This is a genomic window from Rhodococcus koreensis, assembly GCF_900105905.1.
Classification (GTDB): domain Bacteria; phylum Actinomycetota; class Actinomycetes; order Mycobacteriales; family Mycobacteriaceae; genus Rhodococcus_F; species Rhodococcus_F koreensis.
Genome location: NZ_FNSV01000005.1, coordinates 8,900,049 through 8,955,556, shown reverse-complemented (window position 1 = coordinate 8,955,556; position 55,508 = coordinate 8,900,049). Strand labels below are relative to the sequence as shown.

The 55,508-nt window shown below is 66.4% G+C and carries 58 protein-coding genes and 2 pseudogenes (2 of these 60 cut by a window edge); 36 read left to right on the top strand and 24 right to left on the bottom strand.

Annotation, left to right across the window (positions count from 1 at the left end; translation table 11 throughout):
* Together BLV94_RS45560 and BLV94_RS49055 are read right to left on the bottom strand one after the other, a co-directional pair.
* A protein-coding gene (locus BLV94_RS45560) for a sodium:solute symporter family protein (RefSeq protein ID WP_167372228.1) crosses the window boundary here: on the bottom strand, positions 1–218 show its beginning. It extends 1,336 nt beyond the left edge of the window; only the first 218 of its 1,554 coding nucleotides appear in the window; its start codon is at positions 216–218; its stop codon lies off the left edge, out of view.
* A complete protein-coding gene (locus BLV94_RS49055; RefSeq protein WP_143051476.1) occupies positions 215–439 on the bottom strand; it encodes a hypothetical protein in 225 nt (74 codons plus the stop codon). Before BLV94_RS49055 ends, BLV94_RS45560 begins: the two co-directional genes overlap by 4 nt.
* A gap of 137 nt (positions 440–576) precedes the next feature.
* Here BLV94_RS49055 and BLV94_RS45555 point away from each other — a divergent pair, with 137 nt between their 5' ends.
* A complete protein-coding gene (locus BLV94_RS45555) occupies positions 577–1,569 on the top strand; it encodes a LacI family DNA-binding transcriptional regulator (protein ID WP_072943454.1) in 993 nt (330 codons plus the stop codon).
* Between the two features lie 43 nt (positions 1,570–1,612).
* Here the strand turns inward: BLV94_RS45555 and BLV94_RS45550 are convergent, their stop codons facing one another.
* On the bottom strand, positions 1,613–2,134 hold the full coding sequence (locus BLV94_RS45550; RefSeq protein ID WP_072943452.1) for a hypothetical protein: 522 nt from the start codon (positions 2,132–2,134) through the stop codon (positions 1,613–1,615).
* Positions 2,131–2,718: a hypothetical protein gene (locus BLV94_RS45545; RefSeq protein WP_072943450.1), complete on the bottom strand. Its 588-nt coding sequence runs from the start codon at positions 2,716–2,718 to the stop codon at positions 2,131–2,133. Before BLV94_RS45545 ends, BLV94_RS45550 begins: the two co-directional genes overlap by 4 nt.
* Positions 2,719–2,846: 128 nt before the next feature.
* Between BLV94_RS45545 and BLV94_RS45540 the strand changes: the two genes are divergently transcribed.
* Positions 2,847–3,881 (top strand): Gfo/Idh/MocA family oxidoreductase, encoded by a 1,035-nt coding sequence (locus BLV94_RS45540; RefSeq protein ID WP_072943449.1) that lies wholly within the window; start codon positions 2,847–2,849, stop codon positions 3,879–3,881.
* A gap of 40 nt (positions 3,882–3,921) precedes the next feature.
* Here the strand turns inward: BLV94_RS45540 and BLV94_RS51905 are convergent, their stop codons facing one another.
* Together BLV94_RS51905 and BLV94_RS45530 are read right to left on the bottom strand one after the other, a co-directional pair.
* Positions 3,922–4,341, bottom strand: coding sequence for a hypothetical protein (locus BLV94_RS51905; protein ID WP_072943447.1), 420 nt, complete (start codon positions 4,339–4,341; stop codon positions 3,922–3,924).
* A 76-nt stretch (positions 4,342–4,417) separates the two neighbouring features.
* A complete protein-coding gene (locus tag BLV94_RS45530) occupies positions 4,418–5,227 on the bottom strand; it encodes an alpha/beta fold hydrolase (RefSeq protein ID WP_072943446.1) in 810 nt (269 codons plus the stop codon).
* A 310-nt stretch (positions 5,228–5,537) separates the two neighbouring features.
* Between BLV94_RS45530 and BLV94_RS45525 the strand changes: the two genes are divergently transcribed.
* On the top strand, positions 5,538–5,822 hold the full coding sequence (locus BLV94_RS45525) for a hypothetical protein (protein WP_241031218.1): 285 nt from the start codon (positions 5,538–5,540) through the stop codon (positions 5,820–5,822).
* Here the strand turns inward: BLV94_RS45525 and BLV94_RS45520 are convergent.
* On the bottom strand, positions 5,813–6,295 hold the full coding sequence (locus tag BLV94_RS45520; RefSeq protein WP_072943443.1) for a DUF6194 family protein: 483 nt from the start codon (positions 6,293–6,295) through the stop codon (positions 5,813–5,815). The two genes, BLV94_RS45525 and BLV94_RS45520, sit on opposite strands and share 10 nt — an antisense overlap.
* A gap of 77 nt (positions 6,296–6,372) precedes the next feature.
* Between BLV94_RS45520 and BLV94_RS45515 the strand changes: the two genes are divergently transcribed.
* Positions 6,373–7,122 carry a TioE family transcriptional regulator gene (locus tag BLV94_RS45515; RefSeq protein ID WP_072943441.1) on the top strand — a complete coding sequence of 250 codons (750 nt, stop codon included), beginning with the start codon at positions 6,373–6,375 and terminating at the stop codon, positions 7,120–7,122.
* Here the strand turns inward: BLV94_RS45515 and BLV94_RS45510 are convergent.
* Entirely contained in the window at positions 7,073–7,702 is a 630-nt protein-coding gene (locus tag BLV94_RS45510; RefSeq protein WP_072943512.1) for a class I SAM-dependent methyltransferase, read from the bottom strand. The genes BLV94_RS45515 and BLV94_RS45510 overlap by 50 nt on opposite strands.
* A 129-nt stretch (positions 7,703–7,831) precedes the next feature.
* Between BLV94_RS45510 and BLV94_RS45505 the strand changes: the two genes are divergently transcribed.
* The gene (locus BLV94_RS45505) at positions 7,832–8,251 is read left to right on the top strand and encodes a nuclear transport factor 2 family protein (protein WP_072943439.1); all 420 of its coding nucleotides are present in this window, start codon (positions 7,832–7,834) and stop codon (positions 8,249–8,251) included.
* A 13-nt stretch (positions 8,252–8,264) separates the two neighbouring features.
* Here BLV94_RS45505 and BLV94_RS45500 read toward each other — a convergent pair whose 3' ends face one another.
* On the bottom strand, positions 8,265–9,368 hold the full coding sequence (locus BLV94_RS45500; RefSeq protein WP_244163817.1) for a substrate-binding domain-containing protein: 1,104 nt from the start codon (positions 9,366–9,368) through the stop codon (positions 8,265–8,267).
* A 137-nt stretch (positions 9,369–9,505) separates the two neighbouring features.
* Here BLV94_RS45500 and BLV94_RS45495 point away from each other — a divergent pair, with 137 nt between their 5' ends.
* Together BLV94_RS45495 and BLV94_RS45490 are read left to right on the top strand one after the other, a co-directional pair.
* The gene (locus BLV94_RS45495) at positions 9,506–10,870 is read left to right on the top strand and encodes a hypothetical protein (protein WP_072943437.1); all 1,365 of its coding nucleotides are present in this window, start codon (positions 9,506–9,508) and stop codon (positions 10,868–10,870) included.
* On the top strand, positions 10,870–11,859 hold the full coding sequence (locus tag BLV94_RS45490) for a glutamate ABC transporter substrate-binding protein (protein ID WP_072943436.1): 990 nt from the start codon (positions 10,870–10,872) through the stop codon (positions 11,857–11,859). The genes BLV94_RS45495 and BLV94_RS45490 overlap by 1 nt, the downstream gene beginning before the upstream one ends.
* 20 nt (positions 11,860–11,879) lie before the next feature.
* Here the strand turns inward: BLV94_RS45490 and BLV94_RS45485 are convergent, their stop codons facing one another.
* On the bottom strand, positions 11,880–12,293 hold the full coding sequence (locus BLV94_RS45485) for a hypothetical protein (protein ID WP_072943434.1): 414 nt from the start codon (positions 12,291–12,293) through the stop codon (positions 11,880–11,882).
* 424 nt (positions 12,294–12,717) lie between these two features.
* Between BLV94_RS45485 and BLV94_RS45475 the strand changes: the two genes are divergently transcribed.
* Positions 12,718–13,857: an RNA-guided endonuclease TnpB family protein gene (locus BLV94_RS45475; protein ID WP_072943433.1), complete on the top strand. Its 1,140-nt coding sequence runs from the start codon at positions 12,718–12,720 to the stop codon at positions 13,855–13,857.
* Positions 13,858–14,517: 660 nt separating this feature from the next.
* On the opposite strand, the gene BLV94_RS45465 is transcribed toward BLV94_RS45475, so the two are convergent.
* The gene (locus tag BLV94_RS45465) at positions 14,518–14,961 is read right to left on the bottom strand and encodes a DoxX family protein (RefSeq protein ID WP_072943431.1); all 444 of its coding nucleotides are present in this window, start codon (positions 14,959–14,961) and stop codon (positions 14,518–14,520) included.
* 219 nt (positions 14,962–15,180) lie between these two features.
* Here BLV94_RS45465 and BLV94_RS45460 point away from each other — a divergent pair, with 219 nt between their 5' ends.
* The gene (locus BLV94_RS45460) at positions 15,181–15,630 is read left to right on the top strand and encodes a DUF5990 family protein (protein ID WP_174705512.1); all 450 of its coding nucleotides are present in this window, start codon (positions 15,181–15,183) and stop codon (positions 15,628–15,630) included.
* A gap of 9 nt (positions 15,631–15,639) precedes the next feature.
* Here the strand turns inward: BLV94_RS45460 and BLV94_RS45455 are convergent, their stop codons facing one another.
* The 3 genes from BLV94_RS45455 to BLV94_RS45445 form a co-directional block, all read right to left on the bottom strand.
* Positions 15,640–17,043, bottom strand: coding sequence for a sensor histidine kinase (locus BLV94_RS45455; protein ID WP_241031221.1), 1,404 nt, complete (start codon positions 17,041–17,043; stop codon positions 15,640–15,642).
* Positions 17,044–17,204: 161 nt separating this feature from the next.
* A complete protein-coding gene (locus BLV94_RS45450; protein WP_072943505.1) occupies positions 17,205–17,570 on the bottom strand; it encodes an MmcQ/YjbR family DNA-binding protein in 366 nt (121 codons plus the stop codon).
* 129 nt (positions 17,571–17,699) lie between these two features.
* Complete coding sequence (locus BLV94_RS45445; protein ID WP_072943429.1) at positions 17,700–18,407, bottom strand: FadR/GntR family transcriptional regulator; 708 nt, start codon at positions 18,405–18,407, stop codon at positions 17,700–17,702.
* A 210-nt stretch (positions 18,408–18,617) separates the two neighbouring features.
* On the opposite strand from BLV94_RS45445, the gene mhpA reads away from it, so the two are divergent.
* The 14 genes from mhpA (at position 18,618) to BLV94_RS50100 (ending at position 32,034) form a co-directional block, all read left to right on the top strand.
* On the top strand, positions 18,618–20,219 hold the full coding sequence (gene mhpA, locus BLV94_RS45440; RefSeq protein ID WP_072943427.1) for a bifunctional 3-(3-hydroxy-phenyl)propionate/3-hydroxycinnamic acid hydroxylase MhpA: 1,602 nt from the start codon (positions 18,618–18,620) through the stop codon (positions 20,217–20,219).
* A 24-nt stretch (positions 20,220–20,243) separates the two neighbouring features.
* On the top strand, positions 20,244–21,125 hold the full coding sequence (locus BLV94_RS45435) for a fumarylacetoacetate hydrolase family protein (RefSeq protein WP_072943426.1): 882 nt from the start codon (positions 20,244–20,246) through the stop codon (positions 21,123–21,125).
* A gap of 13 nt (positions 21,126–21,138) precedes the next feature.
* Positions 21,139–22,065, top strand: a complete 927-nt coding sequence (locus BLV94_RS45430; protein ID WP_072943424.1) for a VOC family protein — start codon at positions 21,139–21,141, stop codon at positions 22,063–22,065.
* 34 nt (positions 22,066–22,099) lie between these two features.
* Positions 22,100–24,502: a LuxR C-terminal-related transcriptional regulator gene (locus BLV94_RS45425; protein WP_072943422.1), complete on the top strand. Its 2,403-nt coding sequence runs from the start codon at positions 22,100–22,102 to the stop codon at positions 24,500–24,502.
* A 141-nt stretch (positions 24,503–24,643) separates the two neighbouring features.
* Positions 24,644–25,075, top strand: coding sequence for a nuclear transport factor 2 family protein (locus tag BLV94_RS45420; protein ID WP_072943420.1), 432 nt, complete (start codon positions 24,644–24,646; stop codon positions 25,073–25,075).
* A complete protein-coding gene (locus BLV94_RS45415) occupies positions 25,072–25,581 on the top strand; it encodes a nucleoside deaminase (RefSeq protein WP_072943419.1) in 510 nt (169 codons plus the stop codon). The genes BLV94_RS45420 and BLV94_RS45415 overlap by 4 nt, the downstream gene beginning before the upstream one ends.
* Positions 25,578–26,282, top strand: a complete 705-nt coding sequence (locus BLV94_RS45410; RefSeq protein ID WP_072943417.1) for a dienelactone hydrolase family protein — start codon at positions 25,578–25,580, stop codon at positions 26,280–26,282. The genes BLV94_RS45415 and BLV94_RS45410 overlap by 4 nt, the downstream gene beginning before the upstream one ends.
* A 155-nt stretch (positions 26,283–26,437) precedes the next feature.
* The gene (locus BLV94_RS45405) at positions 26,438–27,400 is read left to right on the top strand and encodes an ABC transporter substrate-binding protein (protein ID WP_072943415.1); all 963 of its coding nucleotides are present in this window, start codon (positions 26,438–26,440) and stop codon (positions 27,398–27,400) included.
* Between the two features lie 6 nt (positions 27,401–27,406).
* The gene (locus BLV94_RS45400; protein ID WP_083395881.1) at positions 27,407–28,234 is read left to right on the top strand and encodes an ABC transporter permease; all 828 of its coding nucleotides are present in this window, start codon (positions 27,407–27,409) and stop codon (positions 28,232–28,234) included.
* Positions 28,231–29,019, top strand: a complete 789-nt coding sequence (locus BLV94_RS45395; RefSeq protein ID WP_072943413.1) for an ABC transporter permease — start codon at positions 28,231–28,233, stop codon at positions 29,017–29,019. Before BLV94_RS45400 ends, BLV94_RS45395 begins: the two co-directional genes overlap by 4 nt.
* Positions 29,016–29,831, top strand: a complete 816-nt coding sequence (locus BLV94_RS45390) for an ABC transporter ATP-binding protein (RefSeq protein WP_072943412.1) — start codon at positions 29,016–29,018, stop codon at positions 29,829–29,831. The genes BLV94_RS45395 and BLV94_RS45390 overlap by 4 nt, the downstream gene beginning before the upstream one ends.
* A 93-nt stretch (positions 29,832–29,924) precedes the next feature.
* Positions 29,925–30,452, top strand: a complete 528-nt coding sequence (locus BLV94_RS45385; RefSeq protein ID WP_072943410.1) for a flavin reductase family protein — start codon at positions 29,925–29,927, stop codon at positions 30,450–30,452.
* Positions 30,453–30,478: 26 nt separating this feature from the next.
* Positions 30,479–31,687: an acyl-CoA dehydrogenase family protein gene (locus tag BLV94_RS45380; protein WP_072943409.1), complete on the top strand. Its 1,209-nt coding sequence runs from the start codon at positions 30,479–30,481 to the stop codon at positions 31,685–31,687.
* A gap of 41 nt (positions 31,688–31,728) precedes the next feature.
* Positions 31,729–32,034 (top strand): NADPH-dependent FMN reductase, encoded by a 306-nt coding sequence (locus tag BLV94_RS50100; protein WP_208613732.1) that lies wholly within the window; start codon positions 31,729–31,731, stop codon positions 32,032–32,034.
* Positions 32,035–32,246: 212 nt separating this feature from the next.
* Here BLV94_RS50100 and BLV94_RS45370 read toward each other — a convergent pair whose 3' ends face one another.
* Complete coding sequence (locus BLV94_RS45370; protein ID WP_072943408.1) at positions 32,247–32,702, bottom strand: hypothetical protein; 456 nt, start codon at positions 32,700–32,702, stop codon at positions 32,247–32,249.
* 33 nt (positions 32,703–32,735) lie between these two features.
* Positions 32,736–33,968: a DUF6745 domain-containing protein gene (locus tag BLV94_RS45365; protein WP_072943407.1), complete on the bottom strand. Its 1,233-nt coding sequence runs from the start codon at positions 33,966–33,968 to the stop codon at positions 32,736–32,738.
* Between the two features lie 328 nt (positions 33,969–34,296).
* Between BLV94_RS45365 and BLV94_RS45360 the strand changes: the two genes are divergently transcribed.
* From BLV94_RS45360 to BLV94_RS45350, 3 genes are all read left to right on the top strand, one after another.
* Positions 34,297–34,893, top strand: a complete 597-nt coding sequence (locus tag BLV94_RS45360) for an FHA domain-containing protein (RefSeq protein WP_083395880.1) — start codon at positions 34,297–34,299, stop codon at positions 34,891–34,893.
* A 117-nt stretch (positions 34,894–35,010) separates the two neighbouring features.
* The gene (locus BLV94_RS45355; protein ID WP_072943406.1) at positions 35,011–35,442 is read left to right on the top strand and encodes a hypothetical protein; all 432 of its coding nucleotides are present in this window, start codon (positions 35,011–35,013) and stop codon (positions 35,440–35,442) included.
* Between the two features lie 135 nt (positions 35,443–35,577).
* Positions 35,578–36,282 (top strand): hypothetical protein, encoded by a 705-nt coding sequence (locus tag BLV94_RS45350; protein ID WP_072943405.1) that lies wholly within the window; start codon positions 35,578–35,580, stop codon positions 36,280–36,282.
* A gap of 32 nt (positions 36,283–36,314) precedes the next feature.
* Here BLV94_RS45350 and BLV94_RS45345 read toward each other — a convergent pair whose 3' ends face one another.
* A complete protein-coding gene (locus tag BLV94_RS45345; protein WP_072943497.1) occupies positions 36,315–38,345 on the bottom strand; it encodes a TerD family protein in 2,031 nt (676 codons plus the stop codon).
* Between the two features lie 429 nt (positions 38,346–38,774).
* Here BLV94_RS45345 and BLV94_RS45340 point away from each other — a divergent pair, with 429 nt between their 5' ends.
* The 7 genes from BLV94_RS45340 (at position 38,775) to BLV94_RS45310 (ending at position 46,254) form a co-directional block, all read left to right on the top strand.
* Positions 38,775–39,848, top strand: a complete 1,074-nt coding sequence (locus BLV94_RS45340) for an agmatine deiminase family protein (protein WP_083395879.1) — start codon at positions 38,775–38,777, stop codon at positions 39,846–39,848.
* Positions 39,845–40,840, top strand: coding sequence for a nitrilase-related carbon-nitrogen hydrolase (locus BLV94_RS45335; RefSeq protein WP_083395878.1), 996 nt, complete (start codon positions 39,845–39,847; stop codon positions 40,838–40,840). Before BLV94_RS45340 ends, BLV94_RS45335 begins: the two co-directional genes overlap by 4 nt.
* Positions 40,841–40,911: 71 nt before the next feature.
* Positions 40,912–42,552 carry an ABC transporter substrate-binding protein gene (locus BLV94_RS45330; protein WP_072943404.1) on the top strand — a complete coding sequence of 547 codons (1,641 nt, stop codon included), beginning with the start codon at positions 40,912–40,914 and terminating at the stop codon, positions 42,550–42,552.
* Position 42,553: 1 nt separating this feature from the next.
* Positions 42,554–43,501 (top strand): ABC transporter permease, encoded by a 948-nt coding sequence (locus BLV94_RS45325; protein ID WP_072943403.1) that lies wholly within the window; start codon positions 42,554–42,556, stop codon positions 43,499–43,501.
* Positions 43,501–44,385: an ABC transporter permease gene (locus BLV94_RS45320; RefSeq protein ID WP_083395877.1), complete on the top strand. Its 885-nt coding sequence runs from the start codon at positions 43,501–43,503 to the stop codon at positions 44,383–44,385. The genes BLV94_RS45325 and BLV94_RS45320 overlap by 1 nt, the downstream gene beginning before the upstream one ends.
* Entirely contained in the window at positions 44,382–45,434 is a 1,053-nt protein-coding gene (locus BLV94_RS45315) for an ABC transporter ATP-binding protein (RefSeq protein WP_072943402.1), read from the top strand. The genes BLV94_RS45320 and BLV94_RS45315 overlap by 4 nt, the downstream gene beginning before the upstream one ends.
* Positions 45,427–46,254, top strand: coding sequence for an ABC transporter ATP-binding protein (locus BLV94_RS45310; protein WP_072943401.1), 828 nt, complete (start codon positions 45,427–45,429; stop codon positions 46,252–46,254). Before BLV94_RS45315 ends, BLV94_RS45310 begins: the two co-directional genes overlap by 8 nt.
* A 16-nt stretch (positions 46,255–46,270) precedes the next feature.
* Here the strand turns inward: BLV94_RS45310 and BLV94_RS45305 are convergent, their stop codons facing one another.
* From BLV94_RS45305 to BLV94_RS45290, 4 genes and pseudogenes are all read right to left on the bottom strand, one after another.
* Positions 46,271–46,846 carry a TetR/AcrR family transcriptional regulator gene (locus BLV94_RS45305; RefSeq protein WP_072943400.1) on the bottom strand — a complete coding sequence of 192 codons (576 nt, stop codon included), beginning with the start codon at positions 46,844–46,846 and terminating at the stop codon, positions 46,271–46,273.
* A gap of 67 nt (positions 46,847–46,913) precedes the next feature.
* The gene (locus BLV94_RS45300) at positions 46,914–48,035 is read right to left on the bottom strand and encodes an agmatine deiminase family protein (protein ID WP_072943399.1); all 1,122 of its coding nucleotides are present in this window, start codon (positions 48,033–48,035) and stop codon (positions 46,914–46,916) included.
* Positions 48,036–48,172: 137 nt separating this feature from the next.
* A complete protein-coding gene (locus BLV94_RS45295; RefSeq protein ID WP_072943398.1) occupies positions 48,173–49,195 on the bottom strand; it encodes a glutamate ABC transporter substrate-binding protein in 1,023 nt (340 codons plus the stop codon).
* Positions 49,195–50,636: pseudogene (locus BLV94_RS45290) on the bottom strand (hypothetical protein). The gene BLV94_RS45295 and the pseudogene BLV94_RS45290 overlap by 1 nt, the downstream one beginning before the upstream one ends.
* A gap of 227 nt (positions 50,637–50,863) precedes the next feature.
* On the opposite strand from BLV94_RS45290, the pseudogene BLV94_RS45285 reads away from it, so the two are divergent.
* Positions 50,864–51,226: pseudogene (locus BLV94_RS45285) on the top strand (type 1 periplasmic-binding domain-containing protein); the annotation flags it as partial.
* A gap of 82 nt (positions 51,227–51,308) precedes the next feature.
* On the opposite strand, the gene BLV94_RS45280 reads toward BLV94_RS45285, so the two are convergent.
* Complete coding sequence (locus BLV94_RS45280; RefSeq protein ID WP_072943395.1) at positions 51,309–51,734, bottom strand: hypothetical protein; 426 nt, start codon at positions 51,732–51,734, stop codon at positions 51,309–51,311.
* A 199-nt stretch (positions 51,735–51,933) separates the two neighbouring features.
* Here BLV94_RS45280 and BLV94_RS45275 point away from each other — a divergent pair, with 199 nt between their 5' ends.
* Positions 51,934–52,806: a hypothetical protein gene (locus BLV94_RS45275; protein WP_072943393.1), complete on the top strand. Its 873-nt coding sequence runs from the start codon at positions 51,934–51,936 to the stop codon at positions 52,804–52,806.
* A 3-nt stretch (positions 52,807–52,809) separates the two neighbouring features.
* On the opposite strand, the gene BLV94_RS45270 is transcribed toward BLV94_RS45275, so the two are convergent.
* Positions 52,810–53,892: an aldo/keto reductase gene (locus BLV94_RS45270; RefSeq protein WP_072943492.1), complete on the bottom strand. Its 1,083-nt coding sequence runs from the start codon at positions 53,890–53,892 to the stop codon at positions 52,810–52,812.
* Positions 53,893–54,047: 155 nt separating this feature from the next.
* On the opposite strand from BLV94_RS45270, the gene BLV94_RS45265 reads away from it, so the two are divergent.
* Positions 54,048–54,971, top strand: coding sequence for an AraC family transcriptional regulator (locus BLV94_RS45265; protein ID WP_072943392.1), 924 nt, complete (start codon positions 54,048–54,050; stop codon positions 54,969–54,971).
* 84 nt (positions 54,972–55,055) lie between these two features.
* Here BLV94_RS45265 and BLV94_RS45260 read toward each other — a convergent pair whose 3' ends face one another.
* Positions 55,056–55,508, bottom strand: partial view of a Clp protease N-terminal domain-containing protein gene (locus tag BLV94_RS45260; protein ID WP_072943390.1) — the 3' portion only. Its footprint extends 291 nt past the window's final position; 453 of the gene's 744 nt are visible here — the last part of the coding sequence; the start codon falls outside the window, past its right edge; its stop codon occupies positions 55,056–55,058.

The window sequence follows — 55,508 nt, the reverse complement described above, 5'->3', positions numbered from 1 at the left end:
ATGACCCCCGCGCCCGCCGCGAGACCTGCAAACGAGATGAACATCGTTCCGGGCAGCCAGGTGTTGAGGAACGCCATCGTTCCGAAGAACGATCCGAACGAGCGTCCTGCCGTCGCGTATTCGCTGAACGTCGCGTCTTTCCGCTTGGTCAGCTCCAACGCGGCAACGACGATCAGGAAGAAGACGGCGACGCTGCCATATCCGACGAGCATGTTCATCGACGATCACCGGGGTCCGAGTCGAGGGCGAACATTACGAGCAGGCTCAGGGTGATGGACACACCGGCTGCGAGGAAGTACCCCATCGACAGCAAGGCGGTGCCGTTGCCGGCAAGCCAATGCAGCGGCGGCGCCAAGCCGACGGCCAAATCGAGCATCAGCAGCCCCGCGATGACAGGGGAACGCCACCTACTCGCGGGCGAGCGGGTCGAATGTGTCATGTGCAAACTCCGAGGTAGAGCCGCCGAAGGCGGATGCCGGAACGTTCCGGCACGCATTAATCGTGCTCGTAACCCATGTCACATGTCAAGAGGTGTTACCGAGGTTTCCCGAATCGCTGGGTCGGTAGGATCGGGGCATGCCCACAGTGACGATCGTCGATCTGGCTCGCGAACTCGGCCTGTCGAAGACGACGGTGTCCGATGCATTGGTCGGATCCGGGCGGGTGTCGGAGGCGACTCGCCAGCGGGTGATGACGGCCGCGCAATCGATGGGGTACGTGTCGAATCGGGCAGCCCGGTCTTTGCGTCGGCGAAGCACCGGGGCTTTCGGGTTGTATATCCCGTCCGAGGTTCGAGGATTGTCCTTCTACATGCATTTCGCTTTCGGGGCGGCGGACGCGGCGGCGGCGGTGGGGCGAGATCTCACACTGCACACGCGAACGTCCGAACATTTTCAGGTCGACGGCGCGGTCGTCATCGATGCCCTGGACGAGGATCCGGTGGTCGAGAGAATGCTCAGCGCATCGATCCCGATAGTCTTTGCCGGGCGAAGCGGCCCACTGCCCACGGAGCCGCAGGGAACGATCGAGATCGACCATGCCGCGGTCGTCGATTTCGTTCTTGGGCAACTCGAGTCAACGGGAACGCGGCGTCCAGGATATATCGGCTTGGAGTCGTTCCACGGCCCCAGGTGGGCGGCGGACTCGGCGCGCAGCTTTGAACAGTGGTGCCTGCGAGAGCGCTTCGAGCCGCTTGTGTTCAGTCTGCCAGCCGACCCGAGCGAGGCCGAGTTGTTCGCCGTTCTCGAGAGGTTGGTCGGCGAATGTGAAGTCGACGCAATTGTTTTCGGACCTCAAGGATTGGCAGCTCGCGCCGTGCCGATGCTGCACGCGCTGGGGAAGGCGCCCGACGCCGACAGCGAGAACGGTTTTCGGGTGGCATCCCTTGCAGGTGACCCGGTCAGCGAGTTGGGAAGTTCGCAGATATTCGCAGTGGATCTTGCTCCTCGCAGTTTCGGTCGAGAGGCCATGGAGCTCCTCGTCGAGCTGTCCACCTCACTGCCGGCCGCGCCGCTACACCGATATCATTCGGCGAACCTGTCACGCACGTCTCCCTCGTCTGTGCAGTAATGGAATCAGGCCCTCCCCACTTACTTGCCCTCGAACTCCTCGCTCAGAGCTCGAGCAATCGCTGGAAGAACTCGCGATAGCGCTTCAGCGCAAGACGAAGGTCCTCCGTCGAGCCCTCTTCACCTCGGGCCCACTGCTCCTCGAGCCGCGAACGCGCCTCCGAGAACCCGGTCGTGATCCGGTCGACGACGTCCGACACGAGACCGTCCGCCTTCTGCACACACTCTCGGGGATCGTCGACGAAGCCCGCCTGAACCTCGTCCCAGCGCAAGCGAAGAACCGAAAGTTCATCCTCGGCGAACAGTGTCTGCCCGACCGGCGTGTCGGCGTCCTGTGCGGACGGTCGAGCCTCCTCGGCCGACGCGGGTCGGGCCTCGCCCGCCGAGTCCGGGACCTCCGTCGGCTGCTGGACACCCTCGGCCGGCGCGGCGGCAACCTCGGGGGCAGATTCGGTTGTTCCGGTGGGTGATCCGGTTCCCTCGACCGCCGAGGCGGGGTTCTCGGTGGACGTTTCGCCGCTCCCGGTCGGGCTGGTGCCCTCGGGTTGCCGGTCTGGGGTTGTCATGCGCGCGTCTCCTTCGACTCGTCCTTGTTCGGCTCGTCTTTGCTCTCATCCGTCTCGAGCAACTTCTCGAAAAGTTCGCGGTAGTGCACGAACGCCTCCCGCTGTTGCTCTGTACCGATGTCGCCCTGCTCTTGCGCGAGATAGATACCGTGCGCCGTGCGGTAGTTCTCGACGACCTTCGGGTGGTCTACCGAAATGTCGGCCGCGCGCTGATCGAAGTCGTCGATCGGGTAACCACGTTCGCGCATGACGTGTATTACGAGCCGGTCCGCAGCGGCGACCGCGCTCGACGGGTTGTCGACGAACTCGATCTGAACCGTCCGCCAGGAATCGGTGTACTTCGCGCGCGCCTCGGGTGGCAGCGGGACGATGTCGAGCTTCTCCCGCTTTCGTTCGCGGGCGGCGAGCTCCTTCTCGGCGGCGCCTTGGTCGCCCGCCTCACCGACCGTCCGCTCGTATTCGGGGCCGAACCGCCCTTTCAGCCGTTCCGTCCTCTTGCGACTGCTGATCGAGCGGGACGCGATGATCGCCAGCACCGCGATCACGACGAGCACCGCGATCAAGATCCATCCCCAAACAGGCATTTCCTCAAACCTCCTCGTCCCTCGACCGTGTACCCCGATGGCTCATTCGAAAACGGCGCCACCACTGCGGACCCTTGCGTCCGCGCACACCGGTGGATTGTTCGAATGTCTTAACATAGACTCATGGCATGACCGTAAAGATTGGAATTGCCGGGTACGGCCTGGGTGGCCGGTATTTCCACGCGCCGTTCATCGAGGCGGCGGAGGGAATCACACTGGGCGGCATCGTGACCCGCTCCCCCGACCGCGTCGCCCAGGCTACCGCCGACTTCCCCGGAGTGCCGGTGTTCCCGAGCCTGGGCGAGCTCATCGATTCCGGCGTCGATGCCGTCACCATCACCACCCCACCGCAGACGCGACGCGAACTCGTGCTCGAGGCGGTCGGGCGGGGTGTGCACGTGGTCGCGGACAAGCCGTTCGCACCGGATGTCGCGACGGCCTCCGAGTTGATCGCCGCCGGCGACGAAGCCGGGGTGCTGCTCAGCGTTTTTCACAACCGTCGCTACGACGCCGATATCCGCACGCTGAAGTCGGTGTTGCCGCGGCTCGGCGACATCTGGCGTGTCGAGTCGCATTTCGACCTGGACGGTGCCGACACCCTCGAAGCGGGCCCGACCGGTGGGCTGTTGCGGGACATCGGCGCACACGTCGTCGACCAGATGCTGTGGTTGCTCGGTCCGGCCGAGCGGGTGGACGCACATCTCGATTACGTCGACCGGCCGGAGGGACGCACCGACGCCGGCTTCGTCGTCAACATCACCCACCGCAGCGGCGTCTATTCGACCGTCTCGTCGACCAAGGTCAACCATCTCGAGGGACGGCGGCTGCGCGCGTTCGGCAGTGCCGGCAGCTATGTGGCGGACGGCACGGACGTTCAGGCGCAGGCGCTGTTCGCGGGGAGTCGGCCCGTCGACGATCCGACCGGGTGGGGTCTCGAACGACCGGAACGGTGGGGTGTCCTTCACACGGCGCGAGGACCGGAAACGATCCCGTCTCAGCGGGGTGCGTATCAGGACTATTACACCGAGTTCGCGGCCGCAGTGGCCGGCGCCGGCCCGCAGCCGGTTCCGGCGCGCACCGCACTCGGCACCATCGCGGTGCTGGCGGCGGCACGTGAGGCCGCCGAGACCGGCCGCACGGTCGCCGTGCCGCCCGTCGACTGACGGGCAACTACTGCCGCTGCACCGCAGCGGTGCACCAAGCTCACGGGGCGAGGCACTCCTCCACGAAAACCAACTGCCGCAGTACGTACGCACGTGCCCCATGGTGCAGTTCGATCGAGTGCCCCGCTCGGGTCCACCGAGTCTTGCCGCCGGAGGTACCGCCTCCGGCGCGACCGCCCGCGACGACGGCGTCGAATCCGTGTTGCCGGAGGAAGACGTGACCGGCCGCCATATCGAGCAGCGCCCGCTCGTGCAGCAGCGTCAGATCGTTGCCCGTGGTGCGAGCGCCCTGCGTCCACACTACGCATCCGCAAGCGAGGAACTCGGAAACGAGCACGTGAGCGATGCGCGAGTCTTCTAGGCCTGCAACGGAGCTGCACCAGACGGCGTGACGGCATCCGGTGGCTCGCCGGTCGATGACGATGTCCTGATCGGCGGTGATGCGGAATTTGGGGCCCACCGTGTCGACTGTGATTGCCGGGTCCTGTATTGCGACGTCGGTGAGCCGACGTACTCCGGAACTCGAGGACCTCGGCTCAGCATGCCGAGGAGAGGAATTCGGCGACAGCCGTGTTTACCGGATCCGGTCGCTCCATGTTCGTTGCGTGTCCCGCACGCGGGACAACGATCGACGCCCCCTTCGGCGACAGTGCCGCGGCCGCCTCCGCGTGTGCCGACGGCCAGAATTCGCTCTCGGAACCGGCGACGAAAAGCACCGGAAGATCACTCGAGCGGATTGCCGGACGCCAATCGCGTTTCGCGTGGTCGTTCAACAAGGCGAGTTCCGGTTGCGACAGTTTCCAGTCGACGCGGCCCATCGCAGCGATGAAACGGACCAGCCGCATCCCGCGCTTCCAGATCGGAGTGCCGTGGCCGGTCGAGGGAATACCGTCCGCAAAGAACGTGTCCACCTCGTCCCGGCCGTAACCGTAGAACCCGTATTCCCAGTCCGGTGTGTTGAGCATTCTCGGTGTCTGGTCGACCACGACCGCGGCGCGAAGCCGCCCCGTGCCGTACATGTCGACATACGACCAGATCGTGTTCCCGCCCATCGAGCCCCCGATCATCGCCGCATCCCGGAGGTCGAGTTCGTCGAGGAGCGCGTGCACGTGGTCGGCCCGTGTCTGCATCGTCGTTCCGTGCGGCATGGCCGGAGCAGTCCCGTGGCCCGGCAGATCCACGGCGACGACGCGGTGGCCGGCCCGCGTCAGCGACGGGATCTGATAGCGCCACGAGGTGGCGGGCGCTTTGAACCCTGCCAGCAAGATCACGTTCGACGAGGACCGGCCGCCGTCACCGTGCACGGTGTAGTCGATTCGAGCTCCGCCGGATTCGATGGATGGCACCTTTTCTCCCGTCGCCCTCCTGCCAGGCGGCACGGTGTCCGCCTGCGTCACTGCGACCGTAGTACAGCGCGAGGGAGCAATCCATGGAGAAGTTCTCCATGGCACAAGCATTCTTGTGTGGAGTTCAGCCCGGCTTTGCGGGAGGGCCACGTTGGCAGAATTCGTGGACCACCGGGTGTAACGTTTCGGGCCCTCGCGGACACCATTCGTGTAGCTGTGGACGTCGGGTCCACGCATTCGGACAGGACACTTGAAAATGCACATCTCACTTCCCCACGAGGCTTCGCACGCGTCGAATCGTTCGGGCGCAGTGAATACTCCCCGTCGAGTCCCGCTGCGGAACCGGCTCGTCACGGTCGTTGCCACCGCCGCACTCGCGGTCATCCCTGTCGGGGCGGCCACCGCCGTCGCGGCGGCGACCGAACTCCCCGCAACGACGGTCTCCGCGCCGACCATTCCCGGCGACCGCGGCGACAACGGTGACGGCCCCCGCCATGATCGGCAACGCGATCAACGGCAAGAGCGCAGGGACCAGGGCATGACGCTCGACGAACTCCTCGTCGGCTGGAACAGCAGCCAGATTCATCAGATGTGACGACGCACGGCATCCGGTTTTCGCTCGTACCGCGATCGGGCGACGGCGTATGCCGTGCGCAGTAACTCGCGGGTGAGTTGACTGGTGCGTGTGCCGGGATTCACGACGGCAAGCCAGGCTCCGGAGCCGTAGACGGGATGGGCGATGACCGTGTCGGGCGCGCCGGCGTCGACGTCGGCGGACCCTTGTTCTCGAGGTGCGTGACCGAGCGCCACGATGAACGCCTCCCTCCCGGCGTGGATATTTACTCGGAATGCCCCCGCACGGTCGAGCCGCGAATCTTCGTCACTCGGATAGTTCTTCGTGACGATCGTGGCGAACGGCTGGGTCGTCGTCGGTACGACCCCATCCGGTGAGTAGTAGAAGAAGGTGTCGCCCCAGCTGATCTCCGGCGAGCCGTCCCCCGGGACCGGCCTGAGGGTGAGGACGTCGTCGAGTCCTTCCACGAAGTCGATGATGTCGTCTATCGTCATGGTTCCAGCGTTTCATTGAGGTCCTTGTGGAGACTCTGTAGTGCATCTACTGGAGAAACAGGGGGTCGAGTCTCCACATGCAGAATTTCCGAACCGTGGACGTGGCCCGCCTTGCGGGGTGCTCCGTCCAGCAGATCCGCAACCTCGAACGCGACGGTGTGCTGCCTCCCGCCACCCGCACCGCCACCGGATACCGGATCTACACCGAGGTGCATCTGCAGTCCGCGCTGGCCTATCGAGAACTCGCCGTCGCCGCCGGTCCGGTCGACGCCAAAAGGATCGTGCGCAGCGTGCACACGTGCCCGGCCTCGACGACGGTTGCTCTCCTCGACGCCGCACACGCCCGACTCCACGTCGAACGCGCCGAACTCGCGCTGGCGAAGAAGGCCGCCGCGGTGATCTCCACCGAGCCGATCGAGGACGTCCGGGCATCCGACTGGATGAGTGTGGCCGAACTCGCCGCCGCGCTCGGCGTCCGCTCGTCCACGTTGCGACACTGGGACGCAGAGGGACTCGTCATCCCCGATCGGAACGCACCCACGGGAGCGCGCCGATACTCCCCGTCCCAGGTCCGCGATGCCCGCATCGTGCATCAGTTGCGCAAAGCCGGTTACCGCATCGCACCCCTCTGCGCTGTGATGGCACAACTACGGAACCCACCCGGATCGGGCGACGTCGGCGCCGCACTCGCCGTCCGTGACGAGACCCTCACGACCCGCTCCAGAGCCTTGGTCGACGCCACCGCCGCGCTCGCCGGGCTTCTGCCGCCCCACAGTGTCAGTCCGCGCGCGACAGCACCGCCACCAGAAAATCGGAGTCGTCGGTGAACGGACGCAGATCCCACGTCGAGAGCAGCAGATCCACCCTCAGACCGTTGGCTGCGGCGTCCGCGAGGAATTGCGGGAACTCGTAGCCCCGGTCGGCGCCGAACCCGACGATCACCCGGCCGGTCGGGGCGAGATGAGCGGCGAATCCCGCCAGCACCGACTCCCGTGTCGACGGCGCCAGGAAGGTCATCACGTTGCCCGCACACGCGATCACGTCGAAATCGGCCGCGACGCCGCGGGAGGGCAGATCCAACTCCGCGAGGTCGCCGACCAGCCACGTCGGGCCGGGGTGATCCTCCTCCGCGACGCCGATCAGCACCGGATCGACATCGACCCCGACCACGACATGACCTGCATCGTGCAGATAACCACCGAGCCGGCCCAGTCCGCACCCCGCATCGAGAACCCGGCCGCCACGGCCCAGCATCGCATCGACCAGCCGGGCCTCGCCCACGATGTCCTGGCCCTTCGCCTCCATCGCCCGGAACCGTTCGACATACCACGTCGAATGACCCGGGTCGGCCGCGGTGATCTCCTCCCACCTGCTGGGAGTGCGTCCACTGGGGGTGCGCTCGCTCATTGTCGATTCCTCCTCGATCCGGCCCGTTCGGCGGGCCAGTGCCACCGTAGCGAACCCGGTTCGCGCGAAAGGTCTCGGTCAACGGGACGCCGGGGCCCACCCGGCAAGGTCTCCGGGGAGAATCGAGCCATGAGCGAGTCTCTACCCGAACGCGTCCAGATCACCGACCGCCTGCACACCGTGGCAACCCTGCTCGACACGAAGGACTGGCCGGGGTTCGCCACGACCCTCACCGAGGACACCGTGGCCTACGGTCGGACCGGGCCCGCTGACGTGGTCGCGCGTGTCCGCTCCCACCTCGACGTCTGCGGCGCCACCCAGCACCTGCTCGGCAACATCCGCATCGACCTCGACGGCGACACGGCACGCACGACGTCCTATTTCCGGGCCTTTCACGTCGGCCTCGGCGACCGTGCCGGCGCGACGTACGAATGCCTCGGCGAATACCGGGACGAGTGGCGGCGCGGCCCGTCGGGCTGGTTGCTGTCCGGGCGGGAGATCGATGTGCGCGCCGAGATCGGCGACCGGAGTGTCATCGCGCCCCGCTGACCAGTCGTATGGCTCAGTCGTGCTCCCGGCACACTGTGGAGGCCGGATCCGGTGCGCAGATCTGCTGCCAGGTGTAGAAGCCGGAGTTGACCACCACGTGGAGGTTGTCCTTCGTGATGTTCTGGATGGGCAGGAACACCGTCGGCACCGCCATGTACTGGTTGTCGATCGTGCCGTTGATCATGTCCTCGGGCACGCCGTCGCCGTGGAGAATCGACGTGGTCAGCTGCGCGGCGACCTTCGCCTGGTCGGACAGGTTCTTGAAGATCGTGTTGTCGAGGGAGCCCTGTGCGATGAGTTGCAGGGCAGCGAGATTGGCGTCCTGTCCCCCGGTGACGGGAATCCGACCGGCGAGCCCGCGGCCGGCAAGGGCGGCGACGATTCCGCCTGCCAGGTCGTCGTTCATGGTGACGAACAGGTCGATGTCGTTGTTCTCCCGGGTCAGGCATTCGTCCGCGAACGCTTGACCTTCGGCCGGGTCCCAGTCGTCGATCGTGGTCTCGCAGACCACGCGGATCTTGCCGCTGTCGATGAGGGGCTGCAGATACTCGTTCTGGCCGAGCTGAAACTGGCGGGTTCCGTATTCACCCAGATTGCCCTGCACCCTGGCGATTTTCAGACCGTCACCGGGCATCGCGGCGATCAGATCCGCGGCGCGACTTCCCTGTCGTCGGCCGACCTCGAGTGGATCGAAGATCACCTGGACCTCCGCCGGTCCGCCGACCGCGTCGTGGTCGTAGAGCACCACCGGAACATTCGCGTCGGCAGCGGCGGTCAATGCTCCCCCCGAAAATCTCGCGTCCGCGGAGATCAGCACGAGCACCGACGCGCCGTCCGCGATCGCCGACTCGACCTGACTCTGCTGCCGGCCGGGATCACCCTCGGCGTTGCGGACCGTCACGGTCGCCTTCGGCGCGAACAGTTCGAGGAAGTCGGTGAACAAGGGTTCGTCTCGCTCCATGAACCGGGTCGTCGTGGTGTTCGGCAGAAAAAAATACACCTTCTTCGCCCCGTCGTCGCCGGGCGGCGGGGCCGCGCACGCCCCGAGCACCATCGCGGCGACCGAGGCTGCGACACCGAACGCGCGCACCCTTGCGTTCACGATGCTTGTCTTCATGAGTCGAGAACCTCCAGCCTGATCATGCCTGGTTCGGACATACCCGCGGGCGAGGACGGCTACGCGCGCTCGTCGATGCTTTCGGTGTTTTCCGGCACCGATCGGCGCACACTGAGGGCAGGGATGAGGAGGAGAGGGTGTTCGACCAGGACCGCGGCACCGTATCCAGCGAAGAGCGTGACACTTCGCCGGCGGACGAGCACCTCCTGAAAGAATCCCTGCTCGTCGAACCCGACATCCGCCGACGCCCGTGGCGCGAATTCCTGGAGTCGACGCCCGGGCGCCTTTCCGTCCTCGCTGTCGTCCTCGTCGCGGTGGCGCTGACGGCCGGTGTCGTGACGTCCGCCGTGATCGGTGCACGACAGCAGCGAATGGAAACCCTTCGCGCCCATACCGAACCGCTGGCGGACTCCGCGCAGAACCTCTTCAGCTCCCTTTCGATCGCCGACGCCGCCGCGACGTCGTCGTTCATCGCGGGCGCCATCGAACCGCTCGCGGTCCGCGACCGGTACAACCAGGCGATCGGCGACGCGTCGAACGCACTCGTCACCGCTTCGTACGGCGTCACCTCCGGTGATGTGGACTCGCTGCGCCTGCTCACCGAGATGTCGCGGCACCTCGCCGTCTACACGGACCTCGTAGCGACCGCACGGTCCAACGACTCCGCGGGAAATCCGGTCGGGGTGGCGTACCTGGGAACCGCGTCAGCCCTGATGCAGGACACCATCCTGCCGCTGGCCGAACGCCTCTACAACGATCAGGCCGGCGCGGTCGCCGACACCCAGTCCCACACCGCGCGACTGCCCGTCACCGCCATCGTGGTTGCGTCGGCGGGGGTCGTCGTCCTCGCCGTCGCGCACGTGTACGTGGCGCATCGAAGTCGCCGTCGGGTCAATCCGGGGCTTGCGTGCGCGACGGTCCTGCTCACTGCGCTCGTCGTGTGGATCGTGGTCGCGGGGCTGTTGTCGACGTCGGCGAGCGAACGCGCGCGGATCGACGGCGCCGAGCCTCTCGCGGCGGTCACGAAGGCGCGGATCCTCGCGCAGCAGGCACGCGCCGACGAGACGCTCGGACTGCTCCGGCCGGGGTTCGATCCGGCGGGCAGCGACTACACCCGGCACACGGACGCCCTGACCGCGATTCTGAGCTCGGACGCATCACCGGACGCCGTCGACGTGCCGGCGATCGACGATGCGTCCGCTGCGTTCGAGGGATGGCGGAGCGCGCACCGGGATTTGCTGCGCAAGCTTGCGGACGGCGACTACCAGGGTGCGGCGGACGTCGCGGTCGGCCCGGGATCGACGGCGTCGACGGCCCAGTTCCGGGCCCTCGACGAATCGCTCGAAGATGCCATCATCGCGCTGCGTGCCGAGGAACTCCACGCGATGCGTGAGTCGTACCGGACGATGGCGGCGCTCGCCGTGGGTGCCGTCGTGCTCGCCGTTTCCGCGGCACTCGCCGTGATCGCGGGGATCGAGCCCAGAGTGAGTGAGTATCACTGATGGTGCGACCTTTCCGCGCACGGCGACCGGGGCTCACTCGGCTGCTCGGCAGCCTCGCGTTCGAAACTGTGCTGATCGCCGGTTGCGGGGCACCCGATGCACCCACCCCGATGTTCTCCGGGGACTTCACGGAGTTTCCCGTGTCCGTCGGCGCCCGGATCATCGAACCGTCCGAATCGCCGCCACCCGCCGCGGAGCCGTCGTCCTGCGCACCAACGGCGAGCCTCCGTCCGGGGATCGCCGGCGTCGGCGGCACTCTCGACGAGATCCGGGCCCGCGGAACCCTGGTCGTCGCCGTCGATCAGAACACCAACCTGTTCAGCTTCCGCGATCCGACTACCGGCACCCTCACCGGCTTCGGCGTCGACCTCGCGAGGGAGGTCGCCCGCGACCTACTCGGCGACCCCAGCAAGGTCGAATTTCGGCCGCTCGGTTCCGACGACGGCGCCGACATGCTCGCGCACCGGGACGCGGACCTGATTGTGCGCCCAGTGGCACTGCCCTGTGAGAGCCCCCCGGATCTGGCCTTCTCCACGGTGTACCTCGAGACGCCCCGTCGGCTCGTCGTGCGGGACGGATCCGGGATATCCGAACCCGCGGACCTGGCACGGCGACGGGTCTGCACGCACGACGATCCGGCCTCGATATCGGCGCTGTCGCGGATCGCCCCCAAAGCCACGATCCTTGCCGTACCCGACTGGGACGACTGCCTCATGGCCATCCAGCAACGGCAGGTCGACGCCGTCGTGGGTGCTGCCCTCCTCGCCGGCCTCGTCGCCCAGGATCCGAATCTCGACATCGTCGGTCCCGACTCCGATTCCGCCCGGTACGCCATCGCCCTCGCGCCCGGCAACGACGACCTCGTCCGGTTCGTCAACGGCACCTTGGAGCGACTGCGCACAGACGGAACCTGGACTGCCCTCTACGATCGCTGGTTGTCGCCGCTCGGCCCGGCACCCGCACCGCCGTCCCCGGAGTACCGGGACTGATCACCTCGCGTAGCCGCAATTTAGCGGGCCACCTCGGGATCATCGTCGGCAACGGTCCGCGGAAGGCCGGTCCCCATCGGGTCGAGCAGGGCGGTCGTGCGGGCACCCCATCGCTCGTGCGCCGACTGACGGGTCATTCCGGCGGCCTTCCCGATCGTTGCCCATGTCGCACCCTGAAAGCGCAGTCCGAGAACAGTTTCGATGCCGTCCAGTCCCGCCGCCAGTTGGATGCGAAGACTCAGCAGATGCCAGGCCAGGGTGCGCTGGTTCGGAATGTCCGTGCCCTGCTCGGCATCCCATTCGGCCGTGCCGGGAAGCGGCCCGGTGCCGATGATTTCGTCGGCGTGACGGCTCGCTTCGGCTGCCGCAGCCGTGATCACGGCGCGCGCAGCGGCGTCGATGTCGGCGCTGACGGCGCGTTCGACGAGTTCCATGACGATCTCCCATTCTGTCAGGACAAGCCTGACAGGTGTCGGCGTCGGCGTCAAGTATTACCTGACACGCGTCGGGATCAGCACGCACGGAGCTGTGCTGCGAGATCGGTGATGTCTGTCGCCGAAATGTCCCAGCTGCCCGTCGGCGCGAGATCAGTGGTCTGGTGAGGTCCGTGTTCGAGGGGCCGGAGAATGAACGCTGTCGCCAGGCCCGCGGCTTGTGCAGCCTCGAGGTCGCCGTTGTGCGCGGCCGCAAGCATGACTTCGCCCGGGTGGAGGCCGAGAAGTTGTGCGGTGTGCAGATAGGCCCGGGGATGCGGTTTGTAAATTCGGTTGATCCGTGAGTCTTTCGGCGCAAACCCGGTCCTTCAGGGCCGGGTGAGCCGATCTGGTTTTGTCGGACCCTGTGGCTAGTGTCTGGGGCATGGCGGGGAGGGTGGTGAGGCGGGCGTTCAAGTACCGTTTCTATCCGACTGCGGTGCAGGCGGAACAGCTTGCTCGGACGTTCGGGTGCACCCGGTATGTCTACAACCGGGCGTTGGCCGAGCGCTCGCGTGCCTGGTTGCAGGAGCAGCGTCGGGTGACCTACGCGGACACCTCGAAGATGCTCACCGGATGGAAGCGGGACCCCGAGACGGCGTGGTTGGCGGAGCCGTCGAAGGGGCCGCTGCAGGAATCGCTGCGGCAATTGCAGGGCGCCTTCGACAGGTTCTGGCGCGGGCAGTCCCGCTACCCAAAGTTCAAGAAGAAGGGGCAGTCGAAGGAGTCGGCGACCTACTTCTCGAACTGCTTCACCCGGGGTGGGCAGATCCGGTTGGCCAAGCAGTCCGAACCTCTGGATATTCGGTGGTCGAGGCCGCTGCCGGAGGGGGCCGTGCCGTCGCAGGTGACGGTGTCGCGCAATGCTCGTGGTCAGTACCACATTTCGATTCTCGTCGAAGACGTGATTCCCGAGCTCGAACCGGCCGATCGGGTGGTCGGGCTCGATGCCGGGATCACCAGCCTCTACACGCTCTCGACGGGGGAGAAGATCGCCAACCCGCGCCACGAGCGCACGGACCGCGAGCGGCTGGCGAAGGCGCAACGGGCGCTGGCCAAGAAGCAGAAGGGATCCCGGAACCGGGCCAAGGCCCGACTGAAGGTCGCGAAGATTCATGGTCGGATCGCCGATCGGCGCCGCGATTATCTGCACACACTCTCCACTCGTTTGGTGCGCGAAAACCAAGTGATCGCCATCGAGGATCTGAGTGTGCGGAACATGGTCAAGAATCGGTCGTTGTCTCGGGCGATCTCGGATGCGGGGTGGTCCGAGTTCCGGTCGATGCTCGAGTACAAGGCCGACTGGTACGGGCGCCGGCTGGTGGTGATCGACCGGTTTCATCCGTCGTCGAAGACCTGCTCGGCGTGCGGGGAGGTCGCCTCGGCGATGCCGCTGAATGTGCGGGAGTGGACGTGCCGATGCGGCGCCGTCCACGACCGCGACGTGAACGCGGCGAGGAACATTTTGGCCGTCGGACTGACGGTGGCAGCCTGCGGAGACGGTGTGAGACCACCCCGCACCTAAAGTGTGGGGCGGCAACCGTCGGTGAAACAGGAACCTCGGGACGCGAGTCCCGAGGAGAATCTCGGTCGTACACGGCCGAGAGGACGTCAAATCGGAGCCGATGATGACATCCCACGGGATTCCGGCATTCTTGGCCATGTCGAGCAGCAGAGAGGTGTTGCCGTTCGAGAGCGGACCGATGATGTAGCCGGACCGGATTGCGGTGAGACCGGGCACGCTGTCGGGCCACGGCGTGAGTTCGCGCCAGGCACGCGCGAGCTCGTCCAGCTCTCCGGAGTCGTGATCTGTGGGGGCGATGCCCGATTCGAGGAGCGCGGCGTCGAGGTTTTCGCGGTGCAGGGTATCGAGTGTCACGAACTCGCGAGCACCGGACCGGATGGGTTCCATGGACGGCTGGTAGCGGTCCCGCCACCGATCGGCGAACGCGGCTGCGTCCAATTCGCGCTGGTGGCGTTCCGCGTAGCCCGCCACAGCGGAGGCGATACCGGTTCGCCAGTCGACGACGGTGCCGAACGTATCGAACAACACGGCACGAATACTGCGTCCCGTCGACAGGGACCGGAACCGCGCACCACCCATGAGGCGTCCTTTCGCTCGAACGTACGACGTCGCACCACAATAGTGCGGCGACTCGCCGTCACGAGTCGCCGCGCGGATGGTTCAGACGCGTCGAACGGGCATGATCGAGCGCACCAGCGGGTCACGGAGGTACAACCCACCCCACACGAATATGCCGACATAGATCGGGAACAGTGTGGTGCTGACGATCGGCTGCTCGGTGAGCATGTTGGTAGCGACCGCTCCACCGAGGTATCCGGTGAGCAGCACGGCTCCCAGGATCGAGGTGGCGGGCACGACGTAGAGAATCAGGCACACCAGCAGAACCACCCCGATCACACGGTTGAGGTTCTCGGCAAAGCCCAGTTCGGCCATCGCATCACGCACCATCTGGGTGTTCGCGATGTGGATCAGCGAGTCGAACAGGAGAAACAGCACCGCGAGTGCGCTGACGACGAGCCCTGCGACTCGGGCCTTCTTCGTCGTTCCGTCCGTGGGAGCGGATGTCGCGTCGGACGCTCCGGTGGCGGGAGGTGTCGAGGTCATGAGATTTCTCCTTGTTGTTCAGGAAGCTGCACACCGCCGGCCTGGAATGTCCGCCGTCGGTGTAGCGCGGCATATTGTCCGCTCCAACACGCTTCGTGGGTCCTCACACCAGTACAGACCGGAGGTGCCGGGAAAACTCACCGCGGCGGGGTGAACTTGGTGCGCCACCCGCGCTTCGACCGCCCGCACGGAGGCTCTCCCAGGTGATTGGATGAATTGGTGCAACTCGTGATCGAGGCAACCGACCTTCCCGGATCGTCGTGCCCGCCGGGGGCCGATTTCCCCGGCTACGACAACATCCATGTGGCCGTGCAGCGCCGCGGTTCTCCCGGCGATCTGCTCGACCTGCATCCCGGGGACGCGGCCACCGCCCGCTGGGTTCTCGAGTGCAAGACGACCCCGACGCCGGCGGGTCTCGACATCACCGGGCCGTACGTACAGGGCCGTCCCGGTGCACGGTTCGTCTACCTGTCGTGGGGGACAGTCGACGGAGACGGCGGATTCGTCATGTTCCGACGGGCGAAGTTGATGTGGGCCGGGGTGGATCAGGCCACCGCGGACGCGGCGGCGTCGGCCGGGCGCATCACCGCGCGACTCGGACTCACCGACGCCCGCGGGAATCCCCTGTGCGCTGCAGTGCGACCGCCGTTGATCGAGTGGTCTGCGTAGCCACCGCGATCAGGACACGGGCACTTCCCACTCGACCACGGTCCCCGGCGCGCCGTCGCGGATGACGGCACGACCACCGAGTTGCGCGGCTCGGTTGCAGATGTTCGCCAGCCCGTGCCCCCGGACAGCGTCCGCGCCCATCCCGGTACCGTCGTCGGTCACGCTCAGCGCCAGACGGTCGTCGGCGGCGGCGACCATCACACGGCACGATGTCGCATGGGCGTGCCGGGCAACGTTGCTCAGGGCCTCGCGGAGCACCGCCTGAAGTTCCGGACCGGCGTCGTGACCGGAGAACTGGTCGACCGGCCCGTCCAGGCACACGTCGGGAGTGAATCCGAGTGCGGCTGTACTGCTCTCGACGATCTCACCGACCGCCGCGCTCAAACTTGCGGTGCCGTTCGTCGGTGCGGTCGCACCACTCTCGAGGTCGAAGATGACCGCCCTCAAACCGCGAACGATGCTGTCGGTTTCGTCGATCAGCGGATCGAGATCCGCGGCAAGACGGGGATGCCGTCGAGCCAGGGAAGTCAATGCCAGGCCCAGCCCGAACACGCGCTGAATCGTCAGGTCGTGCAGATCGGCCGCCATCCGGGTTTGTTCGTCGTGGCGGGTTCGTTCGTGTTCCGCCTGCACGAGTAGCCGATTCTGGGTGAGCAGACTGGTCCGCATGGTGTCGACGGCGCCGCCGATCATCGACACTTCCCTCGGCCCGTCGGTGCCGATCTCCCGCTCGTAGTCGCCTTCGGCCACCGCGCTGATGTCCGCGACGAGACGCTCGATCGGCCGGGTCAGCAATCGTCGCGTCAGATACAGGGAGGCTATCGCGGTGCCGACGGCGAGAACGAACGCGACGGCGGTCGCGACATTTGCCAAGACCTGCGCCGAGCGAACCCGATCGACCTGTTCGGTCACCCGTTCATCCGTCAGGGCATTGAGGTCCTGAAGCTGTGAGCGCAGCCCGTCGAACAGTTCCTTGCCCGTCGCGGTCATGGCCACGACCTGCTCGTCCGCTATCTCGTTGTTGCGACGAGCGAGGATCTCCGGCTCGCTGGCCTGAGTGGTCCAGGTGTTCGCCGCCTCGACGACCTCGTCCAGCGTTGCCGAAGCCTCCGCGTCGCCGGCAAGGAGCGCGGTCAGATCCGACAGGGACGCGGCCGCGGCGTCCCTGCCTGCGTCGTACGGTTCGAGGAAACTCGGATCACCGGTCAGAACATAGCCACGCTGCCCGGTCTCCTGGTCCACATAGGCGGTCGTCAGATCCGACACGGCATGCTGTGCGGGCAGGAGGCGCTCGGAGAGCAGGGTCTCGGACGCACGAACCACCAGTCTCCCGTACACGGAAAACGCGGCAGAAACGGCGAACAGGGCCACGAGGATCCCGATCGCCAGCCACAGCAATGTCCGCAACGACATCCGTCTGGCATTCGCAGTCCGACCCGACATGGTCAGCCTCTCACCCGTTCCGAACACGGGATCGGGTGCATGGACGTCCCGACCCCGCCGGTTTCCACACTATTGCGCCCGACCTGCGCGGCGGAACCGATTGCCGAGTCCGATCGCCACCGGATCGTGGGTCACGCGGGAGGGTGCGCGCCGAGCCAGGTCGCTGCCCTGCGCGCCGACGCGCGCGAGAGCCACGCATCCTGAACGAGCTCCACCAATTCTTGCCGGGACAACTCGCCGATGCGGCTCCCCCGCAAGAGCACCGACAGGTGGCCGTCGAAGTGTGAGGTGGTGAAGAACGGTGTCGCGTGGTCGCGGACAAGCGCCTGCTTGTCGGCTTCGGACGGCACCCAGAACACGATCACGTCGTCATAACGTTCCCCGGTGTCGGGGTCCGTCGCATCGGGTCGCGGATTGCGGAAGAACACGAACGACTTGCCCCCGATCTGGTAGACGGGATTGTCGCCGGGGCCGTGGATGACGGTGACGTGCGGCATGCCGAGAGCCAATTCGTGCACGTCTTCGACCCGTGCCGCCCGGCTACTGATTCCCACCGCACCACCCTAAATGCTCGGCATCCGGGGCGCCTCCGTATCGGGTTTCAGGCCGTGTGTGCGCGTCCGGCCTCAGGTTTGTGTTGTGTTGTGCGCATGGATGAGTCGAAGGGCAGCGTCCCGGTCACGGCGGTCCAGGGCGTCGACGAGGTCGACGTGCAACTGCTGTCGTTCGGCGATGTATTCCGGCAGAGGTCTGTCGCCGACCGGTTCGACGGAGACGGTGTGGGATTCGATCAGATCGAGCAGGCTCAGGTAGATCGACTTCAGGATCGCGTTGGGACTCACGCGAGCGATCGCGGCGTGCAGTTCCCAGTTGGCTCGGACGAATTCCGTCGCGTCGCCGGCGTCGGCGGACTGCCGCATGACGTCGAGAGCGGTGCGCATACGAGTGATGTCGACGGCCGAACTGTGATCGAGTGCGTCCTCGATGAGCAGCGGGTCCAGCGCGTCACGGATGCGTACCGCATCGGCGACATCTCCTTCCGCGGCGTCGAGGGAGAGGATGGAGTTCCCGAGACGCGCGATGGGGGTGGGTGAAGCGGCAAACAGCCCCCCACCGGGTCCCGATCGGACTGTGATCACCCCACGTGACTGCAGAATGCGCAGAGCTTCGTTGAAGGTGCCTTTAGCGACGCCGCATTGTTCCTGGAGTTCCTTTTTCGTCCCGAGGCGCGCCCCGTGCGGCGCCTGCTCCGCGAGTTGACCGATAGCCAATGCAGCTTGCTCGGTCCGGCTCAGCGATGCGTCCATCATCATCCGCTGCGCGAGATCGGTCATCGTGTCCTCGTTTCGTCGTGCCCATCGCCGCTTCACCGCTGAGAGTCGGGCCAACGCCGATTCTACCTTATTGAGCATGCTTGATACGGATTAATTGGGTCGAGTCTCTTGACATGCGGCGCGGGTCACAGCATGCTGTAGCTATTCAACATGCTCAATAGGGCTCAATTGGGGTCCTATTGCACTCGCACCCGAGGAAGAGCAACGAACATGCAGGACAACACGCACGATGTCGTGGTCGTCGGCGCCGGGCCCGTAGGACTGACGCTGGGTCGGATGCTCGGCCTGCGCGGCCACGACGTGGTGATCGTCGAACGCTGGCCGGAGCCGTACCCGCTCCCGAGGGCAGTCCATTTCGACGACGAGATCGGCCGTGTCTTCCAATCGATGGACCTGACCGATGAGGTCGAGTCGATCTCCGAGGCGGTGCCCGACTACTACGAATGGCGCAATGCGGCGGGCGAGGCGCTGGTGCGGATCGACTGGTCCGGCACCGGTCCGAACGGCTGGCCGACAGCGAGCTTCTTCTCCCAGCCGCAGCTCGAGAAGGTACTGGCCGAGGCGGTGGCGACGATGCCGAACGTCACTCTGCTGCGCGGCGCCGAAGTGGTCGGTATCGACGAGGGCGCAGACGACGTCGCAGTGACATTCACCAGCACCGTCGTCAAACAGCGGCAGGTGCGAGCACGGTTCGTCGTCGGCTGCGACGGCGCGAACAGCTTCGTCCGTGAGCGCATGGGTGCGGCCATGCACGACGAGGGCTTCTTCTTCGACTGGCTGATCGTCGACACCATTCCGCTCGACGACCGCGAGTGGGCACCACAGAACTGGCAACTGTGCGATCCCGCCCGGCCGACCACGGTCGTGTCGGGCGGACCGGGGCGTCGTCGGTGGGAGTTCATGCGACTGCCCGGCGAGACGAGAGAAGAACTGAACACGCCGGAGAAGGCGTGGGAATTGCTCCGGGCGTGGGACCGGACGCCGGAGAACAGTGAACTCGAGCGGCACGCCGTCTACACGTTCGCCGCGCGGTGGGCGGACCGGTGGAACGCCGGCAGGCTCGCGATCGCCGGTGACGCCGCGCACCAGATGCCTCCCTTCGCCGGGCAAGGCATGTGCTCGGGTATCCGCGACGCAGCCAATCTCTCGTGGAAGCTCGATCGCGTCCTGCGCGGCGAATCCGACCTCGCATTGCTCGATTCGTACTCGTCCGAACGCAGCGCGCACCTGCAGCATGCGGTCACGATGTCGGTCGAACTCGGGCGGGTCATCTGCGTCCTCGACGAGGAGAAGGCCACCGAACGCGATACCCGCATGATCGGCGGTGACGCCGACCCCGCGAAGGTTTTGCCGGTCACAGCCCTTCCCGTCCTCGGAGACGGCGTCACCGCGCAGGACACTGACGGCGGCGGGCTGCGCGGGACCCTTGCACCACAGTTTCCGGTGCGGATCGGCGCCCACAGCGACCTCCTCGACGAGGTCACCGGCTTCGGTTCGGTCCTGCTGGTACGCGGTAAACCCGATGTCGCGCACGCGGATCCGACACTGCAGCGACTGCTCGACAGCACCGGCGTACGGCTGAAGACCGTCGAGGAGACCGGAGCACCGGATCTGCTCGACGCGACCGGTCAATGGACTCGGTGGTTCCACGGACAGAACATCAGCGCAGTGCTCGTCCGGCCGGATCACTACATCTTCGGCGCCGTCACCGACAACACCCAACTGACGGATCTGCTCAGCGAATACCGCGACCGACTGCGGACCCTAGACCCATCCCCGACCAGCCCCCACCCCGCAACTACCACCGTGTGAACTCACTCCAGGAGAACAACTTTCATGCGTATCGCCAATATCGACCACCGTGCCGCCCTCGTCCTCGGAGAGGAGGGTTCCGAGCGGGCCGTCGACATCGCCCACGCCTCCCGCGGCCGGTTCGGCCCGAACCTGCAGGCTCTCTACGAGGCCTGGGACGACGTCACCGAATGGGCCGCAGTCCAGGACCTCTCGGCTCTGGCCGACGACAGCGTCCCGATCGACCGGTCCCACCTCCGCGCACCCTCACCGGCTCCCCGGCAGGTGTTCGCCGTCGGCCTGAACTACCACGCCCACGCCGCCGAATCCGGCTTCGAATCCCCCACCCACCTGCCACCGGTCTTCACCAAATACGCGTCCAGCTTCACCGGCCCCGACACCGACGTCGTGATACCCACCGGCGGCAACGTCGACTGGGAGGTCGAACTCGTCGCCGTCATCGGCCGCGAAGCCGGCAACATCGACGCCGCCGACGCCTGGTCCCACATCGCCGGACTCACCGCCGGACAGGACATCTCCGAACGCATCACCCAAACCCGTGGCCCCGCACCACAATTCGGTCTCGGCAAATCCTACGCCGGGTTCTCCCCGCAAGGACCGTGGCTGGTCACCCCCGACGAGTTCGCCGACCCCGACGACCTCGAACTCGGCTGCACCATCGACGGCGAACAAGTGCAGAAAGGCCGCACCCGCGACCTCATCTTCCCCGTCTCCACGCTCATCGCCACCCTCTCCCACACCGTCACCCTCTACCCCGGGGACGTGATCTTCACCGGCACCCCCGCCGGCGTCGGTGTCGGCCGCAACCCGCAACGGTTCCTGCAGCCCGGCGACACACTCCACAGCTGGATCGACGGCATCGGCGAACTGCACCAGCGATTCGTCGCCGAACCCGACGCGCAGTAGAGGACACCACGTCATGGCACTACACGGACTGGGCAAGGTCACCATCGGCGTCCCCAACGTCGACGACACCATCGCCTACTACACCGACTTCGGACTCGAACACCACGGACACGGGGTGTTCGCCACCCGCAACGGCGGCGAACAACTCCACATCGTGCACGCACCCACCCGGCGACTGGTCGAGCTGACCGTCGCCGCCGACGACCCCGACGACATCACCGCCACCACAGCACGGCTGACCAGGCTCGGTACCGCGATCCAGCACGACAGCACCTCCGTCAGCGCCGTCGAACCGATCACCGGCACCCTGGTGCGGGTACAGGTCCGGCCCCGGATCGTCATCGAGCCCGCGGTGTCGCCGACGCCGTACAACGGCCCGGGCCGGATCGACCGGTGGGGACGCGCCCCGTTCCTCACCCGCACCGACCCGGTACGCCCCCGCAAACTCGGCCACGCGGTAATCGGATCCACCGACCTCGAGACCACCATGAAGTTCTTCACCGACGGCCTCGGATTCAAGGTCAGCGACTACATGGGCGACAAGGCCGCGTTCCTGCGCTGCTCCGTCGAGCACCACAACGTCCTCGTCATGGCCGCACCGGTGAACTTCATGCACCACACCAGCTGGCAGGTCGACGACATCGACGAGGTCGGCCGCGGCGCCCACACCATGCTCGAGAACAACCCCGAACGCCACATCTGGGGACTCGGCCGCCACCACGCCGGCGCGAACTTCTTCTGGTACCTCAAGGACCCCGCCGGGAACTTCTCCGAGTACTACTCCGACATGGACACCGTCCCCGAAGACGAACTCTGGTCCCCGGAGGTGCTGCACGGACTTCAGGGCCTCTACGCCTGGGGACCGCCGCCCCCGCCGTCGTTCCTCGAACCCGACGACCTCGCGGCCCTCATGACCGGAGCGCATTCCGCGAAGGGGTGACTGCGGGCTTCGTCGACATCGAGAGGGTTCTGCCATGGACTCGGACACATTGCCACCACGCGCGCTCGTCGGCCGGGACGACGACGTTGCCTCGATCCTCACACTTCTCCGCGACCCCGCGGTCAGGATGCTGACCGTGGTCGGCACCGGAGGTGTGGGGAAGACCGCGGTCGTCGCCGCAGTGACGAGGGAACTGGTGACATCGGGCACCGACGTCACGCCGGTAGATCTGTCGGGATGCGAGTCCGCGACAGACGCGGTGACCCAGATCGGCAACACCATGGCGACGCCGCCCGAATCGGAGAAACCACACGTCGTCGTGGTCGACAGTCTCGAACGGATCCGCTCCGAGGTGCGCGCCCTCGGCGCGCTCCTGACTGCCCACCCGCACGTCCGGCTCCTCGCAACGAGCAGGGCCGCGACCGATCTGTCACACGAATACCGATATGTACTGCGCCCCCTCCCCTGTCCGGACGCAGACGGTGCCCCCAACATCGACGCGTCGACCAGTCCAGCGCTGAAACTCTTCCTCGATCACGCCCGCCGGGTTGCCTTCGAACGAGACCTCGGGGCCCAGGCCCACACGGTCGCCTCGATTTGCCGGCAACTCGGCGGGCTTCCCCTCGCCCTCGTGATCGCCGCCCATCAACTGAGCACGTTGACGCTGGACGCCTTGGCGGCGCGGATCGAAGACGGTTGGTCGCCGAACATGCGTGGACCCGCTGATCTTCCCGACCGTCACCGCACCTTGACCCGCACCGTGGCGGACACCGTGTCGCTGCTCGAGCCGGTCGATGCCGCCTTGTACAAGGTCCTTGCGGTTTTCGACGGCGTCATCGAACCTCGAGCACTGTCAGCGATTCTCGCCGATTCGGTGGGCGAACTGCATGGACCTGCCGAAGTCTGTTCTCCGCACGCGGTGGTGGATCACCTCGACGAATTCGTGCGCCTCAGCCTGCTCACTCCGGTGCCCGATCGGCCGGACCGTCGCAGACCCGCCTTCGCGATGGCGCAGACCACGCGCGACTACGGCCGGCTACTACTGCGGTCGGAACCACAGCCCGCGACCGCCAGAACTGCCCACGCACAGTACTTTCTGCACAGAGTGCTCGACGGCGCGGACCTCGTGGGGCCTGCCGCCGACGACTGGCTCACACGCACCGACGGTGACCTCGGCGACATCAGGTCGTCACTACGGTTCTACCTCGAATTGGGCGACGAACGCGCAGTCGACCTTGCCGCAGGAATGCGCAGCTACTGGCTCGCGAGAGGTCTCCTGCAGGAGGGCTTGCACTGGCTCACCGACAGTCTTCGGCTCACGGGAGACAGGCGGTCCGTGCCGGCCGTGCGCGCCCGCGAGGCCCGGGCAGTTCTCACCGGTGCCGCGTCGTCATATGCGCATGCGCTCGCCGAACTGGACGAATGTGCACGTCTTTGGCAGGAATTGGGTGAACCGACCACGCGAGCCCGCACTCTCGTCGACCTTGCCGCCGCCCGATTCGAAGTACACGGATTCGACGCCGCCCGCCCGCTCTTCGAGGAGGCCATCGCCAGCCTCGACGACGCGGACGACCAGTGGTGGGCAGCCCGCGCCCGCAGCCTCTTCGGCGCCTCGGCCGCCGCGACCGGCCACCACCGCGAGCTTGCCCGCAGCACCCTGGACCGTGCCGTCGAAGGGTTTCGCGGTGTCGGAGACAGCTCGTACACCAACGTGCCACTGCAACAACTCGGCCGCATTCTCCATGAGGACGGCCACGACACTCAGGCGACAGCGCTGCTCGCAGAGGGACTACGTCTGGCCCAGGACGCCGGTGATGCCTGGAACAGTTCGGTCTTCCTCAACCTCATCGCCGAGATCGAACTGGGCCGTGGCACCGTCGTCGCGGCTGCCACCCATTACCTCGAGAGCCTCGCTCTGGCGGCCGCGATCGGTGCGAGACCACGTTTCATCTGGTGTCTGGAAGGTCTTGCCGTGTGCCTCCACGATCTCGGCGACAGCGACTATGCCGCCCGGCTGGTAGGTCTGGCCATGTCTGTCCGCTCGACATTGAATCTGCATGACTGGATCGAATTCCCCGCCAGAGCGATAGATTTGACCGGAATCCTCACCGGACCGCCGTCCAATCTCTCGGTGCTGCACGCAGAAGGCTTCCGAATGACAGTCGGTGACGTCCTGGCCTACGCACCGCAGCTCGTGGCCGCCCGCAGCGCCCGGCGTAGTCGACAGGATCGCTATCCCGACGGTCTGACCGCCCGCGAGGTGCAGGTGCTCCGGTTGATCGCGGCCGGTTCGACCAGCCGGGCGATCGCCACCGAACTCGTCATCAGCATCGAGACCGTCGGCAGGCACATCAGCAACCTGTATCGCAAGATCGGGGCCTCCGGGCGAGCGGATGCAACCGCGTATGCCATCAGATCCGGGCTGATGGACGACTGACGCCCGCCACGACTCGAGTGCGGTCGGTTGCGCACGGGGTGCGGTTCAGAGCCGGAGTTGACGAGAACTTGTGATGCGCCGACCGGTGTTGTCGGAGAAGGCTTACGAGCGATACGACAACTTCGACTGAAGGAGCGACTGGTGCACGCAATCCGCGGCGACATCGACACCCCCACGCGATCGGCGATACACGACCTCGTCGTCGAATTCACCTGGAAGCTCGACCATGCGGAGCCGGCCGGGTTCGCGGAACTGTTCGAGACAGACGGAAGGTTCGTCACCGGTCAGGCGGTCACGGCCGGCACTGCCGCACTGCAGGCGTTCGCCGACGGACGCACAGCAATGGCTCGCACGTCCCGAAGCGTGCTCAGCAACCATCGCCTCGTTCGTCTCTCCACCTCGTCGATCGAGGGCACGGTGCTCGTCACCTTGTACATGCACGACGGACTCGAGGCTGGTGAACCCATCGCACAGTCGGTGGCGGAATACCGGGACATCTACGTTCGGGGCGCCGACCATGTGTGGCGTTTCCGTGAGCGGCGCTCGGTTCCGATCTTCACGAGGTCGGTGTGAATCCGGCCGGCAGCACGGTCGGCGAGGCCACCGATCGAACGCACCTGCTGCACACGTTGGATCTGGCGAGAACGGCGCGCGCCGACGGCAACCGGCCATTTGGTTCCCTTCTCGTCGATGCCGCAGGGATCGTTGTGCTGACGGCAACGAACACCGCCGTCACCGACCGCGACGTCACTGCGCACGCCGAGACCAATGTCGTGCGCGCGGCGTCGGCGTCGAGGTGGGCTTCGACTCTTGCCTCGACCACGCTGTACAGCAGCGCGGAACCGTGCCCGATGTGCGCCGGCGCGATCTATCTGAGCGGCATAGGACGCGTGGTGTACGCACTCGCAGCCAAGGATCTGGCGTCATTTCCGGGGGCATCGGACCAAGTCCGCACGATCCCTACCCCCATGGCGGAGGTGCTCGCAGGTGGCGATGGTCGTCCGGAGATCCGGCATCATCCGATGGGACAGGCCGCCCTCGAACCCCACGTCGACTACTGGACGGGGCAGGCACGATGATCCTCACCTCGACGGTTCGCCTCACTGCCGGGGACGGCCACACAGTCCGGGCCTACTCCGCGGGACCCGAAACACGTCACCATCGCGGTGGAATCGTTCTGCTGCACGAAATCTTCGGTATCAACCGTTACATGCGGACCATGGCTGAGATCTTTGCGGCGCAGGGGTTTCAGGCGCTCGTCCCCGACTTGTTCGCCCGCCAGGAGGCTGATGTCGAACTCGACTACACCGGGGAGGACTTCACTCACGCGATCGAGCTGCGGGACAACCTGGACCTGTCCACCGCCGGCCTCGACATTTCCGCGGCAGTCCAGTGGCTTCGCCGAAGCGACTGGGGCAATGGGCGGGTCGGTGCGCTCGGCTACTGCCTCGGCGGCGGTCTGGCTATCCTGGCCGCCGCGAGTACCGACGTCGATACTGCGGTGAGCTACTACGGCGTCGGAGTGCAGGACCGCCTCGAGGTGGCCGAACAGATCGATGTCCCCGTCCTGTTCCACTTCGCCGAAAATGATCACTATTGCCCGCCCGAGGCACGAACCGCCATCGCGGAGGCGTTCGCCGGGAACCCGGAGGCGGAGTTCTACCGGTACCCCGGTGCGAACCACGCGTTCGCCACCTTCGGACGCGACACGTTCGATTCCGAAGCAACCGATCTCGCGTTCGAGCGCACCCTGCTGCATCTGCAGCGGTGGCTGGACTGACCTGACACATCCCGAGTTCTCGTCATTGCGGCCACAACTCGAACCCGCCAGGCTCAGTACAACGAGACTTTCGCCACACCGCCAGTCTCGAAAGATCGCGCGAACCGCGAGTCCCTTCAGGTCCCCGACCTCATTCTCGGAGAAGGAAACGACCGATGCACATACTGCCCCGACACGCCGTCATCGCCGGCCTGGTCACACTTGCCCTGGTATCGACGGCAAGTTGTAGTTCCTCGGACACAGAGTCCCGAACCGATGGCCTTCTCGACGTCACGGTGGGTCAGCTACCCATCGTCGACTCCGTTCCCTTCACGTTTGCGGTCGACAAGGGATTCTTCCGCGAGGAAGGGATCAACGCGACCGCAGACTTCACCAATGCCGGTGCCATGATCACGAACTTGGTCAACGCCTCCGACCAGTTCGCTCTCGGAGAGACAGCGATCGTCATCCAGGCGTTCGACAAGGGGCTCCCGCTGCGGATCGTCGGGGGCGTCACCAAGAGCACCGATCTCCCCGCTGAGGACACCGGAGTCGTGCTCGTCGCGGAGAACAGTGCCGTCAAGACACCCGCGGACCTGACCGGAAGAACCGTCGCGGTCGGGGCACTGAAAGGCAGTGGCGAACTGTCTCTCCGTGCCGCGCTCGACAAGGCCGGGGCGGACAGCGACCAGGTGAAATTCCTGGAAATGCCGTTGTCGGACATGACCGACGCCCTCGCCAAAGGCCATGTCGACGCCATCAGCACGATCTCACCGTTCGATACCGCCGCGCTCGCCCAGGGTGCCACCCGCTTGATGTCGCCGGGCGCAGAGGCGGTACCGGGTGGCATGCAGCTGACCGTCGCCACCTCGCAGAAGTTCGAACAGGAAAATCCGGAGGTAGTGCAGGGCTTCGTCCGGGCACTGAACCGGGGCATCGAATACGCCGCCGCGCATCCGGACGAGGTGCGGGCAGTGCTGCCGACGATCAGCCCGGTTCCCGCTGAACTGATTCCGGCAATGCGGCTCCCTGTCTTCGACGCCGGCGACCCTCGCGCCGCACTGACGCTGTGGACCGGGCTGATGGAGCAGTATCAGTTCGTCTCAGGAGACGTCGATGTCGACGAGTTGATGAGCTGATCGATCATGACCACGCTCACGCGCACGCCTCGGCCCCCGGCCGCAACCTCACCCTGGTTTCCACTCCCCCAGCGACGCCTGGCCACGCGGGCAGTGGTCGTCGTCGCAGCCCTGGCTGGCTGGCAACTGGCGGTGCAGTCCGGGCTGTTGCCCTCGAGTTCGATACCGACTGCCACACAATCACTGTCGGCTCTCGCGTCGATGACGACCACGCCGGAATTCTGGATGACGCTGGGCCAGACCGCGGTGGGCTGGGTTGCGGGCCTCGCCCTGTGCGTCGTCCTCGCCGTCCCCGTCGGACTGCTGATCGGAACATCCGGGTTCCTCACCCGCAGCACACGCCTGATGATCGACTTCCTGCGCACCATTCCCGCGGTCGCACTCACCCCCGTTCTGCTGCTGATCCTCGGCTCGACGATGGAGATGAAGGTGCTCCTGGTCGTGTTCGGGGCGTGCTGGCCGCTACTGACGTCCACCGTCGACGGTGTGCATAACGTCGACCCTGTCGCCGCCGACACCGTGCGGTCGTTACGACTCTCGCGGTTCGATCGCATGACGCAACTGGTCCTGCCGTCCGCGCTCCCCTTCGTGGTCACCGGATTACGCACTTCGGCCGCCATCGCGCTGATGCTGACGACGGCGGCCGAGTACCTCGGCTCGGCTCCGGGACTGGGCAAGTCACTGGGCATAGCGCAGCAGGCCGGTGGTGTGGACGTGATGTTCGCCTGGCTGATGGTCGCGGGACTGCTCGGTGTTGCCCTCAACGTGGTCTTCCTCCACCTCGAACGCCGGGTGATTCCGTGGTCGCCCGCCAACAGAGAGACAGTGAAATGATACGGAGAACAGCACGAGCGGCAGCCGTCGAACTGTGGCTGCCCATCGTGGCCGTCGCCGTGGTGTGGGTGGCGACAACACGCAGGGAGAGTTTCTATTTCCCTCCACTTCAGCAGGTGGCGCATACCTTCCAGCAGATGTGGTTGTTCGACCGGATCGGATCGGATGCCGTTCCCAGCGTGCGGAACTTCCTCGCCGGTCTGGTGATTGCGACAGTGATCGGAATCGGTGCCGGGTTGGTGCTGGCGCTGCGCGAGGGTCTCTACGATGCCGCTCACCCGGTGTTCGAGTTCATGCGCTCGGTACCTGGGATCGTGCTCGTTCCCGTCGGCCTCGTGCTGATGGGTGTCGGGGACGAGATGAAGATCGCGGTTATCGCCTACGGGACGATCTGGCCTATCCTGCTCGGCACGATCGACGGTGTCCGCTCCCTGGACCCGCTCGTACGAGACATGATGCGCAGCTATCACATTCCGGTCCACCATCGGTTGCTGCGGGTCGTCCTGCCGGGGGCAAGCCCGCAGATTCTGGCCGGAGCGCGGATCAGCGTCGCGCTCGGCGTGGTGTTGATCATCGCCAGCGAATACGTCGCGTCCACGCACGGAATCGGATACGTGCAACTGCAGGCCGAACGCACCTTCGCGATTCCGGAGATGTGGTCGGCATTGTTACTTCTGGGAATTCTCGGTTACACGAGCAACGTCGTGTTCCGCGTCATCGAACGGTATCTACTCCGCTGGTACTACGGGCTCAGGAAAGCTGGGCAAGGAGGTTCTGCATCATGACCACATCCACCACTACACCGGCCGCAGCCACCGACCCGGATGTGCCCGCTCGTCTCACTCTTGATGTGCGGGCCGTGGCAAAATCCTATGGTCACGGGAGCGCCTCCCGGCACATCCTGGCCGACGTCACGTTCACGGTCCATCAAGGGGAATTCGTCACCGTGGTCGGCCCCTCGGGGGCAGGCAAGACCACCCTGTTGCGGTGCCTCGCCGGACTGCTCTCACCGGACGCCGGTGAGGTCGCACTCGAGGGAGAGAATGTCACCGCTCCCCCGAAGGGCCTGGCCCTCGTCTTCCAGGACTACTCACGGTCCCTGCTCCCCTGGATGAGTGTGCTGGGCAATGTCATGCTCCCGCTCCGCCGTTCGGGCCTGAAACGAACAGAACGCCACCGCATCGCCGAGCAGGCGCTGCAGGCGGTGGGCCTTGCACACGCGACGAACCTCTATCCCTGGCAGATGTCGGGCGGGATGCAGCAACGCGCCGCCATCGCCCGCGCAGTCGCGTGCCGGCCCGAAGTGCTGCTGATGGACGAGCCCTTCGCATCGGTCGACGCGCAGACCCGAGCAGATCTCGAGGACCTGATGCTCAGACTGCGTGAGGAACTGGGGATGACCGTCGTTCTCGTCACCCATGACATCGACGAAGCGGTGTACCTGGCCGACCGCGTCATCGTCCTCTCCGGCGCTCCGACGTCGGTCACCGAGATCATCCAGGTCCCCCTACCCGGCCCCCGGGATCAACTGCACACCAAACTCGAGCCGGCCTTCGCCGAGCTACGCGCACATGTCCTCGGACTGATCCGGCGCTGAAAAATCCCGAGTTCCGGGGATGAACCGACGTTGCCGACCCGAGCAGTATCGAGCAAGAACACCTCCCACCACTGACCTGAAGTGAGGGCACGAATGTCGATCAGCACAGACACCCCCGACCGGACCGACACCACCTCGATCGCCGACGAATTCAAAGACACGATGGCATCCCTGTGCGCCCCGGTCACGGTGATCACCGCCATGACCGAGGACACGCCCGTGGGTGCCACTGTCAGCGCCTTCGGCTCGCTGTCGCTGACCCCGCCCATGATCACCGTCGCCCTCGACCGCCGCTCGCGGGTGCTGACCGCTGTCACCGCCACCGGCCGACTGGGCGTGAACATCCTCGGCGAGCACGATGAGGAACTCGCCCGCATCTTTGCTACCAGCGGCATCGATCGATTCGCCGACGCACCCTGGCGGATGGACAGCGGCCTGCCCCGCTTGATCGACGCCCCCGGCTGGCTCGGATGCGACGTCGCCCGGATCGTCGGCGGCGGCGACCACGTCATCATTCTCGGGCAGGTCAGAACGGTCGAAAACCGGCCCGCCCGCACCCTCTCCTACAGCAAACGCCGATTCGGGATCCATACTCCGCTGCCCGCCTCGGCCCGTCCGTGACTCCCCAACCGCAAAGGAACCGACCGATGACCTCCACCACCACTGCCCCGCTGACCTCGTGGCCGCTCGCCCGCACCGATCGGCGCGCCGCGGCCCTCGCCGCGGTCGATTCCATCCGTGACGAACTCGCGATCGGCGCAATCGAATCCGAATCGGGTCGGCGCCTCAGTGACCGCTCCATCGCAGCACTGCGGCAGTCGCGCGTGCTCGGAATCATGACTCCCGACGATCTCGGCGGCAACGTCGTCGATGCCGTCACCGCGTTCGAGGTAATCGAAAAGATTGGGCACATCGACCCCGCCACCGCCTGGACAGCCACGATTCTTCTCGAAGGTGCCGGCGAGCTCGCCACCGTGGTCAGCGAGGACACAGCCCGCAGGATCTTCGCCGGCGGCATCGCCCTCAAGGCGGCGTCCCTCAAGCCCGGCAGCGCGCAAAGGGTGGACGGCGGCTACGTGGTCAGCGGCCGGTGGGACTTCGTCAGCGGTCTCTACCACGCTGACTACGTCACCGCGACGTTCCTCATCGCCGATGAGGCCGGCAAACCGGTACGCCGGGCCGCGCTCCTGCCGCGTGGCGAGATAGAGATCCTCGACGACTGGCAAGTACTCGGCATGCGCGGCACGGGCAGCAGCAGCTTCCAGGCCGACCATGTCTTCGTCGCCGACGACATGATCTACGACCCGATGGGTGAAGGCTGCCGCACCGACACCCCGCTGTCCCGCCTCGGCATGGTGCCCTTCGTGTTGCAAATGCACCCCGGCATGGTCCTCGGCGCGGCCCGCCGGGCTCTGGACGAAATTGTCGGCGCCGCGCCGAAGATCCGGCGCGGTGGGCGGATCAACCTGCATCAGCCTCCTGCCCTGACCGAACTCACCTGGTTCCAACGCGAACTCGGCGAACTCGACGCCCGCGTCCGCGCCGCGCGCAGCCTCTGCATCGATACCCTCCACCAGGTCAACGATGTGATCGACGCAGGAGACCGTGTTCAGCTCCCACTGCTCGACCAGATGCAGACCGCCGCCTCGCTCGCCGCGAAGACCTCGGTGGAAGTGGTCACCCGCGCGTTCCGACATGCGGGTGCCGCCGCGATCCTCGACGACAGTCTCCTGTCCAAACTCCTCCGCGACCTCAACACCATCTCCGCTCATGGGGTGATGGGTGAGGCCGGTTTCGAAAGCCACGCAGAATTCATCCTCGGCCTCCAGACCGACGAGAACCGCCGGATGGTGTGACCGCGCGACCCTCGGACCCGTCACTCGAAGGAGGAACAGCGTTGCCCAAGCTCGACATCATCGTCGCCAGCACCCGTCCAGGCAGAAGCGGTTTGCAGGTAGGACAGTGGGTAGCATCGGATGCCGATGTTCACGGGGGATTCTCGGAGGTCGAACTCGTCGACCTCCGAGAGGTGAACCTGCCGTTCATGGACGAACCCCACCATCGACGACTGAGCCAGAACACGCATCAGCACACCATCGACTGGAGCGCCACGGTCGCCGAGACGGATGCGTTCGTCTACGAGCCGGTCGGCCTGGTCAGCTGCGGCGGCATCTCAGCCGGGACACGAGCGCCGCACAGATGATCAAGCAGGTTGTCACGACAGTGAAGATGACCCCGGTGGCGGAGGTGGTCTCGATACCGTTCGTCGCCCAGTTCCTCGACGAGAAGCGCAACTTCGTCCCGACCCCGCCGTGTCCGCATCGGCCCAGGCAATGTTCGACGAGCTTGTCCGGGTGAGCACGGCCCTGCGTCCCCTGCGCGGCACGTAGAGCCGAATCGGACGGATCCCGGACGTCAATCGACGACGAAGTGCGACCGCTCGAAGAACCGCCCGACGCCCCGTTCCCGCTGTCGTCCGATGACATACCGACCGGGGGCGATGCCGGTGGCTCCGTGCTCGGGGTGGATGAGGTAGGCGGTAACGCGGGTGTCGAGGATGCCGAGCGCGAGGCGCCGGGGGTCGTTCACCGGTGTCGACCATATGCACATGCCTTCGTCGGCGACGAGGCTGTGCGGGTTTCCGCCCGCCGCGCTCCGCAGCAACTCCACTCCCGACAGCGGGACGTTCTCCGACCGCGTCCATGGACCGGGCGTGACGACGTCGGCGACAAGCGAATACGGGACTACGATGAGGTCGCCCTGAGCCTGCATACCGTCGATGACGGGTACGGATACTTCCTGATCGAGATAGTCGAACACATCGAGGCCCGTGAGGGCCGTGAGATCGGACAAGGTCATGATCGAATTCATGCGAATCACCTTCGGAGTTCGGGTTTTCGGGTTTCAGGTTCGACGAACGAGCCGGGCGTAGTCGGCGCCATTGATGCCGTAGGTCCAGGCTGCGGCATCCAACGCCGACGAAATTCGTGTCGGCACATAGATCCCGTATCGTCGCCGACGGCCGTCGCGTTCGGGGGAACCGTTGACGGCGAGCAGCATGTGATCGCTGCGGCCCCAGCCGTCCGATATCACGTAAAGCTGCAGCGTGTGACCGACATTGCCGGGATCGTCGGCTCGGTCGATCAGCGCGAGTCCGGCCGCGTCGATGTAGGTGTCCCATCCGATGCGCTCGATCGCGCATCGGCGGACCTCGACATTACGTTCGCGTGCGATACGTTCGACCGTCGGCTGGAGGACGACCCAGTCGGGGACGACAGTCCCGTGCTGCACGAAAAGCGCCCGACCATCTTCGAATTCCAGCGCAGGTTCATCCGGGTGATGCAACCGGTGCTCGTTGTGAACACGGCCCGGTATGGGCTCAGCATGCAGGGCGGTGGGCCGTTCGGCAACGACGCACACATTGTCGAACGCCCACCACCACCCGGTCGCGCCGGTCAGGGCGGTATGGACGTCGAGTAGCTCGACATCGTCGGAGCGGAACCTGGCGAGCCCAAACCGACGGTACGCGTCGTAGTACGCGACCCGATGGGCCTCTTGCTGTCCATACCAGCTCACGCCGCCGACGACGGCGGGCATCAGTGTCCGTATCGCAGCCGCGGCCCCATCGAAAAGGCTCGTGCGCAACGAATCCCACACGGCGGCTCGAATGATTGCATTGGGGCTGATGCCGACGCGGGCAGAGTTGTCGGGCGACTGGGCTCGCGCGGTCTCGATCGCCCGGCGTTCGTGCGGCCAGTCGGATCGCCCTCGGGCGATCAATGCGTCCATGCGTCTGCGCGATTTCGAAAGCATGGTTGCTATTCGGGCGGAGACGCACTGAACTCCGTCGCCGGCAAACGACAGCGTCGTCGCCAACCCCTCGGCGGCGATCAGGTCCGATCCCGCTGGAGGTGACGGCACCCAGACGAACTCCGGCCGGCTGAATCCGGCTCGACGATAAAATGTTTCGACAGCCGATTCCGCCGTGGTGCGATCGGATGGGCGTGCACACAACCCGTGCGCGAGCCATGCGTCACGCGCAGCTTCGACACCGAACATGTATTCGGCGGAGTGATCAGTGTTATCGGTGAATGTCGCTCGGTGTCGAGTCGCCGAGCGAAACGGTGCGGCGCTCACGCGACTGTGGCGGAGTCCGCCTTTCCCATAGTCATGCGTATGAGCGTGGCACGCGAATGCCTCGAACGCAAGACCTCCGGCTGACCCCCGCGATCTGTCGAAGGCCGCATCCCTCGCCGACTCGGTCCAGAGGGGTGGCCAGACACCACCCCCAGGGGGTCTAACACGACCCGCCCCTGCGCGCCACGATGGAGGAACCGGAATCGACAACACCCGCCCCGACCGCCAGAAAGCACACCATGACGTCGACCAACTACGGCGACCCGCCGACCGACGGAGCCCGGCAACACAGTACCTCAGCGGGCGCACTCCGAAAGGGGAACTCCCAGTGACGGACTCTGTTCTCTCGTACACCGACCGTGGGCGTACCGACGAGATGACTCTCGTCCCGGACCACTCCCCGATCGTCATCGGCCGCTCCTCGTACGCCGACCTGTCGCTGCCCACCGACCCCGACATCTCACGCCTGCACGCGACCATCGAACGCATCGGCATCCACTGGACCATCACCGACGACGGCCTCTCCCGCAACGGCACCTTCGTCAACGGCACCCGCCTACAAGGACGCCAGACACTGCACCCCGGAGACGTCATCCAAGTCGGCGAGAGCATGCCCACCTACCATGGGGAGCCTGGCACCGACTGCGGCGTCACCCACATCGGGGGCACCGTCGACGCCGACATCGTTCTCACACCCGCGCAACGCACCGTCCTCACCGAACTGTGCCGGCCATTCCACGACGGCACCGACCACCCCATCCCGGCCTCGAACCGCCAGATTGCCGACGCCCTGCACCTGAGCACCGAAACCGTCAAGACCCATCTCCGTGCCCTCTTCAGCACATTCCAGATAGAGGACCTCCCTCAGAATCAGAAACGCTCCCGACTCGTCACTCTCGCCCTCAACAACGGCATCCTCAACTAGGGTTCTGATCGGTTCCAAGCCGAAGGGGCTCGATTCCCAACCCTAGGATGCGTTTCGATGCGCGGGAGGTCCGGCGGATCCTGTTGTTGCCAACAAAATCTATCAAGCGAGGAATGCATGGATCCGATCATCGTGATTCTCGGTGGTGTGGTGGGCGCCGTCGCCGCATATGTCGTGCCGCTCTGGCTGATTCGAAGCGGCCGCAGTCCGCGGCTGGCCGCGAAACGTGAGGTGTCCACGGCGATCGACAACGGCGCGCTGCCACCGAACGCAGACATCTGGTCATGGCGAACGCGAGTGGCCGAGAGCCGACAGTCGGTCGCCCGCGGCAGCTGGGCGATGCTCGCCGCTGGTGTCCTCATGTCATTCGTCGCGCTCGCCAACTTCGCCGACGAGGGTGACTCCCTCCTGACGTGGGTGTTCGTGTGGTTGGCCGCCACGTTACTTGCCGCGGCGTTCGGGATGCATCGCCAGGTGAAGCGGGCGGATGCTCTAATCACGGCTATCACCGCAGGACCAACTGGAACAACTAATTCCGGTGCTCGTTGAGTAGACACTCGCATTCGACATTCGGTCGTACGGCGACGAGCGCCAATAGGACGAGCGCGAATAGACTGTGCCCGCAGGTACGCTCGCCGATCTCGGCGGATCCCGATACTCGCGGGACAAGGAGGACGCATTCGAATGCGACGCGTCGTGCGGGCCTTCTGGGGGCCGCGGCCGGAGCCGGTCGAAGCGCTGGCGGGGCGGTGGCGGCAGACTGTGGAACAGGTCTCGCAGCTGCTGCCGGAAGTCGCGTCACCGGTGGAAGGCAACTGGCGGCAGGTGCACGCGTCGGGACCGGATACCGCTTGTGCGCCGGATGAGCTGACAGCCGTTCTCCTCGTCGCGCAGGAGGCGGAGGCGTGGTCGGATTTGACGGGCACCGGGTTGCGGTTGCTCTGTACCGGTGAGGCCGGGTGGGCGGTCGAACTCTCCGGCGTGGCCGGAGGTACCCCGCAGTTTCTGTTGCAGTCAATGGTGATGAGTGTCGACGCGCCCCACGGTGCCGTCGTCCCCGAGTCTGAACTGCTCACGATGCTTGCGTCGACGTGGGAACCGGACTTCGGCGACGTGACCGACGACGACACTCTCGATGCCCTCGAGGACGACGCCGGATTCGTCGTCGGCGATCCTGTGGTCGGCCGGTCCGGCTACCTGTGCTCGGCCCGCGCAGTCCTGATACCCGAGTGCCTGGAGGCGAGCCGTCGGGCCGTTCCGGACGGCGGCGTGCTTCTGCAGATCGCAGCGTCGGGCGAGATCGACACGGTGGTCAGCGTGTACGAGCAGCTGCGGGACGCGGGCGCACTCGCACCGCTCCCACGGCCGCTGGACCGGCCGACGCTGTGAGGTCGCGGCCGGCCGCGCATGTCAACCGAGTTCTACTCGCCTTCGGGTTCTGCAGTCCTCGGCTGCTCGGTCTGCTTGGGTGCAGCCGGCACCCATTCCCGTAGTTGCTGCACCACCGTCCCGTAGAACGCGTCCGCCGAGGACGTCACGCTGCTGATGAAACTCGCCGCCGTTCCCGACCTTCGACCGCCCATCGGGAATGACTGCTCGAGGCAGAAGGACACGATGTCCCCGGACCGGCCGGCGGTGAGCACTTTCGGATCGGCCCGCACCGCCGCGATGTGCTCGCATGCTTCGTTTCCCCGCTCGGAAAACACCGCCTCCACCTGCACATCGCCGGGGACATCCTTGAGTTGCTTGAGCAGCCACGACAGCCGGCGACCGGAGGCTCCCTCGTTCGGTGCGTCTACGGTGGTGCGGCAGCGGATCTTGTTGGTCCGCACATCCGCGATCACCACCAGATCGCCCGCAGTCTCCGGGATCCGCAGGACCGCCTCGAACACGCCGTCGGCCGACAACCGCTCGGCAACCGCCGCATTGCGGGCCACCGGATCGGTGCTGTGCCTGCGCGGCAGGACGTGTTTGACGGTGACCCCCAACTCGGCCGTCAGTCGCAGTGCGAGATGCCGGGACAGGGACACCCAGGTGTCGGCCACGGAGGCGGCTTTCTGGTCGCCGGCGCGCAGGGTGCCGGCGGTGACCGCGTCGCGGACCGTGACCCAGTGCCTTCCCATGTCGACGAACTCGACCGCCCCGGAACGCGGATGGTCCAGGTACCGCACGAACTCGGCAAGGACCCACGCCTGCAGATCGTCGTCGATTCCGCCGTGGGACAGCAGCATCCGCGCCTCGTGCGCCACCTCCGCCCACGACAAATGCCGTAGAGCGACCTTGGCGAGCTTGCGCCGATCGACCTCCACCGGCAGCTCCCCCGCGCTGGCCGGGACATCGTTCGACAAGCTGACCACGACGTCGTACTTCTTCTTCCGAGCTACGTCGAGATAGTTCTCGAGCTGCTCCTTCTTCAGCTTGCCGCTGCCGGTCTTGACCTCGAGCAGACCGGTCCACACCCTGCTGCCGCGGGCGACCTTCAACACGGCATCCGGAATCACCTTCGTCTCGCCCCGCTCGTACGCCACCTCCACGTACCCCTCGAAGGTGCCCGCGGGAGCCCCCACCCGGGCACACACCGCGCGTGCGAACGGACGCACCGCCTGCATCGTCGCGATCAGTGCGGACGTGGCACGCCGCTCCTGCTCCTCACCCGCGCCGACGCCGATGACCGAGAACAACCGCGCCGGCTGCCAGGTGTCCTGTTCGGCGAGGCCGAACACGAGTGGCTTCGACTTCTTCACCGCCCGCTTGGCAGTGCGGACACCCCGGGTCGTCGCTTTCCGTTGTGCGGCCGGTGTCGTGGGCAGTTCGGGCACCAATTGCGGGGCGTCGCCGGTGGAGCCGGGCGGCGCCACCACGGCGGATTCCTCACTGTCGGATGGGGTGTCGGCGGTCGCGGTGAGTTCGGGGTCCTGGTCGTCGTCGATGTCGACTCCGAAATCCGTGGCCAACCCCGCCAGCCCGGACTCCCAGCCCTGCCCGACCGCCCGAACCTTCCAGTCGCCATTGCGGCGGTACACCTCGCCGAATACGAATGCCGACTCGGTGGTGGCATCGGCAGTGACGTACTCCGCCAACGTGTGCCCGGCACCGTCGACGACCCGGAGGGCGAGTTTGCCGAGGTCACCGAACCCGCCGGCAGCGACACTGCCGCCGAGGGCAACGGTGTGCACATCGTCCGGCACGGCGGACAGATCGATCGCGATCCTCGCCTGCGCCCCTTCCTCGGTGCCGCTCGCGCCCAGGAACCGAATCGATCCGTCGGTCGACTCCGGCTGGTTGTAGAACACGAAATCGGCATCGGAGCGCACCTTCCGGTCCGCGTTCAGCAGCAATGCCGACGCGTCGACCTCGACGTCCGACTCGGTCCACCCGAGCACCACGTCGATCTGCTCCACGTCAGCGGGCAGGGACAGGTTCTGCCCCTTGGACAGCATCGGAAACTCCACCAGAACCACCTTTGTTCGACCCGGTACCGCAACGACCTGTGCCGCCGGACAGGGCCTGTGCCGACAACCGACGTCCGTCGCATCAACTGCGCATACTAATCGGTTCGTTTCGCTCACGGACACCACCCGGCAAACATCGTGTCGCCGCGGGCATTCACGGCGCCAGCGGGTCGACAACACCCCCCGGTTCTGTGTCGGCTGCGTGAATGACACTGCCGAACAGACGAAATGAGCACGGATCGACGACTGCCGAACACCAGCAGGTTTCAGCATTCGCAGCCGCGCGACCATGCCCCGCCGATGAGGCTCACCCTGTGCAGCTATCCCCGTGACCGCGCCGGCGGAGGTTCACGAGCAGGCCGCCGGAGGCCGTAGCGCACCACGAAAATGACCATTGACTAATTTTTTAGTCAGTGTGATGATTTCGCCATGACCAACACGCCACAACTGCAGAAGACCACCGGAAGTACCACCTCGACGATCTGGCAGATGCCGGCCGAATGGGCGCCGCACGAACGGTGCCTCATGGCATGGCCCACCCGAGAAAGCCTCTGGGGTCCGTACTTCGAAGAGGCAAAATCCGAATACGCTGCGACCGCGAACGCGATCGGCGAATTCGAACCCGTCCTCATGATCGCCAACCCCGGCCAGGCCGACGAAGCCCGCGCCGCGTGCAGCAGCCGGGTGGACGTCGTGGAACTGGCGATCGACGATTCCTGGATCCGGGATTCGGGTCCGTTGGTCGTACTCGACCGGACGGGGCAACGTTCCGCCGTCGACTTCGGCTTCAACTCGTGGGGCGAGCGTTTCCAGCCATACGACAAGGACGCCACCATCAGCCGGCGAGTGCTCGCGGCCCTCGGGATCGACCGCATCCCGTCGGGCATGGTCCTCGAAGGCGGATCGATCACCATCGACGGCGAAGGCACCCTGATCACGACCGAGCAGTGCCTGCTCAACGAGAACCGCAATCCGTCGATGTCGCGGGCGGAGATCGAGAACGAATTGAAGACGCGTCTGGGTGTGTCGACAGTGATCTGGCTCCCCTACGGTCACTTCGACGACGCCCACACCGACGGGCACGTCGACGGCGTGTGCACATATGTGCGGCCGGGAGTCGTGATCGCTCAGACGTGTGAAGATCCCGAGCTGCCCGATTTCGAACGCATGGCCGCGAACCTGCAGGTCCTGCGCGAGTCGACGGATGCCGCAGGACGGCAGCTCGAGATCCTCGAGTTGCCCCAGTTCCCGGTACAGACGCTGCCGGACGGCACCGAGACGATGGTGGCCTACGCCAACTTCTACGTCGCCAACGGCGGAGTGGTCGTTCCGATCGCCGGGCACGACCTCGACGAGCAGGCGCTGGCGACGCTGCGCCTCGCGTTTCCCGACCGCGAGGTGGTCGGTGTGCCGGGCAACATCGTCGCGTACGGCGGCGGCGGCGTGCACTGCATCACCCAGCAGATCCCCGCGGCCCACTCCGCTCGGGAGACGGCGCGATGAACCCTCGTGACAGCGGCGCCCTTGCCGGGGTGATCGGTCAGAATGTCGCGGACGCCGGCGACTTCGTCGTCGTGACTGCGGTCGAGACCGTGCTGCCCTCGCCGGCCCGCGACCGGCCGTCGACAAGTATGCCGGTCCGCGTCGGCGCGGTGCAGACCTCCTGGCACCCGGATCCCGAAGAACATCGGGCCGTCCTGGCGAGCGGGGTACGGCGGGCCGCCGACTTGGGTGCGCAGGTCGTATGTCTGCAGGAGCTGACCCTGAGCCCGTACTTCGCGACCATCCCTGACAACACCGACGCCGCGAATCACAGCGAGTCGATCCCGGACGGCCCCACGACCTCGTTCGTGCGGGAACTCGCGGCCCGGCACGACATCTTCGTCCACGCCTCGCTCTATGAGCACAGTGACACCGGACGCGGGTTCAACACCGCGATCCTCGTCGCCCCGGACGGAGCGGTGCTCGCGCGGACCCGCAAACTCCACATTCCCGCCTTCCCCGGCTACCACGAGGATCGCTACTTCGACTCGGGTGACAGCGGATTTCCGGTGATCCCGGCTGCGGGTGGCCAATTCGGGTTCCCCACCTGCTGGGACCAGTGGTTCCCCGAATTGGCGCGAGCGTATTCGATGCGGGGCGCCGAGATCCTCGTCTATCCCACGGCGATCGGGAGCGACCCCGAGCTGAAAGATTTCGACACCCAACCGATGTGGCATCAGATGATCTCGGGGAACGGCCTGGCCAACGCCACCTTCATGGTTGCCGTCAATCGAATCGGCGACGAGGACGGGATCACCTTCTACGGATCGTCGTTCATCTCGGATCCCTATGGGCGCACGATCGTTCAGGCCCCCCGTCACCGCGACAGTGTCCTCGTCGCGGATCTCGATCTGGATCAGCGGCGTGACTGGCTCACGTTCGGCTTGTTCGACACCCGCCGGCCCGCCAGCTACCGCGATCTCGTCGACGAGTCGCACGCAACCACGCCCTGACGGGCAACTGCCGTGCCCGCGGCTCGCTCCGCGGCACACAAGACAGGTTCACCACTTTCGAGGGATCGAACATGCGCATCAACAAGTTACGGATCGTGGCGGTCGCCGCGTGCACGGTAGTCGCCCTGGCGGGTTGCGGGGGTCGACCGGAGCTGGTCCCCGCAACCGGAAACAACACGACCTTCCTCAGTCTCCCCCCGACCACGGATGCTGCCACCGGTCACACCGACAGCGCGACGTGGGCGCTGTACCGCGACCCCACCACCGTCGATCCGGCCACCGCATTCGACTATCCGGAGAACACGGTCATATCGACCATGTGCGAGTCGCTTCTGCGGCAACAACCGGACGGCGCCATCACGCCCGGACTGGCGAGTGAATACCACTACACGTCACCGACCACGCTGGTACTGAAACTGCGCTCCGACGTGCGCTTCTGGGACGGACAACCCCTCACTCCCGCCGATGTGGTGTTCAGCTTGCAGAGGAACAAGGATCCCGAGGTCGGTGGCTTCTACGGCACCGTCCTCGATCGGATCACGTCGATCAGCGCCGACGGCCCCGACACCGTCACGCTCGTGCTGAGCAGCCCGGACTACTGGCTGCCGGGTGAGCTCGCGGCGATGCCGGGGGTCGTCGTCCAGGAACGGTTCGCCCGCGCCCGGGGCCGTGATTACGGGACACCCGGTGGCGGCGCCATGTGCACGGGCCCGTACCAGTTGGCGGAGTGGACGTCAGGGAAGACGCTGAAGGTCGAAGCGAACCCCGACTACTGGGACTCGTCTCTGAAGCCGATGACCCGCGAGATCGAGTTCCGCGGTGTGTCCGACGCGGCGACCCTGACGACGGGTCTGGCGACCGGCGAGATCAGCGGCACGTGGATCACCGACACCTCCACCCTGCCGCAGCTGCAGCGGACGAGCAACGTCACGGTGCACGTCGGGCCGTCGTTCGAGACCGAGTTCTTCATCCCCGCCAATCTCACCGGCGTCCTCGGCGACCGCCGTGTGCGACAGGCGTTGTCGCTCGCGTTCGATCGGCAGAGCTTCGACGGTGCCGTTTATCAGGGCAACGCGGTCGGCCCGCGCCTGTCGACGAACCCGGGAACGTGGGGATACGCCAGGGACACGTTCACCGCGGCCTGGGACGCCGCCCCCGAACAGACACGAGACCTGGCCAGGGCGAGACAGCTCGTCGACGAGGCAGGCGCGGCCGGTAAGCCACTGGTCATCGGCACATCCACCGGGCTCGCCACCGTGAACACCGCCGCGAACGCGTGGCTGGAGGCGGCCGAGGCGATCGGGCTCGACGCGAGCCTGCACAACGTCTCGCCTCAGAACTACATCAACTTCTTCACCGATCCGGACGCGCGCGCCGCCGTCGACGCATTCAGTTCGACGACGTACGGCGACTACGCGGATCCTGCGGCGTTGATCGCCTCCTACGTAGAGCCGAACGGCGTCCAGAACTACTCGGGTTACGCCAACCCCGACCTGTCTGCGGTGCTGGCCCGGGCCCGCACCGAACCGGACCCCGCACGCCGGGCCGAGGCGACGATCGAGGCCGACCGACTGGTCATGCAGGACCTGCCCTGGATCCCGATGTCCCACCCCGCGTCGTTCCTGGTTCTGGACAAGCGGCTGACCGGCGCCCCGTCGTCGTTCGCCTACATGCAGGCCCCGTGGCTGGCCCAACTCGGCGGCGGGAGCTGACATGCGTGGATTCATTTTCCGGCGCGGCGCCCTCCTGCTCGGGACCCTGGCGGTGGCCGGTGTTGCGATCTACGTCGCCCTGGACCTGGCGCCCGGTGACCCGATCGCGGTGCTGACCGGCGGACGGCAGGTCACGCCGGAAGCACGGGCCCTGCTGACGGCGCGATACCACCTCGACGACCCGCTGCCCGTGCGCTACTGGTATTGGCTGACCTCCGCGCTACAGGGGGATTTCGGGTACTCGCTCGCCGGCAAGGAAGACGTGTCGACCCTGATCGCGCAGCGTGCACCCACGACGATCGAACTGGTGGCCTACGCGTCGCTCATCATCGTCGTCGTCGGGATCGGCATCGGCGTTCTCAGTGCGCTGAAGCCCGGTCTCGTCGACACCGCGGCCCTGCTGGTCACCACGGTGCTCGCCGCGATCCCGTCGTTCGTCGCCGCCCTCATCCTGATCAGCATCTTCGCGGTCAACCTGAACTGGTTCCCCGCGTTGGGAGAAGGCGAGGGGTTCGCCGACCAGATCGTCCACCTCACGCTCCCCGCCGTCGCGCTGGCCTGCTCCTCCCTCGCGCTCGTCGCACGCATCACCCGCGCGTCGGTCCGTGACGAGGCCAAGCGTGAGCATGTGCACACCGCGATCAGTCGGGGACTGCCGTACCGGGCCGTGTTGCGGCGTCACATCCTCCGCAACGCCGCCATCCCGATCACGACCGTCACTGGCCTCACCATCGCCACGCTGATCGTGCTGGTGTCGATCGTGGAACAGGCATTCAACCTCAACGGATTGGGGTCGACGTTGGTCACCGCCGCACAGAACAAGGATTTCGCTGTGGTTCAAGCTGTCTCGCTACTCATGGTGGTGGCGTTCGTGATCGTCAACGGCATCGTCGACGTCCTCTACGCACTGCTCGACCCGCGCGTGAGTCTCGGAACGGCGGCGGCGTGATGGCCACCGCCACCGGGCACTCCCCCGTCATCGGAGCCGCCACAACCACCTGCAGGCGCGGAGTTCCAGGCCTGCGCGGGGTGGGATGGCTGGGCTACACGAGCGCGGCGATCATCGCGCTGGCCGCAGTCATCGCGGTGTTCGGCCCACTCCTCGCGCCGTACCCGCCGAATCAGAGCGATCTCGCCCACGCGTTCGGCGGGGCCGGCCCCGCCCATCCGCTGGGATACGACTCCCAGGGCCGCGATATTCTGTCGCGTCTGCTGGTCGGTGCGCGCTCGTCCATGCTCGGCGCCTTCGTCGTCATCGCTCTCGCAATGGTCGCCGGGACGGTTCTCGCCGTTACCGCGGCCTGGCGAGGGGGTTGGGTCGACAGCGTCACCTCCTCGGGTTCGGACCTGGTCTTCGCCTTTCCCGGGCTGTTGCTCGCGGTGCTCGCCGCGGCGGTGTTCGGTCCCAGCCAGTGGTCTGCGGCCCTGTCACTGGCGGTCGCATACACCCCGTACGTGGCGAGGATCGTCCGAGGAGCGGCGATCCGGGAACGATCGCTGCCCTATATCGAGGCACTCGAGGTTCAGGGAAGGGGTGCCTGGGCCATCTGCGTTCGGCACATCGTCCCCAACATCGCACCTATGCTCGTCGCGCAGGGAACCATCCTCTTCGGCTGGGCCGCACTCGATCTGGCCGCGATCTCCTTCCTCGGCCTCGGTGTCCAGCCACCACAGGCCGACTGGGGCGTGATGGTCTCGGAGGGACAAACCGGTGTGTTGCAGGGATTCCCCGCCGAATCGCTGGCCGCAGGCACAGCACTGGTGCTCGTGATCGTCGCGTTCAACATTCTCGGCGAGCGGCTCAACGACAGACAGGCGAAGGAACTCTCATGACAGAAGCGATATCCCACCTCGCATCTCGTTCGCCCATTTCGGCGGCGCCGGCGCCGACCGCCCCGCTCGTCGCCGTCGAGGGGCTGAACCTGACGCTCGATGTCGCCGGCCAGACGCGGCAGGTTCTCCGTGATGTGTCACTGACGATCCAGCGCGGCGAGGCCCTCGGGCTTGTGGGTGAATCCGGTGCCGGCAAGTCCATGACCCTGCGGGCGATCGCCCGGCTGCTACCGGAGCGGGCGACCACGAGGGGCACCGTCCGGCTCGAGGGACACGAGATGCTGAGTCTGCGGGGCGAATCGCTGCTCCGGGCCCGCAGCGGAATTTCGGTGATATTCCAGGACCCCCGGGCGTACATCAATCCGGTCCGGCGCGTCGGGGACTTCCTCACCGAACAACTCCGAATCGTCGCCCGCGTCGACCGGCACGAGGCGACCCGCCGTGCCCAGAGAATACTGTCGGAGGTCGGCATCACCGACACCGCCCGGCGGATGCGCCAGTACCCCGGCGACCTGTCCGGCGGGATGCTGCAGCGGGTGATGATCGCCTCGGCCCTGCTGTCCGACCCGAAGCTGATCCTCGCCGACGAGCCCACCACCGCCCTCGATGTCACCACGCAGTCGGAGGTGATGGCCATTCTCGACGAACTGCGTCACGATGCGGGTGTCGCCCTGCTGTTCATCACTCACGACCTCGATCTGGCTGCCGCCGTGTGCGATCGGACGTCGGTCATGTACGCCGGCCAGATCGTGGAGACCCAGGCCTCCACCGGACTGCACCATCATCCGCGACACCCCTACACGGCGGCACTCGCCGCGGCCCGCCCGGATCTGGACCATCCACGGCCCAGGCTCGCCGCCGTCCCCGGCCGCCCGATCGGAGCATGGGAGGCCGCAGAGACCTGCGCATTCGCCGACCGGTGCCCCCGCAGCCTCACACTCTGCACGGAGTCGGGGCCGGTCCCCCTAATCCGAGAATCCGACCACGCGGTGCGCTGTCTGCGCATCGACAATCACGATCCACTTCAGGAAGGAACTCCGAATGACTGACCCGGTGCTGACGGTGACCGGTCTCAGCAAGACCTTCGGCACGTTCACGGCGGTCGACGGTGTCACGTTCGAACTTGCCGCGGGCTCCTCGCTCGGCGTCGTGGGCGAATCGGGCTCCGGCAAGACGACCGTCGCCCGCATGATCATCGGCCTGGAGCAGCCGAGCGCCGGCACCATCACCTGCTGCGGCATCGACCGCTCCCTCCCGTCCCGGGCGACCCGTGCCCGGCGCGCGCGGGCACGCGAGGCGCAGATGGTGTTCCAGGATCCGTACACGAGCCTCGACCCGCACAAGACGATTCAGCAGACGCTCACCGAGGCGGTGCGGCTGTACGACACCCAGTCGGGAGCAACGCATTCCGATCGTGTGCAGGAGATCGCCGACCTGGTGTCGCTCGATACGCGGCTGCTGGCCTCCATGCCCGGCCACCTGTCGGGTGGCCAGCGGCAGCGCGTCGCGATCGCGCGTGCCCTCGCAGCCGAACCTCGCGTGCTCGTGCTCGATGAAGCCGTCGCGGCTCTCGACGTGTCCATCCAGGCTCAGATTCTGAACCTGCTCGCCGACATCCGCGACGCGACCGGGATCTCGTACGTATTCATCACCCACGATCTCGCAGTCGTCCGGCAGGTCACCGAACACGTCATCGTGATGCAGAACGGGCGAATCGTCGAGAGCAGTCGAACGGAGGATCTGCTCCGCGATCCCCGGCACCCCTACACCCGCACGCTGCTCGACAGCGTTCCCCTCCCCGGATGGAGACCACAGCGGCGGCCGGTGCGGCCCGACGATTCCAGAACGCCCACCGCACCCGGAACGTAGGTGCGAGAGCGCACCGTCAGGGCCGGGGTCCGAGTTCTGCGGTGATCGCTCCGGCGGCGAGCTGCTGGGCCCGTTCGAGGGTGATGGATCCGCTGAGCCAGCGTTCGCTCAGCCCCTCGATAAGGGCGGTGAGGCGTTCGGAGGCATCGGCGGGGTCGGCGTCCGGGTCGGCCAGTTCGACGGCCTGCGCCTCGACGATGAGGGTTTCGACGTCCTTTGCCCAGGCGCGGGTCGCGTCGCGGAGTTGGTCGCGGAGGTCTTCGTCGAAGATTGCGGTGGCCCGGAGTTCGCCCCAGGCGATGCTGTTTTCACGGACGGAGGGGGTGTTCTGAATCTCGAGCAGGAGCGTCTGTTCGAGCTGGGTCCGAGGGTTCGTCGAGGCAAGGGCCTCCGTGGTGTAGCGCTCGGCCCTCTCGTTGATGTGCTCGAGGGCGCGGCGCAACACACCTGCCCGGTCCTGGAAGTGGTAATAGATCAGGGCGGTCGAGACCCTGGCCTCGGCGGCGAGCTTCTCGATCCGCAGCCCGCGCACACCACTTTGCGCGATCACACGGACGGCTGCTTCCAGAATCAACGTCTGACGTTCGGACACGGAACCTCACTTTACGGGAAGGCGGCGGGGCGGCCGGTGCGGAGACCTCGGTTGACGCAGCGCGCGATCAGCCCGCGGGCTCTCGCTGGGTGGTGCAGTGGATTCCGCCGCCGCCGGCGGCGATGGCGTCGATGTTGATCTGCACAACACGACGGTCGGGGAAGAGTCGTTCGAGTTCCTGTCTGGCGGCCTCGTCCGCGGCCGGGTCACCGAACTCGGGTGCGATCACGGCGCCGTTGCAGACGTAGAAGTTGATGTATCCGGCCGCGAAGTCGTCCGATTCGAACTCGGGCCGAACGGAACCCGGCGCCTCGAGTACCACGACCTCGAGCGTGCGGCCTTGCGCATCCATCGCCGCCTCGAGGGTCTCGAGGTGACGGGTGGTCACGTCGTGGTCGAACGATTCCGGATCCGGATCGTACCCGGCGACGACCACGCCGGGACGGGCGAAACGGGCGTAGAAGTCGGTGTGGCCGTCGGTGATGTCCTTGCCCGCGATCCCGGGCAGCCAGACGATCTTGTCGAGCCCGAGCAGCGGTCTCAGTTCGGCCTCGACGTCCGCCTTGGACCATCCGGGGTTGCGGTTGTCGTTGAGCACGCAGCTTTCGGTGATGATGGCGGTTCCTTCGCCGTCGACCTCGATCCCGCCGCCCTCGAGGATGAGGTCGGTGGGCAACGATTCGACGCCGGCGCTGCCCGTGACGATGTCCGCCACTCCCGCATCCTGGTCGAAGTCCTGCTTTTCGCCCCAGCCGTTGAAGTTGAAGTTGATCCCGGCCCTGGTCCCGTTACCCTCGACGAACACCGGGCCGGTGTCGCGCATCCAGAGGTCGTCGAGCGGGGCCGCTACCAGTTCGACGGCGGGGCCGACGAGCCCGCGGGCCAGGTCGAGTTCCTCTTCGCGTACCAGCATCGAGACGGGCTCGAACTGCGCGATCGCCTGTGCGATGGCGGCGAGGTTGCGGCGGACCTCGGGAAGCAGCTCGGCTCCCCAGATCTCCTCACTCGCACCGAACGCCATCCAGGTCCGCTTGTGCGGTTCCCCCTCCTCGGGCATTCGCCACATCCGCTGATCATCCTCATCGGCGCTGCTGCCACCTTCGAGGTAGGACACCGGGTCGGTACACGCTGCTACCAGCAGCCCTCCGACCGCGGCCAGCCCCGACTGGATGAAGCGCCGTCTGAGCATCACTCTGTTTTTCCTTTTTCCCTTGCATCGCAACTCCGGTCCAGCCGATAACCCACTGCGACCATACTAGCCTGACTAAATTTTTAGTTAGAGAGGATGCGCGAACGCATGAACACTCGTGGTGCGACCCCGTCCTTTCAATCTCGATAGGTGGCCGGGGGTGGGCCTGCGATCGGCCCGAGCGAAGCGGCGAGCCACCGGTCGTACAGGCGCATCCACGTGCCGTCCGCGCGCAGGCGGTCGAGGGTGCCGTTGACGAACCGCACCAGGTCGTCCTTGTACTTGTTGACACCGATTCCCCAGTGCTCTTCGTCCTCCATCGGTGGCCCCACGATCTGAAAATGCGGGTCCTGGGACACCAGGCCGGCCAGGAGCGAGTCGGAGGTGCTGGTCGCGTCGGCCTGCCGTTTCTGCATGGTGACGAGGCAGTCGTCCCAATCGGGGACCGCGACGATCGTGGCCTCCGGCGCGACCCGTTGGACGGTGGGAAGCGACGTGGTGTCGACGAACGTACAGACCCGCTTTCCGGCCAGGTCCGCCGGTCCCGTGATGTCGGAACCCCGCGGGACCATGATTCGCTGAAAGGCGCGGAAGTACTCGGTGGAGAAGGCGACGCGTTGGGCGCGTTCGCACGTGATCGCGGTGGCGTGAACGACGACGTCGACATCGTTGTGCTCGAGTGCTGTGAACCGGCCGGCCGAGGTGAGCAGCCGGAATTCGACTTTTGCCGGATCGCCGAAGATGTCCTTGGTGATCTCCTTCGCCACGTCGATGTCGAAGCCCTGCAGGGTGCCCGTGGTCGGGTCGCGGAAGCTGAACGGGTTCGTGTTCTGGTCCACACCGACAATCAACCGGCCGCGCGACGCGATCTCGGCGAGTGACCCACCGGGCGGCATCTGCCCGGGCGGGGGCTGCGGGCCGGGCCGCAGGCTCGCGAGGGCTCCGCACGACTCGGGGGACGGTCCTGCAGGCGGCGGGTTGTTCGTGGGCGGGATGATCTGTGCACCGTTTGTCATCGGTCGTGTGGTGTACGTGCCCGCGACCGTCGGGGTGAGGGGGTCGGGTGTTGCGCAGCCGGCGAGGACGGCGACCGCGAGAATGCCGACCAGGAGCCGAGCACGCGGCGTCGCCCCCGGTCTCGAAATCCTCACCTGCGTCATCAGTGGTACTCGTTCAGTCGCGGCCAGATACCCCCGCCGACGGCGAATCCGCAGGACACGCCAATAATCATGCTACCGATCGCCAAGGACGACATCGACCGATAGGCGTCGGTCACGGCGCTTGCCTCGTCGTCGCGAAGTCGGTCGATCGCCTTTCGGAGGGCCGCGTCCATGGCCGCGAACTTCGCGGCCGACGTGCCGGAGCCGGACCCGGCGGCGATCGCCGCGGCGGTCGGGTAGTCACCGCGCTCGAGGGCGATCTCGATGTCCCGGTGCGCGGCCAGCCAGCCGTCGCGGGCCGCCACGGCGTCGCGGAGGTCGGCCGCGGCGACGTCGCCGTGCGAGCTGTCCAGCTGCCGGGTGAGCTCGTCGGACAACGCCTGGGAGTGCCGCATGTAGTCGACTTCCGATTGAGTGTCGGCCCCGCGCTGCAGGAGGGCGAGGGTCTCGTCGGCGCGGGCTTGCTGCGCCAGGATACGAGCGCGCGCAACAGTGTTGATGGGTTGTGTTCCTTCGGTTCTCGCGTGTTCGCTGGCCGACGTCGACACCAGGCTTCCGGCGATCAGCCAGATCAGGAGTCCCGCCATGAGCAGCGTCCCGACAGCGAGCCCGGGGTTGAACCGGCGCTTGCTCTTCCGCACGACGTACAGCTGGGCGAGAACGAGCGCGACGACGGCGGCCGCGGTCACCGTGAACGCGGCCGCGGGCAGTTGGGCCGTGTGCGTCTGAGTCTCGGCGACCGCCTCGGCCTGACGGACGTAGAGCTGCTCCGCCAACGGGAGGATGGTGTGCTGCATGAGCGCGGACGCATCGGACAGATAGGCCACCCCGACGGGGTTTCCGGCCCGATCGTTCGCTTGAGCCGTGGCGACGAGGTTGAAGTACTCGGCGAGGTTGCGCACGACGTCCGACAAGAGTGCCAGCGATTCGGCATCCTGAGACGACACCCCATTGGTCGCCGTGACCAGCGCATTCGACGCGTCCCCCACCGCCTGCGTGAACTGCTCCGCGCCGGTACCCGACTCGCCACCGGAGATGAAGGAGGTCGTCGCGGCGGCATCGGCGATCGACAGTGAGCTGTAGAGGGCCTGGGCGGCGTTCGCCAGGGGCTCGGTGTGGGTGCGCAGTACCTCGACTCGCTGTTGCCGCGCACCGACCGCCGCCGAGGTGATCACGCCGGCGGCGATGACCACGGCGATGAGCGCGATCCCCAGCACGGACAGCCGTCCGGGGGTGGACGTGAGGAATTCGACCCACGGGCGGCGCCCCTCGGGCTCGACGAGCAGATCCTCGTCGAGCGTCGGGGTTTCGGTGACCACGTGGTCGCCGCGGTGGAACATCCGGCCCTCCTGCACCGCCGCCGCGATTTCGGTTGAGCACCGATCCGGGCAGGGTGGCTGAGTCCAGTGTGCACCGAAGGTGGTGGTCGACGGACCGACATGATGGTCGTCGGTTGCGCTCAATCGGAGCGTGCGGGTGAACCCGAGGTCCTGCGGGGTAGCAGGGTCGGGTCGAGCAGGCTGACCGTACGCGCGGCTTTCCGGTCCCTCGATGCGAGCGACGAGCTTCTGCACGGCGCAGTTTGCCCATCTCGACGTAGGCCGAGCGTTGATCCCGCCGAATCGGAGACCGCACGATGAAAACCACCCGCACTCTGACCTCTCCCGCGGGATCGCACTCACCCTGGCCACACCTGACGCCATGGGCCCGTCGGTCCGCGCCGCCGAGGACGCCCGCAGAACGCTCTGCATCAACCACGAACAGGGCAACGTCTCCCTCGAAGCCCGCTGCGCCGGTGTGGCGCAGGGCCTGTCGGGCGGCAACAGCGAGGTTCTCAATGTCAACAGCCAAGACATGACATCCGTCGAGGCGTCCATCACCGCCAAGCTCCAACAGGACCCTACGATCGACCACGTCGTGGCGCTCGATGCCGCCATCGCCCTCACTGCCGTGCAGTCCGAAGAGACCGCCGGCAACGATGCCACCATCGTCACATGCGATACCAACGCCGACCTCGTCGAGGCCATCCAGCGGGCGATGTCGAAACGCCGCCGACGGCACACGCTGAGCGCGAGACCCCGCGCCCAGTGATCGAGCCCTTCGGTGCACCCGGTCATACACCGAGGAGCAGCACCCCGGTTGCGAGCAGAGCGACGACTTTCACCACTTCCAGACCGATGTAGACGTAGTGCGCGTGAGACCGCGGGACGTCCTCGCCGGCGAGGACGCGGTCGGATCGACGTGTCAACCGGGGCCGGACCCCGACCAGCTGAACCACCAGCACCGCGACCGCGGTCGCGCCTGCCACCGCCACCCGGACCGGTGGCCCCTCGATGAGGAGTCCGGCGACGAGCAACGCTGCCCACACCATCTCGGTGACGTTCAGCGCCCGGAATACGAGACGGCCGATCCCCAGCCCGAGCCGCACCGTCACCCCGGGTGCACGGAACTTCAGCGGCGCCTCGAGGAACGAGATCGCGAAGACCATCCCGAGCCAGGTGAACGTCACCGCGATCGAGACTGCATGAGCTGCGGTCATCTGCCCCTCCCTTCGTCCTGCTCTCGCCCGTGTGCAGCGGGTGCGATTCGGAACTCTGCAGGCCAACATTGTTTGTCGGTATCGCTGTCTAGCGTGAGCCAGTCTCACTCGAAAGAGTCAGGCGGGTGATCATTGTCGCGGAAGTGTCGAATCCGTTTCGAGCTTTCCTCCCGGACCGGTCGGGTCCGACAATGGGACGGTGAGTTCGCGAGGTTCCGCCGCAGACTGGGCACTCGGCCAGGTCCACGCCGTGCGTGACGACCCTGATGCCCGCCTCGAGCTGAGCGCCCGCACGTATCACGGTCCGGTGGGCAACGCACCGCGGCATTTGCCGTTTCGCCGTGCGGCGCTGTCGTTCATGCGCTGGCAGGTCGGCCGCGGCGTGCTGGCCGCACTCGAGGCGACGCCTCCCGGGAGTCCGTGGTGGCGGGCAGTCAACGAGCGACTGCTGCGCGACGGGTGCGAGGCCGTCGCCCGGAGCGGCGGAATGGGAGGGACGCCGTCATCGCACGCGGTCGACCTGTGGATGCTGTTCGTTGCCGATCCGACCGCACGCACCTGGTACCGGGCCCACAATGCGAGCATCGTCTCCGCCTACCTCGACCATCGCGACCTCGCCGACACCGAGAGCCGTCCCGAGCGCTTCTTTCTCAACGTCGTGCTGCTCCGCGTTCTCTTCGCCCACGCCTTGGTCGCGGCGCCACGTCTGGCGCTCGGGCGGCTCGCGCCGGCAGGCCCCCTGCTCGGCGATCCGCGACTGTCGATGACCGGGATCTTCCTCTCCCTTTCGCGGATTCTCCCCGACCGCTATCCACTCGGTGACGACGTCGCCACGTACGTCGCCGCCGAGCACAACCTCGGCGAGCTGCTGGACTACGGCCTGATCGGGCCGCGCCTGCAGGACCTGTACGAATGGTCGGCCGACAAGCTCGACGAACCGCGGCTGCTCGACTGCATTCGCGACGGCAGCCCGACCTATGCCTGGTCGTACACCGATCGCGAAGTGTGGCATCCGGCGCGACCGGCCGCCACGATCCGCGCGGTCCGGCGCTTCGTACCTGCGCGCCGGTAGTTGTCAGTACCGCACGTCGCTCTGCAGCAGCGGCGGGTACACGGTGGACCGCTCCCCGTCCACGGTGCTGCCGGCGAACTGCAGCATCGCCCGCAGTTCGCCGTGCATCGGCGCCGGATAGTTCAACGTGGGAGCCGAGACCTCGTCGAGCACGCGGAGATGCTCGGGGCCGAGGCTCACCTCGAGGCCGGCGATGTTGTCCGTCAGGTGTTCGACGCGCCTGGCGCCGAGGATCGGCACGACGGTCCCGGATCGGCCTCGCAGCCAGGCCAACGCGACGGCAGCCGAGGTGGTCCCGAGTTCGTCGGCGATTGCGGCGACGGCGTCGATGACGACGAACTCGGCATCGGTCGGGCCGCCGACGAAGGCGGTGCGGGCGGAGTCGGTGACCTCGGTGCCGCGCCGATACTTGCCGGAGAGGAACCCGTTCTTCAGTGGGCTCCACGGCACCAGTGCCATTCCCTGATCGAGCGCGAGGGGCGCGAGTTCGCCTTCTACAGTCCGTGCCAGCAAGGAGTACTCGACCTGCATCGCGATCAACGGCGTCCAGCCGCGCAACAGCGCTGTGGTCTGGGCCTGCGCGGTCACCCACGCCGGGTTGTTGGAGATCCCGACATAGCGGATCTTGCCGGCACGGACCAGGTCGTCGAGGGTGCGCAGGGTTTCCTCGATCGGGGTGTGGCGGTCCCAGTTGTGTAGCCAGTACACGTCGAGGTAGTCGGTGCGGAGGCGGCGGAGTGTCTCGTGCAGCTGAGCGATGACGGCGGCGCGTCCTGCACCGCCCCCGTTCGGGTCGCCGGGGAACAGGTTCGCGAAGAACTTCGATGCCAGCACCACGCGCTCGCGGCGTCCGCGGTGGGCGGCGAAAAAGTCGCCGAGAATCTTCTCCGAATGGCCGTTGGTGTAGAAGTTGGCGGTGTCGATGAAATTCCCGCCGAGATCGAGATAGGTGGCGAGGATCTTCTCGGATTCCGCCACGCTGCAGCCGGCGCCGCCGGCGTCCTCGCCGAAAGTCATGGCACCGAGGGCGAACGGGCTGACCCTCAGCCCTGAGCGGCCGAGGGTGACGTAGTGATCGAGTCGCATGATCTGCTCCATAGGGTGTCGGTCGGAATGTGCATGTTCATCGAAACGCGAACTGCGGTGACCGTGGTAGATCGATCCACGCCGGGGATTGCACGATCCTCTCGAGATCGCCGCGATCGGGTTGCCGGACTGCGACGCGGATGTTTTCGTGAAGTGTGCGCACCTCACCCGACCTGCTGGACGAAATCCGCAGCAGCATCGCGGCCCATGCCCGGCCCGATCTTCGGACGCCGATCGCCGGGCTGTTGTTGTCGAAAGTGACGACGGACTCGGCGGCGCCGGAGTATTCGTTGACGGCGCCACTGCTGGTGATCATGGCCCAGGGCGGCAAGCGACTGCTGCTCGGCGACCGGGTGTTCGAGTACCGGGCCGGGCAGTGTCTGGTCGTCACCGCCAACTTGCCCGTCACCGGCAACTACATCGACGTCGACGACGGCGCGCCGTCGTTGGCCATGGGCCTGGTGCTGCGCCCGGCCGCCCTCGCCGCGCTGGTGCTGCAGGCCCCCACCGAACGGTGGTCCCGTGGAACGAGCGGCCTGCCGGCGATCGCAACCAGCGTCGCAGACGACGATCTACTCGACGCCGCGGCGCGGATGCTGCGGCTGCTCGATCATCCCGCCGATGCACCCGTGCTCGCTCCGCTCGTCGAGCAGGAGATCCTCTGGCGACTGCTCACCGGCCCGCACGGGAGCACCACCCGCCAGATCGGCGTAGCCGACAGCGACCTGTCGCATGTCAGCCGGGCGATCCACTGGATCCGCGATAATTACGCCGAGCCGATGCGAATCGACGATCTCGCGCGGTTGTCCAGCATGAGCACATCCGCATTTCACCGGCACTTTCGTGCCGTTACGGCACTGAGCCCCTTGCAGTTTCAGAAGCGAATCCGACTGCAGCAGGCCCGCTCGATGCTGGTTGCCCATCCCGGTGACGTCGCCGGTGTCGGACATCTCGTCGGCTACGACAGCCCCTCACAGTTCAACCGTGAATACCGCCGCCTGTTCGGTGCCTCCCCGGGGCAGGACGCCCAGGGATTGCGCACCAGGACCGCACTGTCCCACGCCGGACCGCTGCCCTGACCTGTCGCCTCTTGCCCATCTCGATGCAGCGCATCGACGGATTGCCCCGGCCGCGGGCGGCGCCGCCTACGCTGTGTCGGGGGATCATTCCTTGGTGCGGGCGGCGACGATGGCGGCGAGGTTGGCGGCAACGTTCTCCTCGACGGCGGCTTTGTCGACGCCCAGGCCGGCGAGCACACCGACCCCGTCCTCGACCTCGAGTAGGGCGAGCAGAATGTGCTCGGTTCCGATGTAGTTGTGCCCCAGACGAAGTGCTTCACGGAACGTCAGTTCGAGCGCTTTGCGCGACTGGGCGTCGAAGGGGATGAGTGCGGGTACCTCCTCGGCGGCGGGCGGCAGCGTCGCGGTCGCGGCGTGCCGGACCGTATCCAGATCCACGCCCTGTGCGGCGATCGCCCGGGCGCCGAGTCCGTCGGGGTCGGTCAGGAGTCCGAGGACGAGATGCTGGGGCAGGATCTCGGAGTTGTTCGCGGCCCTGGCCTCGTTCTGCGCGACGACAACGACCTGCCGTGCGCGGGGAGTGAATCGGCTGAATCC

Excerpts from the sequence above, each read along its gene's own strand:
- mhpA (WP_072943427.1), top strand. The coding sequence starts at position 18,618 with ATGCAGGACAACACGCACGATGTCGTGGTCGTCGGCGCCGGGCCCGTA.
- BLV94_RS45300 (WP_072943399.1), bottom strand. The coding sequence starts at position 48,035 with ATGCTCAGACGGCGCTTCATCCAGTCGGGGCTGGCCGCGGTCGGAGGG.
- BLV94_RS45330 (WP_072943404.1), top strand. The coding sequence starts at position 40,912 with ATGCGCATCAACAAGTTACGGATCGTGGCGGTCGCCGCGTGCACGGTA.
- BLV94_RS45280 (WP_072943395.1), bottom strand. The coding sequence starts at position 51,734 with ATGACCGCAGCTCATGCAGTCTCGATCGCGGTGACGTTCACCTGGCTC.
- BLV94_RS45340 (WP_083395879.1), top strand. The coding sequence starts at position 38,775 with ATGACCAACACGCCACAACTGCAGAAGACCACCGGAAGTACCACCTCG.
- BLV94_RS45315 (WP_072943402.1), top strand. The coding sequence starts at position 44,382 with ATGACAGAAGCGATATCCCACCTCGCATCTCGTTCGCCCATTTCGGCG.
- BLV94_RS45400 (WP_083395881.1), top strand. The coding sequence starts at position 27,407 with ATGACCACGCTCACGCGCACGCCTCGGCCCCCGGCCGCAACCTCACCC.
- BLV94_RS45465 (WP_072943431.1), bottom strand. The coding sequence starts at position 14,961 with ATGACCTCGACACCTCCCGCCACCGGAGCGTCCGACGCGACATCCGCT.
- BLV94_RS45370 (WP_072943408.1), bottom strand. The coding sequence starts at position 32,702 with ATGAATTCGATCATGACCTTGTCCGATCTCACGGCCCTCACGGGCCTC.
- BLV94_RS45540 (WP_072943449.1), top strand. The coding sequence starts at position 2,847 with ATGACCGTAAAGATTGGAATTGCCGGGTACGGCCTGGGTGGCCGGTAT.
- BLV94_RS45395 (WP_072943413.1), top strand. The coding sequence starts at position 28,231 with ATGATACGGAGAACAGCACGAGCGGCAGCCGTCGAACTGTGGCTGCCC.
- BLV94_RS45430 (WP_072943424.1), top strand. The coding sequence starts at position 21,139 with ATGGCACTACACGGACTGGGCAAGGTCACCATCGGCGTCCCCAACGTC.
- BLV94_RS45435 (WP_072943426.1), top strand. The coding sequence starts at position 20,244 with ATGCGTATCGCCAATATCGACCACCGTGCCGCCCTCGTCCTCGGAGAG.
- BLV94_RS45350 (WP_072943405.1), top strand. The coding sequence starts at position 35,578 with ATGCGACGCGTCGTGCGGGCCTTCTGGGGGCCGCGGCCGGAGCCGGTC.
- BLV94_RS45320 (WP_083395877.1), top strand. The coding sequence starts at position 43,501 with ATGGCCACCGCCACCGGGCACTCCCCCGTCATCGGAGCCGCCACAACC.
- BLV94_RS45380 (WP_072943409.1), top strand. The coding sequence starts at position 30,479 with ATGACCTCCACCACCACTGCCCCGCTGACCTCGTGGCCGCTCGCCCGC.
- BLV94_RS45455 (WP_241031221.1), bottom strand. The coding sequence starts at position 17,043 with ATGTCGTTGCGGACATTGCTGTGGCTGGCGATCGGGATCCTCGTGGCC.
- BLV94_RS45445 (WP_072943429.1), bottom strand. The coding sequence starts at position 18,407 with ATGACCGATCTCGCGCAGCGGATGATGATGGACGCATCGCTGAGCCGG.
- BLV94_RS45335 (WP_083395878.1), top strand. The coding sequence starts at position 39,845 with ATGAACCCTCGTGACAGCGGCGCCCTTGCCGGGGTGATCGGTCAGAAT.
- BLV94_RS45510 (WP_072943512.1), bottom strand. The coding sequence starts at position 7,702 with ATGAGCGAGCGCACCCCCAGTGGACGCACTCCCAGCAGGTGGGAGGAG.
- BLV94_RS45355 (WP_072943406.1), top strand. The coding sequence starts at position 35,011 with ATGGATCCGATCATCGTGATTCTCGGTGGTGTGGTGGGCGCCGTCGCC.
- BLV94_RS45450 (WP_072943505.1), bottom strand. The coding sequence starts at position 17,570 with ATGCCGCACGTCACCGTCATCCACGGCCCCGGCGACAATCCCGTCTAC.
- BLV94_RS49055 (WP_143051476.1), bottom strand. The coding sequence starts at position 439 with ATGACACATTCGACCCGCTCGCCCGCGAGTAGGTGGCGTTCCCCTGTC.
- BLV94_RS45310 (WP_072943401.1), top strand. The coding sequence starts at position 45,427 with ATGACTGACCCGGTGCTGACGGTGACCGGTCTCAGCAAGACCTTCGGC.
- BLV94_RS45425 (WP_072943422.1), top strand. The coding sequence starts at position 22,100 with ATGGACTCGGACACATTGCCACCACGCGCGCTCGTCGGCCGGGACGAC.
- BLV94_RS45295 (WP_072943398.1), bottom strand. The coding sequence starts at position 49,195 with ATGACGCAGGTGAGGATTTCGAGACCGGGGGCGACGCCGCGTGCTCGG.
- BLV94_RS45405 (WP_072943415.1), top strand. The coding sequence starts at position 26,438 with ATGCACATACTGCCCCGACACGCCGTCATCGCCGGCCTGGTCACACTT.
- BLV94_RS45515 (WP_072943441.1), top strand. The coding sequence starts at position 6,373 with ATGCAGAATTTCCGAACCGTGGACGTGGCCCGCCTTGCGGGGTGCTCC.
- BLV94_RS45520 (WP_072943443.1), bottom strand. The coding sequence starts at position 6,295 with ATGACGATAGACGACATCATCGACTTCGTGGAAGGACTCGACGACGTC.
- BLV94_RS45545 (WP_072943450.1), bottom strand. The coding sequence starts at position 2,718 with ATGCCTGTTTGGGGATGGATCTTGATCGCGGTGCTCGTCGTGATCGCG.
- BLV94_RS45475 (WP_072943433.1), top strand. The coding sequence starts at position 12,718 with ATGGCGGGGAGGGTGGTGAGGCGGGCGTTCAAGTACCGTTTCTATCCG.
- BLV94_RS45555 (WP_072943454.1), top strand. The coding sequence starts at position 577 with ATGCCCACAGTGACGATCGTCGATCTGGCTCGCGAACTCGGCCTGTCG.
- BLV94_RS45490 (WP_072943436.1), top strand. The coding sequence starts at position 10,870 with ATGGTGCGACCTTTCCGCGCACGGCGACCGGGGCTCACTCGGCTGCTC.
- BLV94_RS45385 (WP_072943410.1), top strand. The coding sequence starts at position 29,925 with ATGTCGATCAGCACAGACACCCCCGACCGGACCGACACCACCTCGATC.
- BLV94_RS45390 (WP_072943412.1), top strand. The coding sequence starts at position 29,016 with ATGACCACATCCACCACTACACCGGCCGCAGCCACCGACCCGGATGTG.
- BLV94_RS45505 (WP_072943439.1), top strand. The coding sequence starts at position 7,832 with ATGAGCGAGTCTCTACCCGAACGCGTCCAGATCACCGACCGCCTGCAC.
- BLV94_RS45270 (WP_072943492.1), bottom strand. The coding sequence starts at position 53,892 with ATGCGACTCGATCACTACGTCACCCTCGGCCGCTCAGGGCTGAGGGTC.
- BLV94_RS45500 (WP_244163817.1), bottom strand. The coding sequence starts at position 9,368 with ATGAAGACAAGCATCGTGAACGCAAGGGTGCGCGCGTTCGGTGTCGCA.
- BLV94_RS45410 (WP_072943417.1), top strand. The coding sequence starts at position 25,578 with ATGATCCTCACCTCGACGGTTCGCCTCACTGCCGGGGACGGCCACACA.
- BLV94_RS45550 (WP_072943452.1), bottom strand. The coding sequence starts at position 2,134 with ATGACAACCCCAGACCGGCAACCCGAGGGCACCAGCCCGACCGGGAGC.
- BLV94_RS45325 (WP_072943403.1), top strand. The coding sequence starts at position 42,554 with ATGCGTGGATTCATTTTCCGGCGCGGCGCCCTCCTGCTCGGGACCCTG.
- BLV94_RS45485 (WP_072943434.1), bottom strand. The coding sequence starts at position 12,293 with ATGGAACTCGTCGAACGCGCCGTCAGCGCCGACATCGACGCCGCTGCG.